This window comes from Pseudomonas sp. 1176_21 (genome assembly GCF_052850635.1).
The window spans coordinates 1-57098 of sequence record NZ_VXCV01000009.1 but is presented as its reverse complement, the minus strand read 5'-3'; the positions used below and the strand labels follow the sequence as shown (position 1 = coordinate 57098).

Sequence of the window (57098 nt, the reverse complement as noted above, 5' to 3'; positions counted from 1 at the left end):
GATCGGCATGGACGAGCGGCCGTCCCAGGCGCTGCGTGGCAAGCCCGACTCGTCGATGCGCGTGGCCCTCGAACTATTGCGTGATGGCAAGGTGCAGGCCTGCGTGAGCGCCGGCAACACCGGCGCGCTGATGGCGTTGTCGCGCTATGTGCTCAAGACCCTGCCCGGCATCGATCGGCCGGCGATGGTGGCGGCCATACCGACCCAGACCGGCTATTGCCAGCTGCTTGATCTGGGGGCCAACGTCGACTGCAGCGCCGAGCACCTGTTCCAGTTCGCCGTGATGGGCTCGGTGGCGGCGCAAGCGCTGGGCATTTCCCGGCCGCGCGTGGCGTTGCTCAACATCGGTACCGAAGACATCAAGGGCAACCAGCAGGTCAAGCTGGCTGCGACGCTGCTGCAAAATGCCCGCGGCCTCAACTACATCGGCTTTGTCGAAGGCGATGGCCTGTACCGTGGCGAAGCGGATGTGGTGGTGTGCGACGGCTTTGTCGGCAATATCCTGCTCAAGTCCAGCGAAGGCTTGGCCACCATGATCGGTGGGCGCATCGAGGCGCTGTTCAAGCGTGGCCTGATGGCGCGGGCGGTAGGTGCCCTGGCGATGCCGCTGCTCAGTCGCCTGAAGGCCGACCTTGCGCCGGCGCGCCACAATGGCGCGAGTTTTCTCGGCCTGCAGGGCATCGTTATCAAGAGTCATGGCTCGGCGGGTGTGCAGGGTTTCCAGAGCGCGATACAGCGGGCGCTGATCGAGATCCAGGAGAACCTGCCGCAGCGCTTGCACGGCCGTCTGGAGGATCTGCTGCCTTAGGCATCGGCACAACGACGTGCATAAATGTGACCGCTTGGTTCTCGTTACCATCCAATTGTCAGTTTTCTCGCGCTCAGCCCCGGCTGGGCGCTATTTTCGACGACAAGATCATTAGGGGCTTGTTCAATGTCTGCATCCCTCGCATTCGTCTTTCCTGGCCAAGGTTCGCAGTCGCTCGGCATGCTTGCCGAGCTGGGCGCCCAGTACCCGCTGGTCATCGATACCTTCCGTGAGGCCTCCGAGGCTCTCGGTTACGACCTGTGGGCACTGACCCAGCAGGGCCCGGAAGAACAACTCAACCAGACGGACAAAACCCAGCCGGCCATCCTGACCGCCTCGATCGCCCTGTGGCGCCTGTGGCTGGCCGAAGGTGGCGCGCGCCCTGCATTCGTTTCCGGGCACAGCCTGGGTGAATACAGTGCGCTGGTGGCTGCCGGCAGCCTGAGCCTGGGTGACGCGGTCAAGCTGGTCAAGCGTCGCGGCGAGCTCATGCAGGAGGCCGTGCCGGCCGGGCAGGGCGCCATGGCTGCGATTCTGGGCCTGGATGACGCCGTGGTCGTGGACCTGTGTGCTCAGGCCGCGCAGGGTGAGGTGGTCAGTGCGGTCAACTTCAACTCCCCGGGCCAGGTTGTCATTGCCGGTGCCAAGGCTGCTGTAGAGCGCGCCATGGAAGCCTGCAAGGCCGCCGGCGCCAAACGTGCGCTGCCGCTGCCGGTCAGCGTGCCGTCGCACTGCGAGCTGATGCGCCCGGCCGCCGAGCGGTTTGCCGAATCGGTGAACGCCATCGACTGGCAGGCCCCGCAGATCCCGCTGGTGCAGAACGTCAGTGCGGGCGTGGCTGGCGATCTCGATACCCTCAAACGCGACCTGCTGGAGCAGCTGTACAAGCCGGTACGCTGGGTCGAATGCGTGCAGACCCTGGCTGCCAATGGCGCGGTGCAACTGGTCGAGTGCGGCCCCGGCAAAGTGCTGGCCGGCTTGAACAAGCGCTGCGCCGACGGCGTGAACACCTTCAACCTCAATACCCCGGATGCTTTCGCCGCCACCCGTGCGGCGCTGGCCTGATTTAGGAGAAACTTGCATGAGCCTGCAAGGTAAAGTTGCACTGGTCACCGGCGCCAGCCGTGGCATTGGCCAGGCGATCGCCCTGGAACTGGGGCGTCTGGGCGCCACCGTCATCGGTACCGCCACGTCCGCCTCCGGCGCCGAGCGTATTGCCGCGACCCTCAAGGAGCACGGCATCGCCGGTACCGGGCTGGAGCTGAACGTGACCAGCGACGAGTCGGTCACCGCCACCCTCGCTTCTATCCAGGTGCAGTTCGGTGCGCCGACCATCCTGGTCAACAACGCCGGCATCACCCGCGACAACCTGATGCTGCGCATGAAAGACGACGAGTGGTTCGACGTCATCGATACCAACCTCAACAGCCTCTACCGTCTGTCCAAGGGCGTGCTGCGCGGCATGACCAAGGCGCGCTGGGGTCGTATCATCAGCATCGGTTCGGTCGTTGGGGCCATGGGTAACGTCGGCCAGGTCAACTACGCCGCCGCCAAGGCCGGCCTGGAAGGCTTCAGCCGCGCCCTGGCGCGTGAAGTCGGCTCCCGTGCGATCACCGTGAACTCGGTAGCGCCGGGTTTCATCGATACCGACATGACCCGCGAACTGCCAGAGGCACAGCGTGAAGCGCTGCAAAACCAGATTCCGCTGGGTCGTCTGGGCCAGGTCGACGAAATCGCGAAAGTGGTTGCGTTCCTGGCCTCTGACGGCGCAGCTTACGTGACCGGTGCTACTGTCCCGGTCAACGGCGGGATGTACATGTAGTTAAATGTGACGGATTGCTTCAAAAAAATGTCATACGAGCTGTCTAAAATCCGTTATAAAGCTGCAACCAAATTCTAGGCGGCAGGTGGGTGTGAAGTTCGAGGGATGCATTACGCTTGAAAAGCGGGCGTCTTTCTATAAACTTACACACCGGCCAGCTGCCTGACATATATCCATTAGGAGTGAAAACTAGGTATGAGCACCATCGAAGAACGCGTCAAGAAAATCGTCGCCGAGCAACTGGGCGTTAAAGAAGAAGAAGTGGTCAACACCGCTTCCTTCGTAGAAGATCTGGGTGCCGATTCCCTTGACACCGTTGAGCTGGTGATGGCTCTGGAAGAGGAATTCGAGACCGAAATCCCTGACGAAGAAGCCGAGAAGATCACTACTGTTCAAGCAGCCATCGACTACGTCACCAGCCACCAGGCTTAAGACTTTGTAGTCGTCGCTTCTTGTCATGGAAAAACCGCACTGCCGTTACTGGCGTGCGGTTTTTTCTTTGCATGAGATGTAGACCATAGAATAAGGAGAGTGCTGTGTCGCGTAGACGCGTCGTGGTCACCGGTATGGGTATGCTGTCGCCACTGGGCACGGATGTGCCAAGCAGTTGGCAAGGCATTCTGGCTGGCCGCAGTGGCATAGGTCTGATCGAGCATACTGACCTGTCTGCCTACTCCACCCGTTTTGGCGGCTCGGTAAAGGGCTTTGAAGTCGAGCAGTACCTGTCGGTCAAGGAAGCCCGCAAGCTCGATCTGTTCATTCAATACGGCCTGGCGGCCGGGTTCCAGGCGGTGCGCAATGCCGGGCTGGAAGTCACCGATGCCAACCGTGAGCGTATCGGCGTGGCCATGGGTTCGGGCATCGGCGGCCTGACCAATATCGAAGAAACCAGCCGGACCTTGCACGAGCAAGGCCCGCGGCGCATTTCGCCGTTCTTCGTGCCAGGCTCGATCATCAACATGATTTCCGGTTTCCTGTCGATCCACCTGGGTGTACAGGGGCCCAACTACGCCATTGCCACTGCCTGCACCACGGGCACGCACTGCATCGGCATGGCGGCGCGCAATATCGCCTACGGCGAAGCCGACGTGATGATCGCCGGTGGCGCAGAGATGGCGGCCTGTGGCCTGGGTATGGGCGGTTTTGGCGCTTCGCGTGCGCTGTCGACGCGCAACGACGAGCCAACCCGTGCCAGCCGGCCGTGGGACAAGGGCCGTGACGGTTTCGTGCTGTCCGACGGTGCCGGTGCGCTGGTGCTCGAAGAGCTCGAGCACGCCAAGGCGCGGGGCGCGACCATCTATGCCGAACTGGTTGGTTTTGGCATGAGCGGCGACGCCTACCACATGACTTCGCCACCCGACAACGGCGCCGGTGCGGCCCGCTGCATGGCCAACGCCTTGCGCGATGCGGGCGTGAACCCCAGCGAAGTCGGCTACATCAACGCCCACGGTACCTCGACGCCTGCCGGCGACCTGGCCGAAGTGGCAGCGATCAAGTCGGTGTTCGGCGAGCACGCCTACAAGCTGGCCGTGAGCTCGACCAAGTCGATGACCGGTCACCTGCTGGGGGCTGCCGGCGCGGTAGAGGCGATTTTCAGCGTGCTGTCCATCAATGGGCAAGTGGCGCCGCCGACCATCAACCTCGATGAGCCGGATGAAGGCTGCGACCTGGACTTCGTGCCGCACCAGCCGCGCAACATGCCGATCGAGGTCGTGCTGTCGAACTCCTTCGGTTTTGGCGGTACCAATGGCTCGCTGGTGTTCCGCCGGTTCGCCGGGTGATGCACAGCTGGGTCGATGGCCTGCCGGCTGACGCCCTGACGTTGGGCAGCCGCGGGCTGGCCTATGGCGATGGTCTGTTCGAGACCATCGCCGTGCGGGCCGGGCAGCCCTCACTGCTGACGTATCACCTCGACCGCCTGGCGCTGGGTTGCCAGCGCCTGGCGATCGACGCCGATCATCCGCTCATCCGCGACGAGGTATGCCGTTATGCCGGCTTGCTGGGTGATGGCGTGCTCAAGCTCATTCTCACCCGTGGCGACAGTCAGCGCGGCTATGCCCCGGCTGCCGGTGCACCGCCGCGTCGCATTCTTCAGGCCAGCCCCGCCGCCAGCTACCCGCCGCAGAACGCCGAGCAGGGGGTAAGGCTGTTTGCCTGCCAGACCCGCCTGGCCGAGCAACCCTTGCTTGCCGGGCTCAAGCACCTCAATCGCCTGGAGCAGGTACTGGCACGGGCCGAGTGGCAGGGCGCCGAGTACGCTGAAGGTTTGATGCGTGATGTATCCGGGCGCGTGATAGAAGGTGTCTACAGCAACCTGTTCGTGGTGCGCGATGGCGTGCTGTACACCGCCGACCTGGCGCGTTGCGGCGTGGCCGGGGTAATGCGCGCTGCCTTGCTGGACGAGGCGCCGCGCCACGGTATCACGGCCCGTGTGGTCGACCTGGCGCTGGCCGATCTCGAGCAGGCCGACGAGGTGTTGCTGTGCAACAGCGTGTATGGCGTATGGCCGGTGCGTGCATTTGCATCGCTGAACTGGTCGCCGGGGCCGCTCACCCGTAAACTGCAGGCCATTGCCCGTACGCTACTGGATGCCTGATTCGTGAGACGTAAATTGTTGGTGCTGCTGGAGACCGGGTTGATCCTGGCCGGCCTGCTATTGGGCTTCTCGGCCTGGAAGGTGCACTCGGCGCTGGAGCAGCCGCTGCACCTGACCGGCGAGCGGTTGCTCGATGTTCCTACCGGCACCACGCCCAACCGCATGTTCTACCGCATGCAGCAGGACGGCGTGATCCGCGACGCCTTCTGGCTGCGCCTTTACTGGCGCTTCAACATGCCGAGCGTGGCTTTGCATACCGGCGAGTACCGCATGACCCCCGGCATGAACGTGCGCGACCTGTTCGAGGCGTGGCGGCGTGGTGACGTGGTGCAGTACAGCCTGACCCTGGTCGAGGGCTGGAATTTCCGCCAGGTGCGCTCGGCACTGGCCAGACATGAAAAGATCCGCCAGACCCTGGATGGCCTGAGCGACAGCGAGGTCATGGACAAGCTCGGGCACCCGGGCGTGTTCCCCGAGGGGCGCTTCTTCCCTGACACCTATCGGTTCGTGCGCGGCATGAGCGATGTCGAGTTCCTGCAGCAGGCGTACGCGCGCCTGGAGGAGGTGCTGGCCAAGGAGTGGAACGAGCGCTCCCCGGCTGCGCCCTATCGCGACCCTTACCAGGCGCTGATCATGGCCTCGCTGGTCGAGAAGGAAACCGGCGTGCCACAGGAGCGTGGTCAGATCGCCGGCGTCTTCGTGCGTCGCCTGCAGATCGGCATGCTGCTGCAGACCGACCCTACCGTGATCTATGGCATGGGCGAACGCTACAACGGCAAGATCACCCGCGCCGACCTGCGTGAGCCCACGCCCTACAACACCTACGTGATCGCCGGCCTGCCGCCGACGCCGATTGCCATGGTCGGGCGTGAAGCCATTCACGCGGCCTTGAACCCGGAGCCGGGCAGCAGCCTGTACTTCGTCGCCCGGGGCGATGGCAGCCATGTGTTCTCCGACGACCTGGGGGCGCACAATTCTGCCGTGCGCGAGTACCAGATCAAGCGGCGTGCCGACTACCGTTCAAGCCCGGCGCCAAGCGCCGGCGACACCCCGAACGAGGTTCCTGCGCCCGAGGCGCCCCAGGCTGCACCGCAGCCTGCCGAGCCCTCGGTGCAGCCGGATGTTCCCCCGGCCAGCGAACCTACCCCGCAATGACCCTGATTAAGGACTGCCTGTGAGCGGCTTGTTTATCACCCTGGAAGGTCCCGAAGGCGCGGGCAAGAGCACCAATCGCGAGTACCTGGCCGAGCACCTGCGCGCCCACGGGCTGGATGTGGTGCTGACCCGCGAGCCGGGCGGCACCCCGCTGGCCGAGCGCATCCGCGAACTGTTGCTGGCCCCCAGCGATGAGACGATGGATGCCGACACCGAGCTGTTGCTGGTGTTCGCCGCGCGCGCCCAGCACCTGGCCCAGGTGATCCGCCCGGCGCTTGCGCGGGGCGCCATCGTCCTGTGCGACCGTTTCACCGATGCCACCTATGCCTACCAGGGCGGTGGCCGCAGGCTGTCGGTCGAGCGCATTGCCACCCTTGAAACCTTCGTCCAGGGCGACCTGCGCCCCGACCTGACCCTGGTGTTCGACCTGCCGGTGGAGGTCGGCCTTTCGCGCGCAGCGGCGCGCGGGCGGCTGGATCGCTTCGAGCAGGAAGGCCAGGCGTTTTTCCAGGCTGTTCGCCAGGCCTACCTGGCCCGCGCAGCCGCCGACCCGGCGCGCTATCACCTGGTCGATGCCGCGCAACCGCTGGCTCGGGTTCAACTCGCCCTGGATGCGTTGCTGCCGCAGATCCTGGAGCGTTGCCGTGGCTGAGGCCTACCCGTGGCAGGCGACGCTCTGGCAGCAACTGGCCGGGCGCACACAGCATGCCCATGCGTACCTGTTGCACGGCCCGCAAGGCATCGGCAAGCGGGCGCTGGCCGAGCGCCTGATGGCGTTTCTGCTGTGCCGCCAGCCCGAGGGGCTTGAGGCGTGCGGGCACTGCAAGTCGTGCCAGTTGCTGAAGGCGGGCAGTCACCCGGACAACTACATCCTGGAACCTGAAGAGGCCGACAAGCCGATCAAGGTCGACCAGGTGCGTGACCTGGTCAGCTTCGTGGTGCAGACCGCGCAGATGGGCGGACGCAAGGTGATTCTCATCGAGCCGGTCGAGGCAATGAACATCAACGCTGCCAACGCCTTGCTCAAGAGCCTCGAAGAGCCTTCGGGCGATACCGTGCTGTTGCTGGTCAGTCACCAGCCCAGCCGGTTGCTGCCGACCATCAGGAGCCGTTGCCAGCAACAGGCCTGCCCGTTGCCAAGTCAGGCGCAGAGCGAGGCGTGGCTGGCAGCCGCGTTACCCAACAGTGACGAGGCCGAGCGCCACGAACTGCTGAGCCTTGCAGCAGGTTCGCCACTGCTGGCTGTCAGCCTGCAGGCCCAGGGTGTGCGCGAGCAGCGCGCGCAGGTGGTCGAGGGGGTCAAGAAGCTGCTCAAGCAGCAGCAGTCCGCGACCCAGTTGGCCGAAGGCTGGAACAGCATCCCGCTATTGTTGCTGTTCGACTGGTTCTGCGACTGGTCCAACCTGATCCTGCGCTATCAGCTGACCCAGGACGAAGAGGGCCTGGGGCTGGCCGACATGCGCAAGGTCGTGCAGTACCTTGCCCAGAAAAGCCCGCAGGGCAAGGTGCTGGATATCCAGGACTGGATTCTTGTGCAGCGCCAGAAGGTGCTGAACAAGGCCAACCTCAACCGCGTGCTGTTGCTCGAAGCGTTGCTGGCCTCCTGGGCCCTGTTGCCGGGTCAGCGTTGAGCTGGCCTTTCGATCCTCCATTTTCAGTGTTGTCATTACGCCCATGCTTGTAGATTCCCATTGCCACCTCGACCGTCTCGACCTCGCCGCCCATGGTGGCTCCCTGGATGCCGCGCTGGATGCCGCGCGGGCACGGGGTGTCGGGCATTTCCTGTGCATCGGCGTAAGTGCCGACAATGCGGCCCAGGTCAGGGCGCTGGCAGCGCGCTACCCTGATGTGGACTGCTCAGTCGGCATCCACCCGCTGGACCTGGCGCCAGGCGAAGCGCCGGCGCTGGACTGGCTGCTCGGCGAACTGAACCACCCCGAGGTGGTGGCCATTGGTGAGACCGGGCTGGACTATCACTACGAGCCCGAGGCTGCACAGTTGCAACAGGCGTCGTTTCGCCTGCACCTGGAGGCGGCCAGGCTCACCGGCAAGCCGGTGGTCATCCACACCCGTGCGGCGCGCGCCGATACCCTGACCCTGCTGCGCGAGGCGGCATTGCCGCAGGCGGGCGTGCTGCACTGCTTCACCGAAGACTGGGAGATGGCCAAGGCAGCGCTGGACCTGGGGTATTACATTTCGTTGTCGGGGATTGTCACGTTCCGCAATGCCGACGCGTTGCGTGATGTGGCGCGGCAGGTGCCGGCAGATCGTTTGCTGGTAGAGACCGACTCACCGTACCTGGCGCCGATTCCGCACCGCGGCAAGCCGAACTTGCCGGAGTATGTGCGTGACGTGGCGGAGTTCATCGCGTTGGTGCGGGGGGAGCGTTACGAGCAGCTGGCGCAACAGACCACCGAGAACTTCAGGCGTCTGTTCCCCCTGGCGCGGGTGCGGGTGGCCTGACCCCGCTGCGCGGTCGCCGTGGCGGTCGCGCGGGCAAAAAAAACCCGGGTTCTGGGGGGGAATCCGGGTTAAGACCATTAGGAGTAAAACAAAGGCGAGCGGTCCGTGTTCACCCTTATCGGCGCGTCACTTGGGGGGATGCGTCGCGCCAACACCTCAAGTATTGGTCAGGTTCGCCGCGATTCCACCAAGGGTTGATCGTTTTTTAAACAGATTTGGAATACGTGCGGCCCTGCTGAGCACGCATTGCTCTGCCGTGCGCCTGACCGCCTGGATTGCACGTCTGGGGCAGGGGGAAGGGGAGGTCCGCTTCGGGCAACCGGGTCGCCGGCCTGCTCAAACTCATCAAGAAACATAGGCATGCGCGGATGATCCGTGCATTTTTGCGCAAGTTAGGCATAATAACGGGCTTCGATTTTGATCCAGTCCTTCTTATGCAGAAAGAACCTCGTAAGGTCCGTGAGTTTCGTCGCCGAGAGCAAGAGATTCTCGATACCGCGCTCAAGCTGTTTCTCGAACAGGGTGAAGACAGTGTCACCGTCGAGATGATCGCTGACGCCGTGGGTATCGGCAAAGGCACGATCTACAAGCACTTCAAGTCCAAGGCGGAGATCTACCTGCGCCTGATGCTCGACTACGAGCGCGATTTGAACGAACTGCTGCACTCTGCCGATGTGGATCGCGACAAGGAGGCCCTGTCGCGTGCCTACTTCGAATTCCGCATGCGCGACCCGCAGCGCTACCGCCTGTTCGACCGCCTCGAAGAGAAGGTGGTCAAAGGCAACCAGGTGCCGGAAATGGTCGAGGAGCTGCACAAGATCCGTGCCTCCAACTTCGAGCGCCTGACCCTGCTGATCAAGGGTCGCATCACCGAGGGCAAGCTCGAGGACGTGCCGCCGTATTTCCACTACTGCGCAGCCTGGGCCCTGGTGCATGGCGCGGTGGCACTGTATCACTCGCCGTTCTGGAGCAATGTGCTGGAGGACCAGGAAGGCTTCTTCCAGTTCCTCATGGACATTGGCGTGCGCATGGGCAACAAGCGCAAGCGCGACCCGGAGCCATCTGGCAGCTGAATGCTCGCTGGCGCCGTGCAGGCATATACTCAGGTAAGAGGCTTGCAAAAAACTGATTTCTGAGTCAGGTTTTGCAAGCCCGATTCACACTTGCCGGAGTGCTCCATGATCGTCGACCGTCAAGGCAGACGTTTTCGCAACCTGCGCGTCAGCCTCACCGCGGCGTGCAACTATGCTTGCACCTATTGCGTGCCGGACGGCAAGCGTCTGGTCGCAGCGCAGGATGAGCTCTCGGCCCAGGCCATGGTGCGTGGGGTGGCCTGGCTGATCGAAGCTGCCGGTATCGAGCGCCTGCGTATCACCGGTGGCGAACCCCTGGTCAGTCCCAAGCTCGAAGCCTTCCTGGCTGGCGTGTCGGTGCTCGGCCTCGATGACATCGCCCTGACCACCAATGGCCAGTTGCTCGCGCGCAAGCTGCCATTGCTGCTGGATGCCGGCATCCGGCGCCTGAACGTCTCCCTTGATACCCTCGACGCCGATGCCTTCCGCGGGATCTCCCGTGGCGGGGATCTGGCCAGCGTGCTCGATGGCATGCACAAGGCCAGCGACGCCGGCATGAAGATCAAGGTGAACATGGTGCCACTGCGCGGGCGCAACCTCGATCAGGTGGTGCCGCTGCTCGACTACTGCCTGGCCCATGGCTATGAACTGCGCTTTATCGAACTGATGCGCATGGGGCACCTGGCCAGTGACCACAACGCTTTCCTGCAGCAGTTCGTGAGCCTGGAGCAGTTGCTGCAACTGATCGGCGAGCATCACGAGTACGCCCAGGCCGATGCGCCAGTGGACGCCACTGCATTGCGCTACCGGGTGCCGGGGCAAGGCCACTTCGGCGTGATCGCCAACGAAAGCGTGCCGTTCTGCCGAACCTGCTCGCGCCTGCGTCTGTCTTCTACCGGGTGGCTGCATGGCTGCCTGTCGTCGAGCAACCGGCATTTCATCGGTGACCTGCTCGACAAGCCGCGCCACCAGGCGTTGCCGGCCTTGCAGGGCATGTTGATGAAGGCCCTGGGCGACAAGCAGGCCGTGGCTTTTTCAGGCGGTGCCACGGTGATGAAGATCATCGGCGGTTGAGCCATACCCTCCAGCTGGCGCAAAACCTGCATCTGGCGGCTGTTCGCCGGTTTTCCGTCACCGGCTTCTGGAGGAAAGATGCGTAGCCTGGTTCTGCTGCTGGCGCTGATGGCGCTGGGTGGCTGCATGAATGTGAGCGATATGGGCGAAGGTGTGCGCTACCACATGAGCGACGCCGGCCTGCTCGACCATAGCGAAACCCGCCGTTCGTTGTCGGTGCGCCTGCAGCCCGACTCGTTCGTCTTCATCGGTCAGGGCGTGTTCGTGCCGCCGGGCAATGCCTATCCACGGCCCAACGTGGTGGCCGAGGAAGCCTTCAAGGCCTTTGTCGAGTACTTCCCGCTGGTGCGACGTGCCGAGGGTCCGCTGGGGCTGGAGGATGCCTTGTCCCAGGCGCGTGACGTGGGCGCGCATTACCTGCTGTATGCGCGTTTTGCCAAGGCCGACAACCGTATCGGCAATGGTGACGAGTGGTACGACGAGCAGGCGGTGGACCGCCTGGGTGTCGACACCGGAAGAATTCAGCTGATGCTGATCGAAACCAGTACCCGCTATCTGATCGATACCGTGAGCATCCGCAGCCGTGGCGGTTTGCTGACGTTCCACGACAATCAGCCGCAGGATTTGATTGCGGCACCGCTTGAGGATTACGCTCGCAGTTTGTTGGGCATGAGCCGCTGAGGAGCAGATGATGGTGGATACCGGCAAGGCCAATGACCTGTTGGCGCAACTCCCGAAGGTCGGCAAAGGTCCGGCGCCGGTCCACCTGTGGAATCCGGACTTCTGCGGCGACATCGACATGCGAATCGCCCGCGACGGTACCTGGTACTACCTGGGCACCCCGATTGGTCGCAAGCCGATGGTGCGTCTGTTCTCCACCATCATCCGTCGCGACGGTGATGACTACTTCCTGGTCACGCCTGTGGAAAAGGTCGGAATCCAGGTCGATGATGCGCCGTTCGTGGCGGTGCTCATGGACGTGCAGGGCAGTGGTGAGCAGCAGGTGCTGCGCTTCACCAGCAATGTGGAGGATGTGGTCGAGGCCGGGCCCGAGCACCCGCTGCGCTTCGTGATCGACCCGCTGACACAGGAGCCTTCGCCTTACGTGCACATGCGCAACAACCTCGAGGCGCTGATCCATCGCAGCGTGTTTTACCAGCTGGTAGAGCTGGCTGTAACGCGTGACATCGATGGGCAGCCATGGCTGGGCGTATGGAGTGCCGGGCAGTTCTTTCCAATCGGGCAGCAATAGCCTGTCGCAGCCTGTATCGCCAGGCAGCCTTGGCCCGGGCTGAAGACCAAAACGAAAAAACCCGCCAAAAGGCGGGTTTTTCGAGTATTTCAGAAGCTGTGCAAGCACGCTCTGAAACGATGTTTGGCTCCGCGACCAGGACTCGAACCTGGGACCCAATGATTAACAGTCATTTGCTCTACCGACTGAGCTATCGCGGAATCTGGGGCGTATCTTACTGATTGCTAAGGGGAAGTCAAGCTCCCCCTGAGCAATCAGGTGTTACAGGACCTCGACGATCGCCTTGGTCACCACGTGAATGTTGTTCTGGTTCAACGAGGCGACGCAGATACGACCGGTATCCAGAGCATAGATCGCATGCTCGTCCTTCAGGCGTGCCACCTGCTCGACGGTCAGGCCCGAGTAGGAGAACATGCCGCACTGACGCCCCACGAAGCTGAAGTCCTGCTGTGCGCCGTACTGGGCCAGCAGCTCGACCATCTGCTTGCGCATGCCGTGGATACGCTGGCGCATCTCGGCCAGTTCCGCTTCCCACATTGCGCGCAGCTCGGGGCTGTTGAGCACGGTGGCGACAATGGTCGCGCCGTGGGTCGGCGGGTTGGAGTAGTTGGTGCGGATCACGCGCTTGACCTGCGACAGCACGCGAGTGGCCTCTTCCTTGGACTCGGTGACGATCGACAGGGCGCCGACGCGCTCGCCGTACAGCGAAAACGACTTGGAGAACGAGCTGGAGACGAAGAAGTCCAGGCCCGATTCGGCGAACAGGCGCACGGCAGCGGCGTCTTCGGCGATGCCCTGGCCAAAGCCCTGGTAGGCCATGTCCAGGAACGGGATGTGACCCTTGGCCTTGACCACCTCGAGCACGTTGTTCCAGTCGGCCGGGGTCAGGTCGACGCCGGTCGGGTTGTGGCAGCAGGCGTGCAGTACCACGATCGAGCCGGCCGGCAGCGCGTTGAGGTCCTCGAGCATGCCGGCACGGTTGACGTCATGGGTGGCGGCGTCGTAGTAGCGGTAGTTCTTGACCGGGAAACCGGCGGTTTCGAACAGGGCGCGGTGGTTTTCCCAGCTCGGGTCGCTGATTGCGACAGTGGCATTGGGCGACAGCTGCTTGAGGAAGTCAGCGCCGATCTTCAAGGCGCCGGTACCACCGACGGACTGGGTGGTGACCACACGGCCGGCGGCCAGCAGGGGCGAATCGGCACCGAACAGCAGCTTCTGCACGGCCTGGTCGTAGGCCACGATGCCGTCGATCGGCAGGTAGCCGCGGGAGGCGTGCTGGGCGGCGCGTTGGGTTTCGGCTTCGATGACTGCACGCAGCAGTGGGATACGCCCTTCTTCGTTGCAGTAAACACCAACGCCCAGGTTCACCTTGTGGGTGCGGGTATCGGCATTGAACGCTTCGTTGAGGCCCAGGATAGGGTCGCGGGGTGCCAGCTCGACAGCGGAAAACAGGCTCATTTTTACCTTGGCTCTGAATGGAGAGTGATAGAGGTCGCACGCTCCAGCCGAATGCACTGAAGCGGTGCGCAAACGGGGAGTCAGTATAGTGATACCCATCGGTCACGGCGACAGTCTGTCGCAGCTTTTACTGCTGTTTTCGCGAATATTTTTCGACCGTCAGTCGCTTGCGCCGGTCAATACTGTGAAACAGTCCGTGGTTTGCCTTGAAACTGGCGCCGGGCACCACCAATTGGGTATAAGTACTGTCTATAAATACAGTTGCCTGTATCCGTTCATTTCCAGGGGTTCACCATGTCCGAGTTTCAACTCGTCACCCGTTTCCAGCCGGCGGGTGATCAGCCCGAAGCCATTCGCCTGATGGTCGAGGGGATCGAGGCCGGGCTGGCGCACCAGACCCTGCTCGGGGTGACGGGTTCGGGCAAGACCTTCAGCATCGCCAACGTGATTGCCCAGGTGCAGCGCCCGACTCTGGTACTGGCGCCGAACAAGACCCTGGCCGCCCAGTTGTATGGCGAGTTCAAGTCATTCTTCCCGAACAACGCGGTGGAGTATTTCGTTTCCTACTACGACTACTACCAGCCCGAAGCCTACGTGCCGTCCTCCGACACCTTCATCGAGAAGGACGCCTCGATCAACGACCATATCGAGCAGATGCGCCTGTCGGCGACCAAGGCGCTGCTGGAGCGGCGTGACGCGATCATCGTCACCACGGTGTCGTGCATCTATGGTCTGGGCAGCCCGGAAACCTACCTGAAGATGGTGCTGCACGTGGACCGTGGCGACAAGCTCGACCAGCGGGCCTTGCTGCGCCGTCTGGCCGACCTGCAGTACACCCGCAACGACATGGACTTTGCCCGCGCCACCTTCCGTGTGCGCGGCGACGTGATCGACATCTTCCCGGCCGAATCGGACCTGGAGGCCATCCGCATCGAGCTGTTCGATGACGAGGTGGAGAACATCGCGGCCTTCGACCCGCTGACCGGCGAGGTGATCCGCAAGCTGCCGCGCTTCACCTTCTACCCCAAGAGCCACTACGTGACCCCGCGCGAAACCCTGCTCGAGGCCATGGACGGGATCAAGGCGGAGCTCAAGGAACGCCTGGAGTACCTGCACAAGCACAACAAGCTGGTCGAGGCCCAGCGACTGGAGCAGCGCACCCGGTTCGACCTGGAGATGATCCTGGAGCTGGGCTACTGCAACGGCATCGAAAACTACTCGCGCTACCTGTCCGGGCGTCCGGCCGGCGCGCCGCCGCCGACCCTGTACGACTACCTGCCGCCGGATGCGTTGCTGGTGATCGACGAATCCCACGTCAGCGTTCCGCAGGTGGGGGCCATGTACAAGGGGGACCGCTCGCGCAAGGAAACCCTGGTGGAGTACGGCTTTCGCCTGCCTTCGGCGTTGGACAACCGGCCCATGCGCTTTGACGAATGGGAGTCGGTCAGCCCGCAGACCATCTTCGTCTCGGCCACGCCGGGCAACTACGAGGCCGAGCATGCTGGCCGTGTGGTGGAGCAGGTGGTGCGCCCGACCGGTCTGGTCGACCCCCAGGTGGAGGTGCGTCCTGCCACGACCCAGGTGGATGACCTGCTGTCGGAGATTCGCAAGCGTGTGGCGGTGGAGGAGCGGGTGCTGGTCACTACCCTGACCAAGCGCATGGCCGAAGACCTCAGCGACTACCTGGCCGATCACGATGTGCGGGTGCGCTACCTGCACTCGGACATCGATACCGTTGAGCGAGTCGAGATCATCCGCGACCTGCGCCTGGGCACCTTCGATGTGCTGGTGGGTATCAACCTGCTGCGCGAGGGCCTGGACATGCCCGAGGTCTCGCTGGTGGCGATTCTGGATGCGGACAAGGAGGGCTTCCTGCGTTCGGAGCGCTCGCTGATCCAGACCATCGGGCGCGCGGCGCGCAACCTCAACGGCCGCGCGATCCTGTACGCCGACAATATGACTGGTTCGATGGAGCGGGCGATCGGCGAAACCGAGCGTCGCCGCGACAAGCAGATGGCCTTCAACGAGGCCAACGGCATCGTGCCCAAGGGCGTGGTCAAGGACATCACCGACATCATGGAAGGCGCCAACGTGCCCGGCTCGCGCAGCAAGAAGCGCAAGGGCATGGCCAAGGCCGCCGAGGAGCGCGAGCGTTACGAGGCCGAGTTGCGTTCGCCTGGCGAGATCGCCAAGCGCATCAAGGCGCTGGAAGAAAAGATGTACCAGCTGGCGCGGGACCTGGAGTTCGAGGCTGCAGCGCAGATGCGCGACGAGATCGCGCAGTTGCGTGAGCGATTGCTCACGGTCTGACGGGCCTTTCGCGGGTCAAGCCTGCCCCCACAGGATCACATTGACGCCAAGGGCAATGGAGTACCTGCGGGAGCGGGCTTGCCAGCGAAGACTTCAACGCGGTCTAGTGCGCCTCGCCCGCCTTCAACCCCTGCGGCAGCTTCTTCGTCAACAGCACCGCCACCATGCTGATTGCCAGCCCGATGCCGACAAAATGGAAGGCATCGTTGTACGCCATGATCATCGCCTGCTGATGGGTGATCTCGCTCAGCCTGGCCAGTGCTGCCCCTTCGCTGCCCAGCTTCTCGGTCAGCAAGGTCAGCCGCTCGGCCACTGCGGCATTGGTCGGTACCACCGCCTCGCGCAGGTAGTCGAAATACACCTTGGTGCGCGCATCCAGCAGCGTGGCCAGCAGCGCAATGCCGATGGCCCCGCCCAGGTTGCGCAGGATGTTGAACAGGCTCGACGCCGAGCCTGCGTCCTGCGGCTGGATATAGGCCGTGGCAATCAGCGAGATGGTCACCATGATCATCGGCTGCCCCAGCGCGCGGATGATCTGGATATGGTTGAACTGGGTGCCGGCAAAGTCCGGGTTCAATACCCCCGAGCTGAAACTCGCCAGCCCGAACAGCCCGAAGCCGATGGTGCAGAGGATCTTCGGCGAAATCACCTTCATCAGTTGCGGCACCAGCGGGATCAGGAACAGCTGCGGCACCCCCATCCACATGATCACTTCGCCGATCTGCAGGGCGTTGTAGTTCTGGATCTGCGCCAGGTACAGCGGCAGCAGGTAGATCGAACCGTACAACCCCACGCCCATGCCCAGGCTGGCAATGCTCGACAACCCGAAATTGCGGTTCTGCAGGATGCGCAGGTTGATCAGCGGGTTGGGTTTCGAGAACTGCACGATCACGAAGGTAATGAGGCTGACCAGGGCAATGCTGCCCAGGGTGACGATCAGCCCCGACTCGAGCCAGTCCTTGCGATGCCCCTCCTCAAGAAACACCTGCAGGCAGCCAAGCCCGACGCCCAGCGTCAGGATGCCGGTGTAATCGGTGCTTTTGAGCAGCTCCCAGTGTGCTTCCTTCTTCTCCAGGCCGTACAGCAAGCCGCCGATCATGATCAGGCCGGGCGGGATGTTGATGTAGAAGATGTATTCCCAGCCCCAGTTCTCGGTCAGCCAGCCGCCCAGAGTAGGGCCGATGGACGGGGCGAAGGTGGCGGTCATGGCGAACATCGCCATGCCCTTGGCGCGGTGATGCTCGGGCAGCTTGATCAGGGTCAGGGTGAAGGCCAGCGGGATCAGCGCGCCGCCGGTAAAACCCTGCAGGGCGCGGAACACGATCATGCTTTCCAGGTTCCAGGCCATCGAGCACAGCAGCGACGACACCAGAAAACCCGCCGACACCCACACTGCCAGGCGCCGCGCCGACAGCAGCTGCACCAGCCAGGCGGTCAGCGGGATCATGATGATCTCGGCCACCAGGTAGGAGGTGGAGATCCACGAGCCTTCTTCCAGGGTCGCCGACAGGGCGCCCTGGATGTCCTTGAGCGACGAGTTGGTGATCTGGATGTCGAGCACTGCCATGAACGCGCCGAGCATCACGCTCATCACCGCGATCCAGTCGCGCCGGCTGGGTTCGCCGGCGGGACGGATCAGTTGATCACCGGCCATCGGTACGGATATCGACGGTGGCGGTCACCGACATGCCCGGGCGGATCTTGCCGTGCAACGGGTTGTCGGCGGCGAAGGTCAGCTTGACCGGGATGCGCTGCACGACCTTGGTGAAGTTGCCGGTGGCGTTGTCGGGTGGCAGCAGGCTGAACTGCGCGCCGGAAGCGGCGAACAGGCTGTCGACGCGGCCTTCGATCGGCGTGTCGGGGTAGCTGTCGAACACCAGCTCGGCACGCTGGCCGGGCTGCATCTTGCCGATCTGGGTTTCCTTGAAGTTGGCCTGCACCCAGATGTCCTGATCGGGCACGATCGACAGCAGGTAGGCGCCGGCCTGCACGTACTGGCCGTTGCGTGCCGCGCGCTGGCCGATCATGCCGCTGATCGGCGCGCGAATTTCACTGCGGCTCAGGTTCAGCTCGGCCTGGGCCAGGTCGGTGCGGGCGGTGGCGATCTGGGCGTCCAGGCGCTTGAGTTCGGCAGCCAGTGCGTTGACCTGCTGGCGTTGACCCTGCAGGTCGGCCTGGGCCTTGCTCACCTGGGAGCGTGCCACGTTGCTTTCGGCCGACAGGGTGGTCACCCGTTCTTCCGAGACAAAGCCTGGCTTGCGCAGCGCCTGTGCACGGTTGAGGTCCAGCTGGGTACGCCCAAGTGTGGCCTGGTTGGCCGACACCTGTGCCTGGCCGGCGGCGATCAGGCTCGCCTGCTGCGTCAGGCGGCTGTCGGCTTGCAGGCGCTCGGCCTCGCGGGTGGCCAGGGTGGCGCGGGCGCGCTCCACGGCAAACTGGAAGTCGTTGCCTTCCAGGCGCACCAGCAGGTCGCCCTTGGCCACATGCTGGTTGTCCTCGACCAGCACCTGCTCGATGCGCGCACCCAACTGGCTGGAAACCCGGGTGATCTCGCCCTGCACGTAGGCGTTGTCGGTGCTCTCGTAGAAGCGCCCCTTGAAGTACCAGTGGGCCAGAAAGCCCAGGCCGATGAGCAGAACCAGGGTCAGGAAAATCAGCAGGCGACGCTTGAGTTGGGCAGGCATGGGTACGATCGTTCCAAAAATGTAAGCAAATTTAACAAGGTTTGCCTTGGCAAACACAAGCGCCGATCGTGCCCATTGCTGGAGCCGGGTGGCCCCGTGCTGTTAACATCCAGCCTTTGTTTCACCTCTTGTTCGAGACTCTCATGACCACCGTTCGCACGCGTATCGCGCCTTCGCCGACTGGCGATCCCCATGTCGGCACCGCCTACATCGCCCTGTTCAACTACTGCTTCGCCAAGCAGCACGGTGGCGAATTCATCCTGCGTATCGAAGATACCGATCAGCTGCGCTCCACCCGCGAGTCCGAGCAGCAGATCTTCGATGCCCTGCGCTGGCTGGGTATCGAATGGAGCGAAGGCCCGGATGTCGGCGGCCCGCACGGCCCGTACCGCCAGAGCGAACGCGGCGAGATCTACAAGCAGTACGCCCAGCAACTGGTCGATCTGGGCCATGCCTTCCCGTGCTTCTGCACTGCCGAAGAACTGGACCAGATGCGTGCCGAGCAGATGGCCCGCGGCGAAACCCCGCGCTATGACGGGCGCGCCTTGCTGCTCTCGCCTGAAGAAGTGCAGCGTCGCCTGGCCGCCGGCGAGCCCCATGTGATCCGCATGAAAGTGCCGACCGAAGGCGTGTGCGTGGTACCGGACATGCTGCGCGGCGACGTCGAGATTCCGTGGGACCGCATGGACATGCAGGTACTGATGAAGACCGATGGCCTGCCGACCTACTTCCTGGCCAACGTGGTCGATGACCACCTGATGGGCATCACCCACGTATTGCGTGGCGAAGAGTGGCTGCCTTCGGCGCCCAAGCTGATCAAGCTGTACGAGTACTTCGGTTGGGAGCAGCCAACCCTGTGCTACATGCCGCTGCTGCGCAACCCCGACAAGAGCAAGCTGTCCAAGCGCAAGAACCCGACCTCGGTGACCTTCTACGAGCGCATGGGCTTCATGCCCGAAGCCATGCTCAACTACCTGGGCCGCATGGGCTGGTCGATGCCGGACGAGCGCGAGAAGTTCTCGCTGGCCGAAATGGTCGAGCACTTCGACCTGTCGCGTGTGTCGCTGGGCGGCCCGATCTTCGACATCGAGAAGCTGTCGTGGCTCAACGGCCAGTGGCTGCGTGAGCTGCCTGTCGCAGAGTTTGCCGCGCGCGTGCAGAAATGGGCGTTCAACAGCGACTACATGATGAAGATCGCGCCGCACGTGCAGGGCAGGGTAGAGACCTTCAGCCAGATTGCGCCGCTGGGTGGGTTCTTCTTCGAAGGTGCGCTCAAGCTCGACGCCAAGCTGTTCGAGCACAAGAAACTGTCGGCCGACCAGGTACGCCAGGTGATCCAGCTGATCCTGTGGAAGCTCGAGGGGCTGCGCCAGTGGGAGAAGGATCGCATCACCGGCTGCATCCAGGCGGTGGTCGAGGCGCTGGAGCTCAAGCTGCGTGACGCGATGCCGCTGATGTTCGCCGCGATTTCCGGCCAGGCCAGCTCGGTGTCGGTGCTCGATGCCATGGAGATCCTCGGGCCGGACCTGACCCGCTACCGCCTGCGCCAGGCGCTGGACCTGCTGGGTGGTGTGTCGAAGAAAGAAAACAAGGAATGGGAAAAGCTGTTGGGCACCATTGCCTGAGCATTTTTCCCGTAGGAGCCGGCCTTGCCGGCGAACAAAGCGCTGCGGTACCCGGTATTGCGCAGCGCCTGTTTCGCCGGCAAGGCCGGCTCCTGCAAGGGCGAGACCCCCGAGTTTGCGGGGGCTCTCCTGACCCAGGCCGGTAAGTGTTTGTTATCTCGGAAATTTCTTTTGGATTTTGTTGAAAATTTATTTGACAGGTCTTCAATCCGATCTTAATATGCGCCCCGTCCACAGCGATGAACGAAACGAAGCGCGAAGCACCCAGCCAAGCGATTCAGTTCAAAGCGACATTGTGGGGCTATAGCTCAGCTGGGAGAGCGCCTGCATGGCATGCAGGAGGTCAGCGGTTCGATCCCGCTTAGCTCCACCAAATTCCCTATCCGGAGTTGGTCATACAACTCAGGGTTCAACCGGGTTCCAGCAGCCGGGTTGTGTGGTAAGAAGGTTCGTCCCCTTCGTCTAGTGGCCTAGGACACCGCCCTTTCACGGCGGTAACAGGGGTTCGAGTCCCCTAGGGGACGCCAGTTTTACACAAGTGATGTTGCAAGACATCGCTGGGCCGCGAGGCTAGAAATCTGGGGCTATAGCTCAGCTGGGAGAGCGCCTGCATGGCATGCAGGAGGTCAGCGGTTCGATCCCGCTTAGCTCCACCAATTTTGCCAGGGTTCGTGAAAACGAGCCTGCACGAAGGTTACAAGTCCCCTTCGTCTAGTGGCCTAGGACACCGCCCTTTCACGGCGGTAACAGGGGTTCGAGTCCCCTAGGGGACGCCATTTTACCCGCTCTGCGGGATTTCAAGGCTCATTCGATTATTGAATGAGCCTTTTGTTTTTTCCCTCGAAAAAATCTCTTTCGCCCTTGGGCCGCAGGAGAAAGTGCTTGCCAATAAATATTATGAGCATAATATTAGCTCCATAATATTTGGAGGCCTGCCATGCACGACAAAAAAGCCCTGACCCGCCAGCGCATTTTGGATGCGGCGCGCAGTGCGCTGATCCTTAACGGCCCGGCCGACCCCAGTGTGCAGCAGGTGATGGGCGCTGCGGGGCTCACCGTGGGTGGGTTCTATGCGCATTTCGAGAACAAGGATGCGCTGATGCTCGAAGCCTTTTGCCAGTTGCTTGGCGAGCGCCGGGCCTTGCTGGCACAGGTCGACGCGTCGCTGGACGGGGAGGCGCGTCGTGCCCTGGTGGCGGCCTTCTACCTGTCGCGCAAACACCGCGATGCCGTCGACAGCGGCTGCCCGCTGCCCAGCTCTCTGGGCGAGATCAATCAGTTGCCGGCGACCTTTCGCGCGGTGCTGACCGAGCATATCGAGTTGATGATGGCCAACCTGGCCGACACCCCCGAAGACGCCGACAAAGTGCTGGCCGACCTAGCCCTGATGGTCGGCGGCCTGGCCCTGGCGCGAGCGCTGGGTACCAGCGAATTGTCCGACCGTGTGTTGCGTGCCGCCAAGTCCGCGGTGATCTGATCTGGAGCGACGTGATGAACAGCCTGAGCTGGATTCGTGGTATCAACGCCACTGTTGGACGCCTGGCACCCAATCGGGTGGCCGGGCAGATGCGCCAGGCCTTCATGAGCCCGCGCACCTTGCCGCCACGCGACTGGGAACTGCCGCTGCTGGCGCGTGCCGAGCGCATTACCCTGCGCTTTGGCCTGAGTGCGCTGCGCTGGGGGCAAGGCCCCACGGTGCTGCTGATGCACGGCTGGGAGGGGCGCCCCACCCAGTTCGCCCATCTGATCGAGGCCCTGGTGGCCGCCGGCTATTGTGCGGTGGCGCTCGAAGGGCCGGCCCACGGCCGCTCGCGTGGAAACAAGGCCAACGTGGTGTCGTTCGCCCACGCCTTGCTCGAGGCGGCCGGTGAGCTGGGCCCATTGCACGGGGTGATCGGCCATTCCATGGGCGGTGCCAGTACGCTGCTGGCCCTGCAGTGGGGGCTGCGTACCGAGGTGGCGGTGAGCATCGCCGCGCCGGCGCGCCTGCTCGAGGTGCTGCGCGGTATGGCGCGGCACCTGGGGTTGCCGGCGCGGGCGCGGGCAGCCTTCATTCGCCAGGTGGAGCGAGAGGTCGGGGTGCCGATCTCGCGCCTGGACGTGGCCGTCTACCAGCTGGAACTGCCCGGGTTCATCGTGCATGCCGAGGACGACCCGCTGGTCGCCGTCAGCGAGGCGCGGCTGATTCATCAGGCGTGGTTCGACAGCCAGCTGCTGCTGTTGCCCCAGGGCGGGCATATGCGTGTGCTGTCCGACCCGCAACTGGTCGACGGCGTGCTTGCGCTGCTGCAACGCAGTGCCCGGCCAGTGCGCCAATCGGCCTGAGCATCCGTTACACTCTGCCCGTTCACTACAGATCGGGAGCGGGCATGAGCTGGGATCGGGCAACGCCATTTACCATCGACTTGCAGGTCGGTGCCGAGGATATCGACGGCCTGGGGCACGCCAACAACGCGGTGTACGTCACCTGGCTCGAGCGCTGCGCCTGGCGTCATTCCCAGCGCCTGGGGCTGGACCTGGCCGAGTACCGGCGCCTGGACCGCGCCATGGCCGTGGTGCGTCACGAGATCGATTACCTGGCCAGCGCCTATGAGGACGACATCCTGCAGTTGGCCACCTGGATCGTCGACTGGGACCAGCGCCTGAAGATGACCCGTCACTTCCAGCTGGTGCGACCAAGCGATGGCACCACCTTGCTGCGGGCGCAGACCACCTTCGTGTGCATCGAGCTGTCCACCGGCAAGCCCAGGCGCATGCCGGCAGAATTCATCGAGGGCTACGGCGCCGCGATGGCCGGAGCCCGATAAGCCACGGTTTTTGCTAGACTGCCGGCCTTTTTCGCGCGAGACCCACGCCATGCAAATTGCCCTGGCCCCCATGGAGGGGCTGGTCGACAACATCCTTCGCGACGTACTGACCCAGGTGGGCGGCATCGACTGGTGTGTCACCGAGTTCATTCGCGTGTGCGACCGGTTGCTGCCGGCGCATGTGTACGAGAAGCTGGCCCCGGAGCTTGGCCGCGGTGCGCAAACCGCCGCCGGCGTGCCTTTGCGTGTGCAGTTGCTGGGCTCCGACCCGGCATGCCTGGCCGATAACGCGGTGCTGGCCTGCGAGCTGGGCGCCCCCGTCATCGACCTCAATTTCGGTTGCCCGGCCAAGACTGTGAACAAGTCCCGCGGCGGCGCGGTGCTGCTCAAGGAGCCCGAGCTGCTGCATGCCATCCTGCGCGAAGTGCGCCGGGCGGTGCCTGCGCATATCCCGGTCACCGCCAAGATGCGCCTGGGCTTCGACAGCCCGGACGGTGCGCTGGACTGCGCCCGCGCCCTGGCCGAAGGCGGTGCCGACCAGTTGGTGGTGCACGCACGCACCAAGGTCGACGGCTACAAGCCGCCGGCGCACTGGGAGTACGTGGCGCGGGTGCAAGAGGTGGTGAAGGTGCCGGTGTTCGCCAACGGCGAGGTGTGGACGCTGGAAGACTGGCGCCGCTGCCGCGAGGTCAGCGGCGTGGAGGACATCATGCTCGGTCGCGGCCTGGTGTCGCGCCCGGACCTGGCCCGGCAGATTGCCGCCGAGCGCCAGGGCATCGAGTTCGTGCCGCTGGACTGGCAGGCACTGCAACCGCTGCTGCAGGACTTCTGGGTGCAGGCCCGGGAACAGATGACCGAGCGTCAGGCACCGGGGCGACTGAAGCAGTGGGTGGCGATGCTGACCCGTACCTACCCCGAAGCCACGGCACTGTTTACCGAACTGCGCCGCGAGACCGACTGTGATCGCGTGGCGCGGCTGCTGGGTATTCCGGTCAGCGAGGCGGCCTGAAAAAATTTTTGTGGTCGATGCTTGAAATGTTAGGGCGGGTCCTTATCTAGGGAGTACGCGATGCCGAAGTCGGGTCGCGCAATCACCAACTCGCTGATATTTCAGGAGATGTACCATGACTACCGCATTTTCTCTGGCTCCACTGTTCCGTCAATCCGTTGGCTTCGATCGTTTCAACGACCTGTTCGAATCCGCGGCACGTAGCGAGTCGGGTAGCACCTACCCACCCTACAATGTTGAAAAACATGGCGAAGACCACTACCGAATCGTCGTTGCTGCAGCTGGCTTCCAGGAAGAGGACCTCGACCTGCAAGTGGAAAAAGGCGTTCTGACCGTCAGTGGCGGCAAGCGTGACAGCAGTGGTGAAAGCGTCACCTACCTGCACCAGGGCATCGCCCAGCGGGCCTTCAAGTTGTCCTTCCGCCTGGCTGACCACATCGAAGTGAAGTCGGCGGGCCTGGCCAACGGTCTGCTCAGTGTCGATCTGCTGCGTGTTGTGCCTGAAGAAGCCAAGGCCAAGCGCATCCCGATCAACGGCGAGAAACCTGCGCTGAACTGAGTGTGGGCTGAGTGAAAGAGGGCACCTTCGGGTGCCCTTTTTTGTGCCCGGTTCGCGCGGCTCTTCACTGCAGGGGCCAGCCTTGCTGGCAACTGCCGTACTGCGGTGTGTCAGTAGTCCGCCGGTGCCTGCAGCAGCATCGCCCTGAACTCGTTCAGCGGCAATGGCCGGCTGTGCAGGTACCCCTGGTACAGATGGCACCCCAGCCGCTCCAGAAACTCCAGTTGCTCCGACAGCTCCACCCCTTCGGCAATCACTGCCAGGTCCAGGCTTCTGGCCATGGCCACGATGGCCTTGACGATCTCTGCATCATTGGGGTCCAGCGGTGCATCGCGCACGAACGATTGGTCGATCTTCAGCGCATCCACCGGCAAGCGCTTGAGGTAGGTGAGCGACGAGTAGCCGGTGCCGAAGTCATCCATCGCAAAGCTCACCCCGAACGCCTTCAGCTCGCGCATCTTGCTGATGGTGTCCTCCAGGTTCTGGATCACGATGCCCTCGGTGATCTCCAGCTTGAGCATCTGGTAGGGCAGGCGGTAGTCGTCCAGGCTGCGCCGCACCCGCTCGACGAAATCGTTCTGGCGGAACTGGCGCGGGCTGATGTTCACGCACAGGCTGAAATCCATCGGATCGATCAGCCCGTCCTGCAGCATGCGCGAGCAGGCATCGCAGGCTTCGTCGAGTATCCAGCTGCCCACCTCCAGGATCAGCCCGCTTTCCTCCAGCACCTGGATGAACTGGCTGGGCGGCTGCTGGCCCAACAGCGGATGGTGCCAGCGCAGCAGCACCTCGGCTCCGACGATGCGGTTGTCACGGGCATCCACCTGGGGCTGGAAGTGCAGCGCCAGTTCGCCCCTGGCCAGGGCCATGCGCAGGTCGCTCTCCATGCGCAGGCGTTCACTGGCGGCCTTCTGCATGGTGGTGTGGAACAGTTGCGTGGTGTTGCGACCCGAATCCTTGGCGCGGTACAGCGCAATGTCGGCGCGCTTGAGCAGGTCGGCCGGCGTGGTGCCGTGGTCGGGGATCAGCGCCACGCCGATGCTGGGGGTTACCTGCAGGCGCTGGCCGTCCAGCGACATCGGCTCGGCCAGCAGCTCGCGCAAGGTGTCGGCCAGTTGGCGAACCTTGTCGGTGACCTCTTCGCGGCTGCCTTCCAGGCCGCTCAGCAGCACCACGAACTCGTCACCCCCCAGGCGCGCCACGGTGTCCTCCAGGCGCACGCTGGCTTCAAGCCGGGCTGTGATGATCTTGAGCACCGTATCGCCCACCGGGTGGCCCAGCGAGTCGTTGATGTGCTTGAAGTGGTCGAGGTCGAGGAACAGCAGGGCGCCGCGCAGGTTCTGGCGTTTGAGCAGGGCGATCTGCTGGCTCAGGCGATCCATCAGCAGGGCGCGGTTGGGCAGGTTGGTCAGCGGGTCGTGGTAGGCCAGGTGACGGATCTGCGCCTGGGCATTCTTGAGCTGGCTGACGTCGCGGGCAGTCAGTAGCAGGCAGTCTGTCTCGTTGAGGGTGATCGGCTCCATCGATACCTCCACGGTGAGGATTTCGCCGCGTTTGTTGCGCCCCAGCATTTCGCGGTGGTGCACCCGCCCGCGCTCACGCATTTCACCGAACAGCAGGGTCTGCTGCTTGTCGTCGGCCCACAACCCGATCTGAGCCATGCTCTGGCCGATCACCTCGTCGGCGCTGTAGCCGGTGAGCCGGCAGAAGCCGTCGTTCACCTCCAGGTAGCAGCCACTGTCGCGCTCGGTGATGGTGATGGCGTCGGGGCTGGAGTGGAAGGCCTTGGCGAACTTCTCCTCACTGGCCTTGAGTGCGGCTTCGCCGCGTTGCTGCTGGGTGATGTCGCGCAGGGTGGTGACGCTGCAGGGCTGGTTGTCGACCTTGATCAGGCGGCTGGAAATCACACAGGTCAGGGGCTGGCCATCCTTGTGATTGACCACCACCGCGACATTGTTCAACGCCTGGTCGCGAATCACCTGCTCGATACGTCGTGCGCGGGCGGCCGATTCGGCCCACAGCCCCAGTTGTTCGGCGGTACGACCCAGTACCTGGTCGGCGCACCAGCCGAAGGTCTGGGTGAACGCCTGGTTGATCTCGATGAACTGGCCGGTGTCCTGGCGGGTGACGCAGATGGGGTCGGGGCTGACCTGGAACAGGCTGGCGAACTTTTCCTCCGAGCTGGTCAGGCGCTGTTCGCGTTCAACCTGTTCGGTGATGTCCAGCAGGGTGCCGGCCATGCGCAGCGGGTTGCCCTGGTCGTCACGGTACAGCCGTGCGCGGCTCTCCAGGTAGCGTGAGGCGCCGTTTTCCAGCTGGATGCGGTAGGTGATCTGGTAGTTGCCCGCCGGGCCTTCGCGCAGGCTGCGATAGGCCTGGCGCATGCCGCTGCGCTCAAGCTCGGGCACGCCTTCGAAAAACGCCTCGAACGACTCGTGGAACGGCACCGGCGCCAGGCCATGCAGTTGTGCCGCGCGGGCCGAGCCGTACAGCATGCCGCTGGGGATGTGCCAGTCCCAGGTACCCAGCTGGGCAGAGTCCAGTGCCAGGTCCAGGCGCTCCTGGCTGTCCTTGAGGGCCTGTTCGGCACGCTTGCGCTCGCTGGTGTCGACGAAGGTGCTGAGCAGGTAGGTGACACCTTCGAGTTCGATGGCCTGGGTGCTGAGGATGCCATCGTGGACCTGCCCGCTGCTGGCGCGAAACTGCACTTCCAGGGTCACCGGGCCGTTGTTGCCGCTGGTGGCCTCCAGCACCTGGTCACGCTGCCTGGGGTTGGCCCACAGGCCCAGTTCCAGCGTGGTACGCCCGATCACCTGGGCGCCGGGCCAGCCAAGAATGTTCTCGAAGTGCTGGTTGACCTCATGGATCAGCCCGTCGGCGCGCCGGGTCAGCAGCACCACGTTCGGGCTCAGGTGAAAAAGCGTGGCAAAGCGCTTTTCGGAGTTGATCAGTGCGGTTTCGCGTTCGCGCTGGCGGGTGATCTCGCGCACCACCCCGATCATCTGCAGGCGCCCGTCGCGGTTGGTGGCCAGGCTGCCGTTCACTTCCAGCCAGTGCAGGCTGCCGTCCGGCCAGCGGATGCGATGGCGCAGGGCCTGGTCCACCGGCTCGCCGTTGAGCACTGCATGAAAGGCCTGGCGCATGCGCGCGCGGTCCTCTTCCGGCAGCAGATCGAGGTAGTCGATGTCGTGGGTCAGCGGTTGATGCGGATCGAAGCCAAACAGTGCCTGGGTGCCTCGTGACCAGTTGATGCGCCCGCTGCCCACATCCCACACCCAGGCGCCAAGGTGCGCACCATTGAGCGCCGCGAGCAACTGCGGCGCACTCTCCCAGGCCTGTTCCAGCTCCTGGGGGTCTGCTGCGTGGATACGGGGAAGGCGCGCAAAACGATTGGCTGACTTGGGCATCGGTACCAGACCTTTGGCGGGTGATACGTCCTTGGTGGCGGGCCGCCCGGGGCAGGGGCGGGCTACGCCGGGCTTGCGTGACTGTCGAGCAGGGCCATGAAGGCTCTGGCCGCATTCGATAACGTTCGTTCCGTGTGCAGAATGTAGCCTAGCTGGCGCGACAGCTGTATGCCCGGCAAGTCGATGGATGCAACCTGCTCATCGAGCATTGTGCGCGGCAGCACACTCCAGGCCAGCCCGATCGACACCATCATCTTGATGGTTTCCAGGTAGTTGGTGCTCATGGCGATGTTGGGGACCAGACCCTGGGCCTCGAACAGACGCTGCACAATATGGTGTGTGAAAGTGTTGCCGCCGGGGAACACGGCCGGGTGGTGGGCAATGTCCGCCAGGCCCACCGCGCCCTTGCAGGCCAGCGGGTGCTCGGGGGCGACCACGAAATCCAGCGGGTCGTCCCATACCGGCACCGCGCGCACCAGGCTGTGGGGCTCGGGGGCGAGGGTGATCACGGCGATTTCGGCGCGCCCGTGCAGAATTTCCTCGTAGGCCACTTCCGAGTCCAGAAACTGGATGTCCAGAGCCACAGCCGGGTACTGACGGGTAAACGCCCGCAACAGCGGCGGCAGGCGGTGCAGACCGATGTGATGGCTGGTGGCCAGGGTCAGTCGACCGCTGACCTCGCCGGTAAGGTTGGTCAGGGCCCGCCGGGTGTCGTCCAGCACGTTGAGGATCTGGTAGGCACGCGGCAGCAGGGCACGGCCGGCTTCGGTCAGGCTCACCTCGCGGCCAAGGCGGTCGAACAGGCGCACATCCAGCTGCTGCTCCAGCCCGGCAATGCGCTTGCTGATGGCCGGCTGGGTCAGGTGCAGGCGCTCGCCGGCACCGGAAAAGCTCCCGGTTTCAGCGATGGCGATGAAGGCACTAAGGTTGGCCAGGTCCACGGAATGAGTTCCTCGGGTTTGGATTCCTGAAAGTTATCCAAAGCATAAAAAATATGAATTTGAGTTATTCAATCTAACCCCATAGCATCGTCCGTACAAGCCAAGGGGTTATTGGCATAGAAAGACTGATGAGGAAAGTCTGATGGCTGGCAAAACGCTCTACGACAAGCTCTGGGATTCGCACTTGGTCAAGCAGCGCGACGACGGTTCGGCGCTGATCTATATCGACCGTCACATCATTCACGAAGTGACGTCGCCGCAGGCCTTCGAGGGGCTGCGCCTGGCCAACCGCAAACCCTGGCGCATCGATGCCAACATCGCCACCCCCGACCACAACGTGCCCACCACGCCAGAGCGCAAGGGCGGCATCGAGGCCATCGCCGACCAGGTGTCGCGCCTGCAGGTGCAGACCCTCGACGAAAACTGTGACGAATACGGCATCACCGAATTCAAGATGAACGATGTGCGCCAGGGCATCGTCCACGTCATCGGCCCGGAGCAGGGTGCCACCTTGCCCGGCATGACCGTGGTCTGCGGCGACTCGCATACCTCCACCCACGGCGCGTTCGGCGCCCTGGCCCACGGCATCGGCACCTCCGAGGTCGAGCACGTGCTCGCTACCCAGTGCCTGGTGGCCAAGAAGATGAAGAACATGCTGGTGCGCGTCGAAGGGCAATTGCCGTTCGGCGTCACTGCCAAGGACATCGTGCTGGCCGTGATCGGCAAGATCGGGACCGCCGGCGGCAACGGGCATGCCATCGAGTTTGCCGGCAGCGCCATTCGCGAGTTGTCGGTCGAAGGTCGCATGACCATCTGCAACATGTCCATCGAGGCCGGTGCGCGGGTGGGCCTGGTGGCCACCGACGAGAAGACCGTTGCCTACGTCAAGGGTCGTCCGTATGCGCCCAAGGGCGAGCAGTGGGACCTGGCCGTCGAAGCCTGGAAAGACCTGGTGTCCGACAGCGACGCGGTGTTCGACACCGTGGTCGAGCTGGACGCGGCGCAGATCAAACCGCAGGTCAGCTGGGGCACCTCGCCCGAGATGGTGCTGGCGGTCGACCAGCGCGTGCCGGACCCGGCGGCCGAGGCCGACCTGGTCAAGCGCGGTTCCATCGAACGCGCCCTCAAGTACATGGGCCTGAACGCCAACCAGGCGATCACCGACATTCAGCTCGACCGCGTGTTCATCGGTTCGTGCACCAACTCGCGCATCGAAGACCTGCGCGCCGCGGCCGTGATCGCCAAGGGTCGCAAGGTGGCCTCGACCATCAAGCAGGCCATCGTGGTGCCGGGCTCGGGCCTGGTCAAGGCGCAGGCCGAGCAGGAAGGCCTGGACAAGATCTTCCTCGAGGCCGGTTTCGAATGGCGTGAGCCGGGCTGCTCGATGTGCCTGGCGATGAACCCGGACCGCCTCGAAAGTGGCGAGCATTGCGCCTCCACCTCCAACCGCAACTTCGAGGGGCGCCAGGGCGCCGGTGGGCGTACCCACCTGGTGAGCCCGGCAATGGCGGCGGCTGCCGCAGTAACCGGTCGTTTTGTCGATGTACGCGAGTTGATCCAAGGGAGCGCAGCATGAAAGCCTTTACCCAGCACACCGGCCTGGTCGCCCCGTTGGACCGTGCCAACGTCGACACCGACCAGATCATCCCCAAGCAGTTCTTGAAGTCGATCAAGCGCACCGGGTTCGGCCCGAACCTGTTCGACGAATGGCGTTACCTGGACGTGGGTCAGCCCTACCAGGACAACAGCAAGCGCCCGCTGAACCAGGATTTCGTGCTCAACCATGCGCGTTACCAGGGGGCCAGCGTGTTGCTGGCGCGGGAGAACTTCGGTTGCGGTTCGAGCCGCGAGCATGCGCCTTGGGCGCTGGAAGAGTACGGCTTTCGCAGCATCATTGCGCCCAGCTACGCCGACATCTTCTTCAACAACAGCTTCAAGAACGGCTTGCTGCCGATCATCCTCGGCGACGAGGAAGTCGACGAGCTGTTCAAGCAGGTTGAGGCGGACCCGGGCTACCAGCTGACCATCGACCTGCAGGCGCAGACCGTGACGCGGCCGGACGGCAAGGTGCTCCACTTCGAGATCGACGCGTTCCGCAAGCATTGCCTGCTCAACGGCCTGGATGACATCGGCCTGACCTTGCAGGATGGCGATGCGATTGCAGCGTTTGAAGCCAGGCACCGTGCTAGCCAGCCCTGGTTGTTTCGTGACGCCTGAATGATGCAGTGATGTGCCGGCCAAGCCGCCCCAGGAGATCCATGATGACCCGCAGCACCGCCCACACCGAAGTCGTCCAGCGCCAGTTCGGCGAACAAGCCTCTGCCTACCTGAGCAGCGCCGTGCATGCCCAGGGTAGCGAATTCGCCCTGCTGCAGGCCGAGCTTGCCGGGCACGCCGACGCCCGCCTGCTGGACCTTGGCTGCGGTGCCGGTCACGTGAGCTTCCATGTCGCCCCGCTGGTGGCCGAAGTGGTCGCCTATGACCTGTCGCAGCAGATGCTCGACGTGGTCGGCGCCGCCGCCATCGAACGTGGCTTGAACAACATCGTCACCGAGCGTGGCGCCGCCGAGCGCCTGCCGTTCGCCGACGCCTCGTTCGATTTCGTCTTCAGCCGCTACTCGGCGCACCACTGGAGCGACCTGGGCCTGGCCCTGCGCGAGGTGCGCCGGGTGCTCAAGCCCGGCGGCGTCGCCGCGTTCGTCGACGTCATGTCGCCGGGCAGCCCGCTGCTCGACACCTACCTGCAAAGCGTCGAAGTACTGCGCGACACCAGCCACGTGCGCGATTATTCTGCCGGCGAGTGGCTGCAACAGGTCAGCGAAGCCGGCCTGTGCACCCGCAGCCACACGCGCCAGCGCCTGCGCCTGGAATACACCTCGTGGGTGGAGCGCATGCGCACCCCCGAGCCGATGCGTGCGGCGATTCGCCAGTTGCAGCAGGCGATGGGCGACGAAGTTCGCCAGCATTACCAGATAGAAACCGATGGCTCCTTCAGCACCGACGTGATCGTGCTCTGGGCCCAACGCTGAGTTTCCCCCGGTACGCCAGTGCGGCGCACCGCTTGAATTGAATGATGAGGAACCCATGAGCAAGCAGATTCTGATTCTCCCAGGTGATGGCATCGGCCCGGAAATCATGGCCGAGGCGGTCAAGGTGCTGGAACTGGCCAACGACAAGTTCCAGCTCGGCTTCAGCCTGGCGCACGATGTGATCGGTGGCGCGGCCATCGACAAGCACGGCGTGCCGCTGGCCGACGAGACCCTGGAACGTGCGCGCCAGGCCGACGCCGTGCTGCTGGGCGCGGTGGGCGGGCCGAAGTGGGACAAGATCGAGCGTGATATCCGCCCTGAGCGCGGCCTGCTGAAAATCCGTTCGCAACTGGGACTGTTCGCCAACCTGCGTCCGGCCATTCTCTACCCGCAGCTGGCCGATGCGTCCTCGCTCAAGCCAGAAATCGTCGCCGGCCTGGATATCCTGATCGTGCGCGAGCTGACCGGCGGCATCTACTTCGGTGCGCCGCGCGGCACCCGCGAACTGGAAGGCGGCGAGCGCCAGGCCTACGACACCCTGCCGTACAGCGAGAGCGAAATCCGCCGCATCGCCCGTGTCGGTTTCGACATGGCCCGCGTGCGCGGCAAGAAGCTGTGCTCGGTGGACAAGGCAAACGTGCTCGCCTCCAGCCAGCTGTGGCGTGAAATCGTCGAGGACGTGGCCAAGGACTACGCGGATGTCGAGCTCAGCCACATGTACGTCGACAACGCCGCCATGCAACTGGTGCGCGCGCCCAAGCAGTTCGACGTGATGGTCACCGACAACATGTTCGGCGACATCCTGTCGGATGAGGCTTCCATGCTCACCGGTTCCATCGGCATGCTGCCGTCGGCGTCACTGGATGCCAACAACAAGGGCATGTACGAGCCGTGCCACGGTTCGGCCCCGGACATCGCCGGGCAAGGCATCGCCAACCCGCTGGCGACCATCCTGTCGGTATCGATGATGCTGCGTTACAGCTTCAACCAGCAGGCGGCGGCCGAGGCCATCGAACAGGCCGTGAGCCTGGTGCTGGATCAGGGCCTGCGCACCGGCGACATCTGGTCGGCGGGCTGCAGCAAGGTAGGTACGCAGGAAATGGGCGACGCAGTAGTCGCAGCGCTGCGGAATCTGTAATCTCTCGGGCCCGCCGCTGGTTTCTTCCAGGCGGCGGCCCACTTTTAGCGAAGGTGTAGTTGCGATGAAACGTGTAGGTCTGATCGGTTGGCGCGGTATGGTCGGTTCCGTGCTCATGCAGCGGATGCTCGAAGAGCAGGATTTCGATCTGATCGAGCCGGTGTTCTTCACTACCTCCAATGTCGGGGGCCAGGGGCCATCCGTGGGCAAGGACATTGCTCCGCTCAAGGATGCGTACAGCATTGAAGAACTCAAGACCCTCGATGTGATCCTGACCTGCCAGGGTGGCGACTACACCAACGAGGTGTTCCCCAAGCTGCGCGAAGCCGGCTGGCAGGGTTACTGGATCGATGCCGCTTCCAGCCTGCGCATGCAGGATGACGCGGTCATCGTGCTGGACCCGGTCAACCGCAAGGTCATCGACCAGCAGCTGGACGCCGGCACCAAGAACTACATCGGTGGCAACTGCACCGTCAGCCTGATGCTGATGGGCCTGGGCGGCCTGTTCGAAGCCGGCCTGGTCGAATGGATGAGCGCCATGACCTACCAGGCGGCCTCCGGCGCCGGCGCGCAGAACATGCGCGAGCTGATCAAGCAGATGGGCGCTACCCATGCGGCGGTTGCCGATGACCTGGCCAACCCGGCGGCGGCCATCCTCGACATCGACCGCAAGGTCGCCGAGGCCATGCGCAGCGACGCCTACCCGACCGAGAACTTCGGCGTGCCGCTGGCCGGCAGCCTGATCCCGTGGATCGACAAGGAGCTGCCCAACGGTCAGAGCCGTGAAGAGTGGAAGGCCCAGGCCGAGACCAACAAGATCCTGGGTCGTTTCAAGAACCCGATCCCGGTCGACGGCATCTGCGTGCGCATCGGCGCCATGCGTTGCCACAGCCAGGCGCTGACCATCAAGCTGAACAAGGACGTGCCGATCGCCGACATCGAAGGCATGATCAGCCAGCACAACCCCTGGGTGAAGCTGGTGCCGAACCAGCGCGAGATCAGCATGCAGGAGCTGAGCCCGACCAACGTCACCGGCACGCTGAACATCCCGGTAGGGCGTCTGCGCAAGCTGAACATGGGGTCGCAGTACCTGGGCGCCTTCACCGTGGGCGACCAGCTGCTGTGGGGCGCGGCCGAGCCGCTGCGTCGCATGCTGCGGATCCTGCTGGAGCGTTGATCGCTGCTGCGCGGTAGAACAGGCCCCCTCGTCTTGCGACGCAGGGGGCTTTTTTGTGGTGGCCTGATGCCTTTGCCGGCACCGGGTGGTCTCGCTGCGGCAATCCGAGTAAAGTGCCGCTCCCCCCGTTCTGCCAGAGGCACTGTTCATGACTCAGACCTACGATATCGCCGTGATCGGCGCCACCGGCACCGTCGGCGAGACCCTGGTGCAAATCCTCGAGGAGCGCGATTTTCCCCTGGGCACCCTGCACCTGCTGGCCAGCAACGAGTCGGCGGGCAGCTCGGTGAACTACCGTGGCAAGAACCTGCGCGTGCGCGAAGTCGATGCCTTCGACTTCAGCCAGGTCAAGCTGGCGTTCTTCGCCGCAGGCCCTGCGGTTACCCGCAGTTTCGCCGCCAAGGCGCGTGCCGCCGGGTGTGCGGTGATCGATCTGTCCGGCGCGCTGTCGGCCGAACAGGTGGCAGCAGTGGTGCCCGAGGCCAATCCACAGGCCATCGACAGTCAGAGCCTGCCCGTGCAACTGGTCAGCCCGAGCGCTGCCGCGGTTGCCCTGGCGGTGGTGCTGGCCCCGCTCAAGCACCTGCTGGAACTGGAACGGGTCAACGTGACGGCGTGCATGGCGGTGTCGGCCCAGGGCCGCGAGGCGGTGGGCGAACTGGCCCGGCAAACTGCCGAGTTGCTCAATGCGCGTCCGCTGGAGCCGCGCTTCTTCGATCGCCAGGTGGCGTTCAACCTGCTGGCCCAGGTGGGCACCAGCGACAGCGAGGGCCATGGCGCGCTGGAGCGTCGCCTGGTGAGTGAGCTGCGCGAGTTGCTTGGCCTGCCTTCGCTGAAGATTTCCGTGACCTGTGTTCAAGTCCCGGTGTTTTTCGGCGATAGCTACACTGTGGCCGTGCACAGTCGCAAGGCGGTCGATCTGGCGGCGGTGAACGCCGTGCTGGAACACGCCGACAGTGTCGAGCTGGTGGAGGCGGGTGACTACCCGACCCCGGTCGGTGACGCGGTGGCCCAGGATGTGGTGTATGTCGGGCGAGTGCGTGGCGGTGTCGACGAGGCCGAACAGCTCAATCTCTGGCTGACCACCGACAACGTGCGCAAAGGCGCGGCGTTGAACGCCGTACAGCTGGCGGAGTTGTTGATAAAACACCTTGCGTAAAAGATACTTGGCGACGATTTGCACATTGTTTCTGAAATACTGGAAGTGAGCGGCCGTCACGCGCTTGCGGGGCACCTTGCCAACATGATCCGGTGGTCATGCCAGTCAAATGCCTCACGGCGGTTTTTCACTTTCTTCTCGGTAGCCGGGGAAGGTTCATACAAAGGATGAGGTCATGCTTCGAATTCGCAAACTGGTGTTAGCAATAGCCGCGGCATCGGCGCTGTCCTCCGGTATGGCGCATGCGCTGGGGCTGGGCGAGCTGACCCTCAAGTCGGGGCAGAACCAGCCGCTGGATGCCGAGATCGAATTGCTCGATGTGCGTGACCTCACTCCCGCCGAAGTGGTGCCCAGCCTGGCGCCGGCCGAAGAGTTCAGCAAGGCCGGGGTCGAACGCCAGGCGTACCTCAACGACCTGACCTTCACCCCGGTGATCAACCCCAGTGGCAAGAGCGTGCTGCGGGTGACCTCCAGCCAGCCGCTGCCGGCCCCTATGGTCAAGTTCCTGGTGCAGGTGATGTGGCCCCAGGGCCGCCTGCTGCGCGACTACAGCGTACTGATCGACGCCTCCAAATTCTCTCCCGAAGCGGCCCAGGCGGCTTCGGGCGTCACCCCTGCGGTGACCGCGCCCGCCCGCCACACCACCGTGCGTCGCGACACCTTGTGGCAGATTGCCGCCAAGGCGCGTCAGGGTGGATCGGTGCAGCAGACCATGCTGGCGATCCAGGCGCTCAACCCCGATGCCTTCTACAACGGCAACATCAACCAGCTCAAGGTTGGCCAGGTACTGCGTCTGCCCGACCAGCAGCAGATCGCCGCCATCCCCCAGGGCCAGGCCGTCAAGGAAGTGGCCGAGCAGTATGCGGCCTGGCGTGAGGGGCGCCGTCTGGGCCCGCGTGCGCGCCAGCTCGACGCCACCCGGCGTGACGCGGCCGGCGCCGCCCCGGCGCGTATCGCCCAGCAGGACAACCTCAAGCTGGTGGCACCCGGCGGCAAAGGTGCGGCTGGCGACAGCAAGGCCCTGGCCGACAAGCTGGCGATGGCCGAAGAGAGCCTCGACACCACCCGGCGTGACAACGCCGAGCTGAAAAGCCGTGTGGCGGATCTGCAGAGCCAGCTGGACAAGCTGCAGCGCCTGATCGAACTGAAGAACGACCAGCTGGCGCGCCTGGAAGCCCAGAGCGCAGCGCCGGCGAGCGTGCCTGCGCCCGAGCAGCCGGCGATCGATGCCCAGTTGCAGCAGGCGGTACCGAGCGAAGCGGTGGTGTCCCCGGCGCCGGCTGCCGTGGATACCGCGCCGGTGGCCGAAACGCCGCCGGCTGCCGTTACCCCGAGCGATTCGGACAAGATGCTCGACGACCTGCTGGGCAACAGCTGGCTGCTGGCGCTGATCGCAGGTTCAGCCTTGCTGGTGCTGTTGTTGCTTCTGCTGCTGTTGGCGCGCAAGCGTCGTGCCCAGCAGGAGGCTGAAAAGCACATGCGCATGGCGCGAGCCCTGGCCGAGGAAAGCGACCTGGGCCTGGGGCCGGACATGGACCTGCCGCAAAGCAGTTTCGAGGGCCTGGAGGTCTCCGCGCCGAGCGTGACCCTGGCGCCGGGTGTGGTGGCGGCCTCCGCTGCAGCGGCTGCGGCTGCCGAGGTAGCACCCGCCTATGACAGGCTGGACCCGGAGTCCGAGCTGGAGCTGGAGCCGGAATTCGAGCCCAAGCCGGCCCCCGTGGTCGAGCCCGCGCCCGAGCCGGTAGAGGTTCCGTCTCCGGCCCCGGCTGCGGTGGTGGCACCGGCCGTCATCGCGGCTGCCGTGCAGGCACCGGCCGAGGACGCCCCCGCGCCAAATGATGATGCCCTGCTGGCGGAAGTCGACCTGAGCATTGCCCGCGGTCGTCTGAACCATGCCGCCGAGCTGCTGGAGCCTGCGGTGGAGCAGGCCCCCGAGCGCGCCGACCTGCGCCTGAAGCTGATGGAAGTCTATGCCCGCCAGGGCGACCGTGACGCCTTTGTCGGCCACGAGCGCCAACTGGTTGCCAATGGTCAGAACCACGCCGATGTCGAGTCGCTCAAGCAGCGTTACCCGGCCATGCTCGGCGTGGCCGCTGCGGGCGTCAGCGCTGCGGCCCTGGCCGCCGAGCTGGATGCCCAGTATGTGCAGGACCTGCTGCAGGACGACCCGCAGCCCGAGCCGGAAATCGAGTTGCCGGGCGAAGACGACCTGGACAGCGCCTTCGACCTGAGCCTGGATGACCTGGAGGGGTTGGAAGGCCTTGAAGGCCTCGAAGGTCTCGAGGGCCTGGCAGACCTGCAGATCGATGATCCTCAGGCCCCGCAGGCCATGCCGCCTGCCGATATCGCGGCGCTCGACGACCTCGATTTCGATACCCTGCTGCAAGAGCAGACCCAGGCCCAGGCCCAGGCCGAGACGCCAGCGCCGCACGTGCCCGACGTGCAGGAGCAGGCAGTGACTGAAGTGCCGGCCGAGACACCCGCCGAGGTGCCTGCCGAGCCGATGCCCGAACCTGCACCGGTCGAGCCTGAGCCAATCCTGGATGACCTGTCCGACTTCGACCTCGACATGGGCGCCGACCTTGCGCCACCGGCGCCTGAAGCTGCACCCGCCGCTACGCCTGAAGCGCCACTGGATATCGAGGCCCAGTTGGCCGCGTTCGATGACTCACTGGGGCTGGACGACAGCTTCCCGGACCTGGCCGATGATTTCGACCTGTCCCTGGCCGACGAGCCGGACCCGCTGGATGCCAGCTTTGCCGCCGAGCTGGACGACGTCAACGCCGAGCTCGACAAGCTCTCGCAGAACCTCGAGCAGCCTTCCATCGCGCCGCACTTCACCGCCGAAGATGCCTCCGACCTGATGCTCGACGAGCCGGAGTTCGACTACCTCTCCGGTACCGACGAAGCCGCCACCAAGCTCGATCTGGCACGTGCCTACATCGACATGGGCGACAACGACGGCGCCCGCGAGATACTCGATGAAGTGATGAAGGAAGGTACCGAGACCCAGCGCAAGGAAGCCATCGAACTGCGTTCGCAGATGAGCTGAACGCCCACCTGAAAGGCCAACGGCAGCCCTCGTGGCTGCCGTTGTCGTTATAATCCGCGCCATTGCGTAAACCGACAGGCTGTATCCCCTTGGAAATCATCGATAACGCCGCAGCCGAAATGGCCGCCGAAGGCTTTTTCAGAATCGCGCTGGGCGTGGAATACAAAGGCACCCGCTACCGTGGCTGGCAACGCCAGGCCAGTGGCGTGCCGAGCGTGCAGCAGACCCTCGAGGAGGCGCTGTCGAAGGTCGCCGACTCGCCAGTGTCGCTGCAGTGCGCCGGGCGTACCGATGCCGGCGTGCATGCCAGCGGCCAGGTGGTGCATTTCGACACGCGGGCGGTGCGCAGCATGAAGGCCTGGACCATGGGCGCCAACATCAACCTGCCGCATGACGTCAGCGTGTCTTGGGCCAGGCAGATGCCGGCGCACTTTCACGCGCGCTTCAAGGCCATTGCCCGGCGCTACCGCTACGTGATCTACAACGACCAGATCCGCCCGGCGCACCTGGGCGACCAGGTTACCTGGAATCACCGCCCACTCGATGCCGGGCGCATGGCCGAAGCCGCAGCCTACCTGGTGGGCACCCATGACTTCAGCGCCTACCGCGCCGGCCAGTGCCAGGCCAAGTCGCCGATCAAGCAGATCCATCACCTGCGGGTGAGCCGGCATGGGCGCATGATCGTGCTGGATATCCGTGCCAGCGCCTTCCTGCACCACATGGTGCGCAACATTGCCGGCGTGCTGATGACCATCGGCGCCGGCGAGCGTCCGCCCGAGTGGGCCAGGGAAGTGCTCGAAAGCCGCGTGCGTCGTACCGGCGGGGTGACCGCGCACCCGTTCGGGCTGTACCTGGTGCAGGTGGAATACCATGACGAGTTCGAACTGCCTGAGCGTTTCATCGGGCCACATTTCCTTACGGGTTACGAGTCGTTGACGGCTGACGGCCCGCAAGGCATTTGCTAACATCCGGAGCTTTCCGGTTCAGCTGAGGTTCACAGGCCATGTCCGCCGTTCGCAGCAAGATCTGCGGGATTACCCGCATCGAGGATGCGCTGGCCGCGGCCGAGGCGGGCGCCGACGCCATCGGGCTGGTGTTCTACGCCAGAAGTCCGCGGGCGGTGAACGTGCAGCAGGCGCGGGCGATCATCGCTGCACTGCCGCCCTTCGTCACCACCGTGGGCCTGTTCGTCAACGCCAGCCGCTGTGAGCTCAACGAGATCCTCGACGCCGTGCCGCTGGACCTGCTGCAGTTTCATGGCGACGAAACCCCGGCCGACTGCGACGGCTACCACCGTCCCTGGATCAAGGCCCTGCGGGTTCGCCCCGGGGATGACCTGGAGGCCGGCTGCCAGCAGTACGCCAAGGCCAGCGGCATCCTCCTCGACACTTTCGTGGCCGGCGTTCCGGGTGGAACCGGCGAGGCGTTCGACTGGTCCCTGATACCCGAGCACCTGAGCAAGCCGATCATCCTGGCTGGCGGCCTCTCGGCCGACAATGTCGGGGCGGCCATCGCCCAGGTGCGTCCTTATGCAGTGGACGTCAGTGGTGGGGTGGAGCAGGCCAAGGGCATCAAGGACCCGGCCCGCATCGAGGCGTTCATGCGCGCGGTGCGCCAGGCGTGAGGGGCGGGCGAATGCTCGATGTGACGGCTGGCGGTGCGCCATCGTCCATAGCTTTCGCAGCCCGTTGCTGCCGGATCGCGCCCACGGGCCGATCGAAATTACCGGGTGGCGCCACCGGCGTCGCCTTTACAGGTTGACGATGAAGCTGGGGCAGGGTGGTACCGCGCTGAACGCGCACCGCCGGCCACGTTTCATCATCGCGTCATACACGAATTGAGCTCAAGGGCATACGCGTGACCCGGCAACTTTTGCCTGCCGGTCGCCGCTACTGGAGAAAGAAAGCATGAGCAACTGGTTGGTAGACAAACTGATCCCTTCGATCATGCGTTCCGAGGTGAAGAAGAGCTCGGTACCCGAAGGGCTGTGGCACAAATGCCCGTCCTGCGAGGCCGTGCTGTATCGTCCGGAGCTGGAAAAGACCCTGGATGTGTGCCCCAAGTGCAATCACCACATGCGCATCGGCGCACGTGCACGCATCGACATCTTCCTCGACGCCGAAGGCCGCAATGAGCTGGGTGCCGACCTGGAGCCGGTCGACCGCCTGAAGTTCCGCGACGGCAAGAAGTACAAGGACCGCCTGGTTGCTGCGCAGAAGCAGACCGGCGAAAAGGACGCCCTGGTTTCCATGAGCGGTACCCTGCTGGGCATGCCGGTGGTGGTCAGTGCGTTCGAGTTCTCCTTCATGGGCGGTTCGATGGGTGCCATCGTCGGCGAGCGTTTCGTGCGTGCCGCCAACTATGCCCTGGAAAACCGTTGTCCGATGGTCTGCTTCTCGGCCTCGGGCGGCGCGCGCATGCAGGAAGCGCTGATCTCGCTGATGCAGATGGCCAAGACCTCCGCCGTGCTGGCGCGCCTGCGCGAAGAAGGCATCCCGTTCATCTCGGTTCTCACCGACCCTGTTTACGGCGGCGTTTCGGCCAGCCTGGCAATGCTCGGCGACGTGATCGTAGGCGAGCCCAAGGCGCTGATCGGCTTTGCCGGCCCTCGGGTTATCGAACAGACCGTGCGCGAAAAACTGCCTGAAGGCTTCCAGCGCAGCGAGTTCCTGCTGGAGCACGGTGCCATCGACATGATCATCGCTCGATCCGAACTGCGCCCGCGCCTGGGCAATCTGCTGGCACAGATGATGGGCCTGCCGACGCCGAAGTTCGTCGCCCCCGTGATCGAGCCGATCGTGGTACCACCGGTGCCTGCCAACGTATGACCCAGCGCACCCTGGGCGAGTGGCTCGCCTACCTCGAGCAGTTGCACCCGTCGACAATCGACATGGGCCTGGAGCGTTCGCGGCAGGTCGCAACGCGCCTCGGGCTGGGCCAGCCCGCGCCTCGGGTGATTACCGTTACCGGCACCAATGGCAAGGGCTCTACCTGTGCCTTCGTGGCCAGCCTGCTGCAGGCCCAGGGCCTGAAGGTCGGGGTCTACAGCTCGCCGCACCTGCTGCGCTACAACGAGCGGGTGCAGATCGACGGCCAGCAGGCCAGCGATGCGCAGCTGTGCCAGGCATTCGCCGCCGTCGAAGCGGCGCGTGGCGAGACCTCCCTGACCTACTTCGAGGCCGGTACCCTGGCGGCGTTCTGGCTGTTCCAGCAGTCGGCGCTGGACGCCGTGGTGCTTGAAGTGGGCCTGGGCGGGCGGCTCGATACCGTCAACCTGGTGGACGCTGACCTTGCCGTGGTCACCAGTATCGGTGTCGACCATTGCGATTTCCTTGGCGATACCCGTGAGTCGGTGGCCTTCGAGAAGGCCGGGATTTTCCGTGCCGACAAGCCGGCGCTGTGTGGCGACCTCGACCCGCCGCAGCCGTTGCTGGACAAGGCACGCGAACTAGGCTGCCGGTTCCTGCTGCGCGGACGCGACTTCGACCTGTCCAGCACCGACCAGTACTGGCAGTGGCGGGGCGTGGATGCGCACGGCATTGCCGTCGAGCTGCACGACCTGCCGTTGCTCGATCTGCCCATGGAAAACGCGGCGCTGGCGCTGCAGACCTACCTGCTGACCGGCCTGCCCTGGAATGCCGCGCAGATCGCCCAGGCACTGCGCGACACTCGTATCGTCGGGCGTCTCGACCGTCGCCAGTTCATCTGGCAGGGCAAGCACCTGAGCATTCTGCTCGACGTCGGCCATAATCCACATGCGGCCCAGTACCTCGCTCAGCGCCTGGCTTCGCGCCCGGTGGCCGGCAGGCGCCTGGCGGTATTCGGCCTGCTGGCCGACAAGGACCTGGCCGGGGTGATCGAACCGCTGCGTGCGCAAGTGGCCCACTGGGCGGTTGCGCCTCTGGACACCGCCCGCAGCCGGCCTGCAAGCGAGTTGCAGGCCGCGTTGCAGAACCTTGGCGCCGACGTGAAGTCGTATGCAAGCGTCGCCGACGCCCTTGACGGGCAGTGCGCGCAAGCGACGGCAGGCGACCAGATCCTGCTGTTCGGATCATTTTTCTGTGTCGGCGAGGCCCTGCAGTGGCTGAGCCGGCAGACCATGGAGGACGGGGCAAATGGCGTTGCTGGATAAAGTCGTCAAGCAGCGGATGGTGGGCGCGCTGGTGCTGGTGGCACTGGCGGTGATCTTCCTGCCGATGCTGTTCACCCGTGAGGACGAGCTGCGCCAGGTGCATGTCGAGGCGCCCGCCGCCCCGGCTGTGCCGGCCTTGCCGCAGGTGCAGGTGGAGCCGGTGGAGGTGCCCGAGCCGCAGGTGATCCAGGATGAGGCGCTCACCGCCCAGGAACCCAGCGCACCGAGCACGCCCATTGCCCCGGCACCGGTGGTGACTGCACCCACCCCAGCGCCCGCCGCGCCGGTGACGGAGGCCAAGCCGGCCACGCCTGCGCCGGTCAGCAAGCCTGCGGCGGCCCCGGCCAAGCCGGTTGCCAGTGCACCTGCCAAGGTCGATGGCAATGGCCTGCCGGTGAGCTGGTCGGTGCAACTGGCCAGCCTGTCCAACCGCGCCAATGCCGAGAACCTGCAGAAAACCCTGCGTAGCCAGGGCTACAACGCCTATATTCGCTCGGCCGAAGGTACCAACCGGGTGTTCGTCGGGCCGCTGATCGAGCGTGCCGAAGCCGAGCGCCTGCGCGATGTGATCAACCGCCAGCAGAACCTCAAGGGTTTTGTGGTGCGCTTCCAGCCCGAACGTAGCTGACCCCCCCCCGCCGTCCGGCCGCCGCCGGACGGCAAATCACCGCTTACCGATAGCCCACCGCTCTGGTAAAATGCGCCGCCTTATCCGTTTGCAGGCAGCACTGTGGCATTTACCTGGGTCGACTGGGCGATTCTCGCGATCATCGCCGTTTCTTCGCTGATCAGTCTCAAGCGCGGTTTCGTCAAGGAAGCCTTGTCGCTGCTTACCTGGATCATCGCCGGTGCAGTCGCCTGGATGTTCGGTGGCGGTATCTCGCAGTACCTTGAAGGCTACATCCAGACGCCATCGGCGCGGGTGATAGCCGGATGTGCCATTCTTTTCGTCGCCACCTTGCTGGTGGGGGCAATGATCAATTTTCTGATCGGCGAGCTGATTCGCGTCACCGGGTTGTCCGGGACCGATCGTTTCCTGGGCATGGCGTTCGGCGCCGCTCGCGGGGCCCTGCTCGTCGTGGTGGCGGTCGGGCTGCTGAGCCTGGGGCCGGTACAACAGGACCCGTGGTGGCAGGAGTCTCGCCTGCTGCCACAATTTCTATTGGTGGCTGACTGGTCGAAAAACCTCATTCTGGGGCTGACCAGCCAGTGGCTAGCCAGCGGAATCAGCGCACCGGCTGATCTCCCGTTTCAAGAACAGTTGCTTGGGCCCAAAGCGCCCTGAGTGCTGATCCGTCAAGTTTCATAATGTAGGGGTTGCGTCGCATGTGTGGCATCGTCGGTATCGTCGGTAAGTCGAACGTCAATCAGGCGCTGTATGACGCGCTAACCGTGCTCCAGCACCGCGGCCAGGATGCTGCCGGTATCGTTACAAGCCATGATGGCCGACTATTCCTGCGCAAGGACAACGGCCTGGTACGTGACGTGTTCCAGCAGCGTCACATGCAGCGTCTGGTGGGCCACATGGGCATCGGTCATGTGCGCTACCCGACCGCGGGCAGCTCGACCTCGGCCGAGGCCCAGCCGTTCTACGTCAACTCGCCGTATGGCATCACCCTGGCGCACAACGGCAACCTGACCAATGTGGAGCAACTGGCCAAGGAGATCTACGAGTCCGACCTGCGCCACGTCAACACCAACTCCGACTCCGAAGTGCTGCTCAACGTATTCGCCCATGAGCTGGCGGTGCGCGGCAAGCTGCAACCGACCGAGGAAGACGTGTTCGCCGCCGTGACCGACGTGCACAACCGTTGCGTGGGTGGCTACGCGGTGGTGGCGATGATCACCGGCTACGGCATCGTCGGCTTCCGCGATCCGAACGGCATCCGCCCGATCGTGTTCGGCCAGCGTCACACCGACGAAGGCGTCGAATACATGATCGCCTCCGAAAGCGTCTCGCTGGACGTGCTCGGCTTCACCCTGATCCGCGACCTGGCGCCGGGCGAAGCGGTGTACATCACCGAAGAAGGCAAGCTGCACACCCGCCAGTGCGCCATCGCGCCCAAGCTTTCCCCCTGCATCTTCGAGCACGTTTACCTGGCCCGCCCGGACTCGATCATCGACGGTGTGTCGGTGTACAAGGCGCGCCTGCGCATGGGCGAGAAGCTTGCCGAGAAGATCCTGCGCGAGCGTCCCGAGCACGACATCGACGTGGTCATCCCGATTCCCGATACCAGCCGTACTGCGGCGCTGGAACTGGCCAACCACCTGGGCGTGAAGTTCCGTGAAGGCTTCGTCAAGAACCGCTACATCGGCCGTACCTTCATCATGCCCGGCCAGGCCGCGCGCAAGAAGTCGGTACGCCAGAAGCTCAATGCCATCGAGCTGGAGTTCCGCGGCAAGAACGTGATGCTGGTCGACGACTCGATCGTGCGCGGCACCACCTGCAAGCAGATCATCCAGATGGCCCGCGAAGCCGGCGCGAAGAACGTCTACTTCTGCTCCGCCGCGCCAGCGGTGCGTTTCCCCAACGTCTACGGCATCGACATGCCGAGCGCTCATGAACTGATCGCGCACAACCGCAGCACCCAGGACGTGGCCGAACTGATCGGCGCCGACTGGCTGGTCTACCAGGACCTGCCGGACCTGATCGAGGCTGTAGGTGGTGGCAAGATCAAGATCGAGCATTTCGATTGCGCGGTGTTCGATGGCCAGTACGTGACTGGCGACATCGACGCCGCCTACCTGGACAAGATCGAGCAGGCGCGCAACGACGCCTCCAAGGTCAAGAACCAGGCGGTCAGCGCGATCATCGACCTTTACAACAACTGACAAGGGGAGCAACGGCATGACACAGCAATGGGATGCCGGGCGCCTGGACAGCGACCTCGACGGGGTCGCTTTCGATACGCTGGCGGTACGCGCCGGCCAGCATCGCACGCCGGAAGGTGAGCACAGCGACCCGCTGTTCTTCACCTCCAGCTACGTGTTCCGTACGGCGGCCGATGCCGCTGCGCGGTTCGCCGGCGAGGTTCCAGGCAACGTCTATTCGCGCTACACCAACCCGACCGTAAGGGCCTTCGAGGAGCGCATCGCCGCCCTGGAAGGCGCCGAGCAGGCGGTCGCCACCTCCACAGGCATGTCCGCGATCCTGTCGCTGGTGATGGCCTTGTGCAGCGCTGGCGACCATGTGCTGGTCTCGCAGAGCGTGTTCGGTTCGACCATCAGCCTGTTCGAGAAGTACTTCAAGCGCTTCGGCGTGCAGGTCGACTACGTGCCGCTGGCCAACCTGGCTGGCTGGGAGCAGGCGATCAAGCCCAATACCAGGCTGCTGTTCGTCGAGTCGCCGTCCAATCCGCTGGCCGAGCTGGTGGACATCGGCGCGCTGGCCGAGATCGCCCATGCCCGGGGCGCGCTGCTGGTGGTGGACAACTGCTTCAGCACTCCGGCCCTGCAACAGCCATTGAAGCTGGGCGCGGACATCGTCATGCATTCGGCGACCAAGTTCATCGACGGCCAGGGCCGCTGCATGGGCGGCGTGGTCGCCGGACGCAACGAGCACATGAAGGAAGTGGTGGGCTTTCTGCGTACTGCTGGGCCGACGCTGAGCCCGTTCAACGCCTGGGTGTTCCTCAAGGGCCTGGAAACGCTGAACCTGCGCATGCGCGCCCACTGCGCCAATGCCCAGGCCCTGGCCGAGTGGCTGGAGCAGCAGGACGGTGTCGAGAAGGTGCATTACGCGGGCCTGCCAAGCCACCCGCAGCACGAGCTGGCCAAGCGCCAGATGCGCGGCTTCGGTGCGGTGGTGAGCTTCGAGGTCAAGGGTGGCAAGGAGGGCGCATGGCGCTTCATCGACGCCACGCGGCTGATTTCAATCACCGCCAACCTGGGTGACAGCAAGACCACCATCACCCACCCGGCCACCACCTCCCACGGCCGTCTGGCACCGCAGGAGCGTGAGGCTGCCGGGATTCGCGACAGCCTGATCAGGGTTGCCGTGGGCCTGGAAGACGTGGGCGACCTGCAGGCCGACCTGGCGCGCGGTCTGGCGGCGCTGTGATCGACTGGTCGGTGAGCGAGAGCAGCCACAACGGGCGTGTGGCGCTGGTAACCGGCGCTGCACGCGGGATCGGCCTGGGCATCGCGGCCTGGCTGATCAGCGAGGGCTGGCAAGTGGTGCTCACCGACCTGGATCGGGCCCGTGGCGCGAAGGTGGCCAAGGTGCTCGGTGACAACGCCTGGTTTGTCGGCATGGACGTGGCCGACGAGGCCCAGGTGACGGTGGGCGTGGCCGAGGTGCTGGGGCAGTTCGGGCGCCTGGATGCGCTGGTGTGCAACGCGGCGATTGCCGACCCGCACAATACCACCCTCGAAAGCCTCAGCCTGAACCACTGGAACCGCGTGCTGGCGGTCAACCTGGGTGGCCCGATGCTGCTGGCCAAGCACTGTGCGCCTTACCTGCGCGCGCATTGCGGCGCCATCGTCAACCTGGTGTCCACCCGTGCGGCACAGTCCGAACCCGATACCGAGGCCTATGCTGCGAGCAAGGGCGGGCTGCTGGCCCTGACCCACGCACTGGCCATGAGCCTGGGCCCGGAGATCCGCGTCAACGCTGTCAGCCCTGGCTGGATCGATACGCGGGACCCTTCGCTGCGCCGTGCCGAGCCCTTGAGCGAGGCCGACCATGCGCAGCACCCGGCGGGCAGGGTAGGAACCGTGGAAGATGTGGCGGCGATGGTGGCATGGCTGTTGTCGCGCAACGCGGGTTTTGTCACCGGCCAGGAGTTCGTGGTGGACGGTGGCATGACCAAGAAGATGATTTACACGTAAGCGGCGGGCTTCACGCGGCACGTTGCAAGAACCTGTGCAATCGGCTTTTGATTCTGCTTTTACTTGCAGCTTGTTGCTTGAAGCCTGCAGCTGTTTTTTTACGAAAGTGAAAAAAACTTCAACACTGGTATTGACTTAGGTTCGATACCTGCGTAAATTTCACCACCTCAGCGAAGCACACGGGTGATTAGCTCAGCCGGGAGAGCATCTGCCTTACAAGCAGAGGGTCGGCGGTTCGATCCCGTCATCACCCACCACTTCCTGAGATGTTCCTGGCCCGACACTTTCGAAAGACGGTGTTACCAGAGAGGAACAGGACGCAAGTCCACTATGCGCAGCGGTAGTTCAGTCGGTTAGAATACCGGCCTGTCACGCCGGGGGTCGCGGGTTCGAGTCCCGTCCGCTGCGCCACTTTTCTCCAGATCGGTTCAACAACCGGTTTGAGGTCCGAAGCCAAGGCTTCAGGCCAGATCCCAGTTTCAAACAGGTGAAAAGCCTGTGCGATACGCAGCGGTAGTTCAGTCGGTTAGAATACCGGCCTGTCACGCCGGGGGTCGCGGGTTCGAGTCCCGTCCGCTGCGCCATATCCGCCTCGAGGCCCTTGAACTCCTCGAAGCAACAAAAAAAGCGACCTTAGGGTCGCTTTTTTTGTGCCTGCAGAAAAGCCTGGCCGCCAAGGCTGGCACCTGCTGGCGACGTACTGCCTGCAGGTGCCGGCCTTGCTGGCGAAAGAATATGCCCCTCAGACCTTGAAGCGCGAAAGCAGCCCTTGCAGCTCAGTGCCCAGGCGCGCCAGCTCTGCCGCCGAGGTGGCAGTGTGCGCCGAGGCGGTGGACGTCTGTTCGGCCACATCACGCACACTGATCACGCTGCGACCGATCTCTTCGGCTACCGCGCTCTGCTGTTCGGCGGCGGTCGCGATCTGCACGTTCATGGCCTGGATGTGCGTGACCGTGTGTGTGATGGCCTGCAGCTCCACGCCTGCCTCATTGGCCAGCCCGACTGTCGTACCGACCATGCCCTGGCTGGTGTGCATGCGTTCTGCAGCCCTCTGCGCACCCTGCTGCAATGACCCGATCAATGTCTCGATCTCTGCGGTGGACTGCTGGGTGCGTTGGGCCAGCCCGCGCACCTCATCGGCCACCACGGCGAAGCCACGCCCGGCCTCGCCGGCACGTGCCGCCTCAATGGCGGCGTTGAGCGCCAGCAGGTTGGTCTGCTCGGCGATGGCATTGATCACCGTCATCACACTGCCGATGCGTTCGCTCTCTTCGGACAACCTGCCGACGGCGTCGGCGGAGGTGCCGATGTCGTCGGCCAACTGGTCGATCTGGGTCAGTGCGCGCTGTACCACCAGATTGCCCTGGCTGGCCTGGCTGTTGGCCTGGCGGGTGGCGGTACTGGCCTGCTCGGCATTGCGCGCCACTTCCTGCACCGTGGCTACCATTTCGCTCATGGCCGTGGCGACCTGGTCGGTCTCCAGTTTCTGGCTGTCGACGCCGGCACGGGTCTGTTCGGTGATGGCCGAGAGCTGCTCGGCCGCCGCTGACAACTGAGCGGTAACGGTGCCCACCTGGCCCAGCACACCGCGCAGGTTGTCGCCGCTTTGGGAGAGGGCTTGGAGCAACTGGCCAAACTCGTCACGGCGCAGCTCGCTGCTGTTATCCCTCAGGTCGCCGGCACCGATACGACGCGCGATCACTACGGCCTGCTGCAACGGCTGGGTGATCTGGCGGATGATCACCCAGCCGATCGCACCGCCCAGCAGCATGGCGCCAACCAGCAGCCCGAGCATCAATGCACGGCTGTGGCTGGATTCGTCGACGCTGAGCTGATTCTGGCGTGCGATCAGCGTATTGATCGCTTCCAGGCTGGTTTCGATATTGCTCACCAGCACCGTACGGCTGCGGGCCTGCTGCTCGACATCGCGGGCAAAGCGCTCGGCCAGTTGCAGGTACTGGTCCAGGTCGGAGGGCAGTCTACCCAGTTGCGGGTGACCGCTGCCCAGGCGCTTCACGCTGTCATTGGCGCGTGTGTGGGCCTCACGCACCGTGTCCAGGCGTTTGGTGCTGCCCTCGCGCATCATGGCCAGGCTGTTCTGGCGCAGGTCGCTCAGGGCGTCGTTGAGGGTGGCAAGGTCGCGACGGACGTTGCCGGCGTCGTCCTGGTACAGCGCCTGGGTCAGTGTACGTACATCGTTCTGCAGGCTGCTGCCCAGGCGCTCGGAATCGGCCTGGATGCGGCCTATGTCCTGCTGGGCGGTTTGCAGCTGGCGAAACTGCTGCATGTAGCCCTGCATGTTTTCCAGCACGTGTTGCAACTGCTGCCTGGACACTGCGTCGTCCAGGCGCTGGAGGTTCTCCTCGATCAGCGCCACCAGGGTGCTGTAAGAGGTGTTCAATTGCGCCGCAAGGTTTTCATCGCCGTGGTGTTCATACGACAGGCGCGCGGCGCGAATGTCATTGGTGTGGTCGAGCACGTGATTGACCGACACCAGCCGATCGGCACGGGTGGTCAGGGTGTTGAGGCTGCGAATGCCGATCACGGCGAGGAGCGCCATCAGCAGCACGATACTCGCGAAACCGAGGGCCAGCTTCACTTTCACCGATATGTTTTTCACCTTGAATGCTCCTGGGTCGATGGTCAGTGGCTGACGTAGTGGCGTATTGCCATTTTCTGTCGCATGCCGGGCCAGTATCGATGGGCTCAAGGTGTAGCGGGGAGTCAGACATTTCCCGGTATGACGTGGGAAAGCTGGTTAAATAGTGAACGAAAAAAATCGCGACCAATGGTTCAGGACGGCTGTGTAGTGCATGCCAGCCGCTGTGCAGGTGAAATTTAGTGCCGGATCGCCCGGTTGCGGTTTCAGTCATCTGCGGATGTGATGCACAATAGGCGCCGACCGTTTTTCGCAGGATTTTCAATGTCAAAGTCAACCGTCTTCACTGCGCTCGGGCTGGCCCTTGTGCTGGCGGGCGTTGCCGGCTGTTCCTCGAAGAAAGCCGCCATCTACGAACACGAGAACTTCGACGACTCGGGCACCTTCTCGCGCAGCTTTCCGGTCAGCGAAGCAGGTACCTGCGAGGCTGCCCGGCGCGCGCTGCTCAGCCAGGGCTACATCATCACCACCAGCGAACCGGGCCAGGTCAATGGCAACAAGAGCTTCCAGCAGACGGGCGACTCGCACCTGCAGATCAGCTTCAACGTGGTCTGTGCCAACGACACCGGTTCCGGTCAGCGCTCGACCATGTTCGCCAATGCCCTGCAGGACCGTTATGCGCTGAAAAAATCCAACACTTCGGCCAGCCTCGGGGTGGGTGTGCTGGGGTCGGTGTCGATGCCGATCGGCTCGTCGGACGACTCCATGGTCAAAGTGGCCAGCGAAACGGTGACCTCGCCCAAGTTCTACGAGCGCTACTTTGCGTTGGTCGAGAGTTTCCTGCCCAAGCCGAGCAAGAAGGCCAAGGTCGAGCCCAAGGCCGAACCCGCCAAGCCGGCTCTCGACCTGGGAGTGCCCGAACCTGCGCCTGCTGCGCCAAGCGCTCCGGCCGTCGAGGCCGCGCCGGCGCAGGCTCCGGCCCCTGCGGCACCTGCCGAGGTCGCAGCGCCGGTGGTGGCGGTACCGGCAGCGCAAGCGCCGGCTGCACCGCTGGTCGACGACAGCAAGAGCTCGCAGCCTGTGGCGCCGCCCCAGGATGCGGCGCCGATCACGGTCGAACAGACTGCACCGCCCACCGAGCCTGCCGCCGCACCGGCGCAGCCTCCAGCGGCCCCGACGCCCGACGCGCCTGCGCCGCTGTGACGCATCGGATAAATCATCGATTGCCTGCTACGTTTATCTCAATGGGCTGAGCGCTTGTAATTTTCGCTGGCTTGCCAGCGAAGGGCGAGCCACCTTGCGCCAGCCTTTCACGTCACGGTCATTTTTTCTTCACCTGGGCACTTTAGGGTGAAGCACGACTCAATGACATGATCGAGAAAATCAAGGAGCAGGCAATGGACGACTATCAAGAAGAACTGCTGGAATACCGCGCATTCGAACTCGACCCGCCAGAGCCGGCCGAAGACGCTACCGAGCTCTGATCGGGCTCATGCGCCCCGCCGCTGGCTGCGGCGAAAGTCCCCCGGCGTCACGCCGTTCCAGCGCTTGAATGCGCGCTGGAAGGCCTCTGCCGACGCAAACCCCAGCAGGTAGGCTATTTCGCCAAAGGCCAGCTCCGTGTCGCGGATGTAGGTCACAGCCAGATCTCGGCGCGTGTCGTTCAGAATCGCCCGAAACTGCGTGCCTTCCTCGGCCAGCTTGCGCCGTAAGGTCCACGTGGGCAGTTGCAACTGCGCCGCCACTTCACCCAGGTCCGGTTCACGTCCGCCGTTGAGCAATGGCCCCAGCAGATGGGCGATACGCTCAGCCAGGCTGCGCATGCGCGTGCGCTCCGCCAGTTCCTGCTCGCATAGCTGCAACAGGTGCTGCCAGGTGCTGGGGCAATGGGCCGGGTTGCGCAGCGCCAGGCTGGCGCGGTCCAGGCGCAACTGATTATGTGTGGCCCCGAACTGCACCGGGCTGCTGCACAGGCTCTGGTAACGGTCGGCATAGGCGGGCGCGCAAAACTCGATCTCCATGCGCTCCGCCTGCATTGCCACCCCCACCAGCCCCGACAGTTGTGCCAGCCAGCCGGCCAGTACCGAGTCGACCACGAAGCGGTTGTAGTCGTTGTACGGGCTGATCGAATAGAAGCGCAGCCAGGCGCCCTGATTGTCCTCATGGAGGCTGGACTGGCCACGGTAGTTGGCGGCGTACAGCGGCTCGAAACGCACCAGCGTACGCGCGGCCTCGCCCAGGGTAGGGGCCTGGGCGGCGGCTACACCGGCCAGGCCGGCCTGGTTCAGGCGGCTCAGGCGGCCCATGTGCAAGCCCAGCGCCGGTTCGTTGCTGAGTGCAATGGCGGCATGCCCCAGGTGCATGTAGCGCGGAATCGACAGGCGCGCACCGGCTTCGGCCAGCCGTGCAGGCACAAGCCCGTAGCGTTGCAGAAGGGGGGCCGGATCATGCCCCAGTTGCTGCAGCGCCTGCGCAAGGCTCTGGATGAACCCCACCGACAGATCCCCCAGGCGTACCCGTGGTCGGTTCATCGGTTACAGCCAGAGGTTGAGCAGGCGCGCGCCGGGATGACTGCTGGCACTGACGTAGTGCCCGTCGCGGCTGGCGAAGCCCAGGCCGTCGCCGGCAATTTCCCAGAACTGGCCGCGCAGGAACACACTCAGCAGGGTGGTATCGGCGCTTTGGCCGTGGCCGATCAGGCGCTGCCAGGCCTGGCCTTCCTCGACCTGGCCGGCCTTGAGCGGCAGGCTCACGGCCATCGGCTGGTGGCGGTTGCCGCGCCAGGGGGCGGTCCAGCTGTCTCGGCCGCTGATGAAGGCGGGTACCGCGATCAGTTGTGCCGACTGCGCGGCCAGTTGCTGGTAGTTGGCCGGGTACCAGCTGTCGCTGCCCACCAATACGCCGAGGCGGCCTGCGGGTGTATCGAATACTTGCAGCGGATAGGCATCGCCGCTGCGGATGAAGCGGCGCACTTCACTGTCGGGGTATTGCTGGCGTTGCGGCTGGCCGATCACCTTGCCGTCGCTGGCGAATACCACGCCGTTGTTGTACAGCGCGCCGCTGCCACTGTGAAGGATGCCTTGCTCTGCATACGGCGTGGGCAGCACGATGGAACCGGCCACCAGGGTCACGCCGAACTCCCTGGCCAGGCCGCCGAACAGTTGCTGGTAGTCGGCTGCCATCTGCGTGGCCTTCATGCGCAGGTGCGCATCGGCGCGGCGGTCGTCGCCCTCGGCGTTCAACATCGCCAGCCCGTAGCGCAGCGGGTTGCTCAGCTCCAGCCATTGCCAGGCCTCCTGCAGGCGGGTGACCTGGTACAGCTCTTTCTTTTCGCCGCGGGCCCACAGCCAGGTGCCGATATGCTCGGGCAGCACCACGATCGTGCGCGGGCCGACAAGGCCCTGGGTGCGAGCGTGTTCAAGGTAGGCGGCGAGCTTGCGGTGCAGCAGGGCCAGGTTCTGGTAGTCGCCCGGATACAGCAGTGGCTCGATGCCCAGCAGATTGCCCTTGTCGGCGGGCACGCCCTGGTTCAGCGCCACTTCAACACGAAGGTCGGACAGGTAGTGGCCGGCCGGGCGTTGTTCGGTCCACAGGCCATAGCCCAGGAGCATGGCAGTCAGAACAAGCGCCAGGGCGCCAAGCAGAAGTTTTCGCATGGAATCAGATGTATGTCCGCAGTTGCGTCGAGGGTACTGGAAACAGGGGGTTGGTGAAACATATCCTGCTCGCACTGGGCCCTGAGCCGAAGCATAGGACAGCTGCAGGCGTCTTAAATACTGGCGCACTTGCTATTTGCCATGGCGGATCTATCGTCGTTGTTACAGCCTTCCAAAGGATTGGCATCATGACGATACGGCTGGTCAGACTGCTGGTCATGGGCGGGGCCGCGCTGCTCGCATCCTGTGCGCTGTTCAACCCTTATGTGCAGAGTATCGCGCCTGAAACAAAGACTGCCACTGGCTCGCAACTGGCCAGCAAGATCCGCATGGAGCTCCAGGGCAAGACCAACGGATTGGCCTACTGGCAGTCGGGATCGTCATTGGCGCTGGCAGGTGCGCTGGGTCTTGGGGGCTACAAGGCCGTCACTGCAGGCAACGGTCACCAGGTGGCAGCGCTTGCGGCTGGCAGTGCATCGCTCTATGGTTTTTCCGCTGCGCAGTACAAACCCACCAGAGAGCAGCTTTATCACCGTGGCGTGCAAGCGGTGATGTGTGTCGAGTCGATATACGAGCGGGCCAGCCTGGAGGAGGGTAACGAGCTGATAAGGCGCATCGCCCAGCTGAAGGCTGGCTCTGGAGCCGTGTCGATTACCAATGCCTACTCGTTGTATGGCGCGATTTCCAGGGCGAAGGCATTCGACAGGGTGTACAAGGAGAAACTGGTCGAAATCGTCGCGGCGCTCAATAACTACCTGGCTGCATTGCAGCCTGCCCCTGAGGTGACGTACCGGATCATCTCCGACGCGATCGGGTCACGGCCGGTTCCCCCGCCGGACGGCACGAAGAACGCGTGGTCAGCCGGCCTGGCGCCTATTTCCATCAATGGACGTTTCAATGCCCAGCAGCAGCTCCAGGCGGCCTTGCTGGCCGATGAGGCCAATGAATGGATTGCGCGCATCTACACCACTGCACCGGGCTTTGACAGTGATGCTCCCGGTTGCAACCCGTTTCAGGGGCAAGTGCCCTCGATCAAAGGTCTGCCATCCGGATCCACACTGGACATGGTGGCAGGCGGGCAGGAGCGCTTTCTGATCCTGAACTCCTCCGGCGACCTGCGCATCACCTACGCAACCCAGGACTCATCCGATCAGGGCGCTGCCGAAATCAGAGTGATTACTGAAAACAGAAGCTACTGGGTGGAGGTCAAGGCGCTCAGGCAGACCCAGAAACCGCTGAAGGCCTATCTGACGGATAGCCAGAAGGGCGAAGTCACCATCGACTTCTACATCAGTATCTCCGCCGCTCCTGCGGCTGGTCCTTGAGCTGGGGGGGATCGAGAATGTCTGGCGCAACGGTACTGTCCGGGCTTGCTGCGGGCTTTCTGCTCACCGCGTCAATGGCTTCAGGCGCCGAGGATTGCGGTACGCCTGGCACACTGACCAGCAGCAAGGGTGATTCCCGAGTGTTGGTGACGCGAGTGTTCAAGGATGGCTCGATCGCCGTGCGTGCGCGGCTGGCAGTGAATCCGGATGGTGGCAAGGGCGCCTACACCGTTGGCGATCATGGGTTCACCTATATCGCCAACGGCCTTTCGATCATGCGCAAAGGTGTCCGCTATCGATGCGACCTTGATTGCCGAAACGCTTTTCTGAAGGCGGAACTCAAAGGGTTTGCCGAGCACACGCCCGAGTTCTGCGTGTATGCCATGGAAGTCGAGCCCTTTGCGCCAGGGCAGGCCAGAACATCCTGCGGCAATGGGCGCTACCTCATCGGAAATGGCAAGGGCCGCCTGCGCAAGGGGCCGCTGCTTGACACCGTGAGCGGCGCCACGGTGCAGAGCTATGTTTCCACCACCTCATTGCGCCACAAGGTGGATGGCCAGGTGCAGCCTCTGGACTCCGAGACACTGCCCATAGCGGTGGCCGCCAAGGCGAGCATGCTGGGATCGATCGTCTGGGTCGCAGGCAAGGGCCTGCACGGCACGTTCGCGCTTGTGGGCGAAAGCGGGCCGGCTTTTGGCGAAGGCTCAATCGCGCTGCACCAGTTGTTGCACACCAATGCAATCACCGCACAGGTATCCGGCCCTATCCCTGTGGGGCAGCGCTGCAGCGCTGTCGAGTCAGGCCTGACGCCCCCTTTTCGGTCGTCCCCGGACAAACCAGGGGACGGCTGCCGGAGAGGGCGAGCAGCCAGCAGCGCCAGCGATATCCGTGCCTACAACGGTATCAGCGAGCCGGTCGATTTCGTCGTGCTTGGCCAGGCCGGATTCTCCCGCAAAGGCGGGTTGATCGAGCAGACGGTGACTCGGCAGTCGATCGATGAGGCGGCTGCACGAGCCGGCTATACCCAGCAGCGTATCCGTCAGATGCTGGCCTGCCTGCCGCGGTCCTGAGCCAGGCGACCGCCTACGGCTGGTCTCAGCCCTTGGCCGCCATGGCCGTCACTTCCACGCGCATGCCTTCGACCGCAAGGGCGGCCACGCCAACTGCGGCCCGCACTGGCCATGGCTTGGCGAAAAAGCGCTGGTACACCGCATTGAAGGCGGCGCGGTCGGCCATGTCGGTGAGGTAGATGGTCAGGTGCATGACCCTGTCCATCGAGCTGCCGGCGCGCTCCAGTGCCACCTTCAGGGCTTGCAGGGTGCATTCGCTCTGCAGGGTGATGTCGCCCAGTTCCAGGCTGCCGTCTGCCCGGGTCGGGATCTGGGTGGAGACCAGCACGCCGCCGAAACCGACAACGTCGGAGGAGATGGAGTCGGCATCGAGATCGGGAACGAAGGTGAGGTCGTGGTTGGCCATGGGCAGCTCTCGTTTGAGGGGGGGACAAGTTGGCCGACAGTTTACAGGGTCATGGCGCATGAGGTGCGATGGCGAGCGCATTCAGTCGTCAGTGAGTGGGTGCCTGTCGGCGACGATCGATCGGTCAGTCGACGCTCGTTTTGCCTCTTGAAATGCTCGCGGCCGATTTCCCCAACTGCGCAACTTCTTGCGCACTCAAATGTGGATAACCCTGTGCATACATTGCTGCAGGCTATACTCAACGTGGCCTGCAGCCAACTGCGCAACTTCTTGCACAGTACTGCGCAAGAAGTTGCGCACTTTTTCGGGTTTTCTCGCACAAAAGTGCTCAAAAAACGTACAGAAAAAACGCAAACTACTGATTAACAACAATTAAATTTCAGTTGGCACGGGTCTTGAACTGTCTCCTTGCAGTCGCACGGCATTTTTCGCCTGTTCGGCTTCACTTTTTGCAAGGAGCAAACCCCCATGGCAACACCTGC

At 64.0% G+C, this 57098-nt stretch carries 49 protein-coding genes, 8 tRNA genes and 1 pseudogene (1 of these 58 running past the window's edge); 47 read left to right on the top strand and 11 right to left on the bottom strand.

Features of this window, described 5'->3' with window-relative positions; translation table 11 throughout:
• From plsX to FW760_RS19700, 14 genes are all read left to right on the top strand, one after another.
• Positions 1-808, top strand: partial view of a phosphate acyltransferase PlsX gene (gene plsX / locus FW760_RS19765; protein WP_078479736.1) — the 3' portion only. 200 nt of this gene lie to the left of the window's left edge; only the last 808 of its 1008 coding nucleotides appear in the window; the start codon falls outside the window, past its left edge; the stop codon is at positions 806-808.
• 126 nt (positions 809-934) lie between these two features.
• A complete protein-coding gene (gene fabD, locus FW760_RS19760; protein WP_100634427.1) occupies positions 935-1873 on the top strand; it encodes an ACP S-malonyltransferase in 939 nt (312 codons plus the stop codon).
• A gap of 16 nt (positions 1874-1889) precedes the next feature.
• Entirely contained in the window at positions 1890-2630 is a 741-nt protein-coding gene (fabG, locus tag FW760_RS19755; RefSeq protein ID WP_043862877.1) for a 3-oxoacyl-ACP reductase FabG, read from the top strand.
• Positions 2631-2825: 195 nt separating this feature from the next.
• Positions 2826-3062: an acyl carrier protein gene (gene acpP / locus FW760_RS19750; RefSeq protein WP_003175607.1), complete on the top strand. Its 237-nt coding sequence runs from the start codon at positions 2826-2828 to the stop codon at positions 3060-3062.
• 104 nt (positions 3063-3166) lie between these two features.
• Positions 3167-4411, top strand: coding sequence for a beta-ketoacyl-ACP synthase II (fabF, locus tag FW760_RS19745; RefSeq protein ID WP_116055108.1), 1245 nt, complete (start codon positions 3167-3169; stop codon positions 4409-4411).
• Positions 4411-5226 carry an aminodeoxychorismate lyase gene (gene pabC, locus FW760_RS19740; protein WP_058541074.1) on the top strand — a complete coding sequence of 272 codons (816 nt, stop codon included), beginning with the start codon at positions 4411-4413 and terminating at the stop codon, positions 5224-5226. Before fabF ends, pabC begins: the two co-directional genes overlap by 1 nt.
• A gap of 3 nt (positions 5227-5229) precedes the next feature.
• Entirely contained in the window at positions 5230-6381 is a 1152-nt protein-coding gene (mltG, locus tag FW760_RS19735) for an endolytic transglycosylase MltG (RefSeq protein WP_078479734.1), read from the top strand.
• 19 nt (positions 6382-6400) lie between these two features.
• The gene (gene tmk, locus FW760_RS19730) at positions 6401-7033 is read left to right on the top strand and encodes a dTMP kinase (RefSeq protein ID WP_100634429.1); all 633 of its coding nucleotides are present in this window, start codon (positions 6401-6403) and stop codon (positions 7031-7033) included.
• On the top strand, positions 7026-8012 hold the full coding sequence (locus FW760_RS19725) for a DNA polymerase III subunit delta' (RefSeq protein ID WP_116055106.1): 987 nt from the start codon (positions 7026-7028) through the stop codon (positions 8010-8012). The genes tmk and FW760_RS19725 overlap by 8 nt, the downstream gene beginning before the upstream one ends.
• 43 nt (positions 8013-8055) lie before the next feature.
• Positions 8056-8844 carry a TatD family hydrolase gene (locus FW760_RS19720; RefSeq protein WP_054915805.1) on the top strand — a complete coding sequence of 263 codons (789 nt, stop codon included), beginning with the start codon at positions 8056-8058 and terminating at the stop codon, positions 8842-8844.
• 434 nt (positions 8845-9278) lie between these two features.
• Positions 9279-9917 (top strand): TetR/AcrR family transcriptional regulator, encoded by a 639-nt coding sequence (locus tag FW760_RS19715; protein WP_054915804.1) that lies wholly within the window; start codon positions 9279-9281, stop codon positions 9915-9917.
• A gap of 105 nt (positions 9918-10022) precedes the next feature.
• Positions 10023-10991 (top strand): GTP 3',8-cyclase MoaA, encoded by a 969-nt coding sequence (locus tag FW760_RS19710; RefSeq protein WP_116055104.1) that lies wholly within the window; start codon positions 10023-10025, stop codon positions 10989-10991.
• Positions 10992-11069: 78 nt separating this feature from the next.
• Positions 11070-11672, top strand: a complete 603-nt coding sequence (locus FW760_RS19705) for a DUF4823 domain-containing protein (protein WP_043862868.1) — start codon at positions 11070-11072, stop codon at positions 11670-11672.
• Positions 11673-11682: 10 nt separating this feature from the next.
• Entirely contained in the window at positions 11683-12243 is a 561-nt protein-coding gene (locus FW760_RS19700) for a DUF1285 domain-containing protein (protein WP_043862867.1), read from the top strand.
• Between the two features lie 124 nt (positions 12244-12367).
• On the opposite strand, the gene FW760_RS19695 is transcribed toward FW760_RS19700, so the two are convergent.
• Both FW760_RS19695 and FW760_RS19690 read right to left on the bottom strand, forming a co-directional pair.
• A tRNA-Asn gene (locus tag FW760_RS19695) sits at positions 12368-12443 on the bottom strand.
• 61 nt (positions 12444-12504) lie between these two features.
• A complete protein-coding gene (locus FW760_RS19690; protein WP_078479732.1) occupies positions 12505-13701 on the bottom strand; it encodes an amino acid aminotransferase in 1197 nt (398 codons plus the stop codon).
• A gap of 294 nt (positions 13702-13995) precedes the next feature.
• On the opposite strand from FW760_RS19690, the gene uvrB reads away from it, so the two are divergent.
• Positions 13996-16011 carry an excinuclease ABC subunit UvrB gene (gene uvrB / locus FW760_RS19685; protein WP_043862865.1) on the top strand — a complete coding sequence of 672 codons (2016 nt, stop codon included), beginning with the start codon at positions 13996-13998 and terminating at the stop codon, positions 16009-16011.
• A gap of 103 nt (positions 16012-16114) precedes the next feature.
• Here uvrB and FW760_RS19680 read toward each other — a convergent pair whose 3' ends face one another.
• Together FW760_RS19680 and FW760_RS19675 are read right to left on the bottom strand one after the other, a co-directional pair.
• Positions 16115-17605, bottom strand: coding sequence for an MDR family MFS transporter (locus FW760_RS19680; protein WP_173925078.1), 1491 nt, complete (start codon positions 17603-17605; stop codon positions 16115-16117).
• 49 nt (positions 17606-17654) lie between these two features.
• Positions 17655-18695: an HlyD family secretion protein gene (locus FW760_RS19675; protein WP_043862863.1), complete on the bottom strand. Its 1041-nt coding sequence runs from the start codon at positions 18693-18695 to the stop codon at positions 17655-17657.
• A gap of 143 nt (positions 18696-18838) precedes the next feature.
• Between FW760_RS19675 and gltX the strand changes: the two genes are divergently transcribed.
• The 10 genes from gltX to FW760_RS19625 all read left to right on the top strand — a co-directional run bounded on the left by gltX (position 18839) and on the right by FW760_RS19625 (position 24695).
• On the top strand, positions 18839-20320 hold the full coding sequence (gene gltX, locus FW760_RS19670) for a glutamate--tRNA ligase (protein WP_043862862.1): 1482 nt from the start codon (positions 18839-18841) through the stop codon (positions 20318-20320).
• A gap of 297 nt (positions 20321-20617) precedes the next feature.
• Positions 20618-20693: transfer RNA gene (locus FW760_RS19665), tRNA-Ala, on the top strand.
• Positions 20694-20771: 78 nt separating this feature from the next.
• A tRNA-Glu gene (locus tag FW760_RS19660) sits at positions 20772-20847 on the top strand.
• 53 nt (positions 20848-20900) lie between these two features.
• Positions 20901-20976: transfer RNA gene (locus FW760_RS19655), tRNA-Ala, on the top strand.
• Positions 20977-21020: 44 nt separating this feature from the next.
• Positions 21021-21096 (top strand) — tRNA-Glu (locus FW760_RS19650).
• 161 nt (positions 21097-21257) lie between these two features.
• On the top strand, positions 21258-21797 hold the full coding sequence (locus FW760_RS19645) for a TetR/AcrR family transcriptional regulator (protein ID WP_054916656.1): 540 nt from the start codon (positions 21258-21260) through the stop codon (positions 21795-21797).
• Between the two features lie 14 nt (positions 21798-21811).
• Positions 21812-22645 (top strand): alpha/beta fold hydrolase, encoded by an 834-nt coding sequence (locus FW760_RS19640; RefSeq protein WP_043862860.1) that lies wholly within the window; start codon positions 21812-21814, stop codon positions 22643-22645.
• 44 nt (positions 22646-22689) lie between these two features.
• Positions 22690-23127 (top strand): acyl-CoA thioesterase, encoded by a 438-nt coding sequence (locus FW760_RS19635; RefSeq protein ID WP_043862859.1) that lies wholly within the window; start codon positions 22690-22692, stop codon positions 23125-23127.
• A gap of 49 nt (positions 23128-23176) precedes the next feature.
• Positions 23177-24136, top strand: a complete 960-nt coding sequence (locus FW760_RS19630) for a tRNA dihydrouridine synthase (RefSeq protein ID WP_054916655.1) — start codon at positions 23177-23179, stop codon at positions 24134-24136.
• 115 nt (positions 24137-24251) lie between these two features.
• Positions 24252-24695, top strand: coding sequence for an Hsp20 family protein (locus FW760_RS19625; protein ID WP_043862857.1), 444 nt, complete (start codon positions 24252-24254; stop codon positions 24693-24695).
• 110 nt (positions 24696-24805) lie between these two features.
• Here the strand turns inward: FW760_RS19625 and FW760_RS19620 are convergent, their stop codons facing one another.
• Together FW760_RS19620 and FW760_RS19615 are read right to left on the bottom strand one after the other, a co-directional pair.
• A complete protein-coding gene (locus FW760_RS19620; protein ID WP_043862856.1) occupies positions 24806-28102 on the bottom strand; it encodes a PAS domain S-box protein in 3297 nt (1098 codons plus the stop codon).
• A 62-nt stretch (positions 28103-28164) separates the two neighbouring features.
• Positions 28165-29043, bottom strand: coding sequence for a LysR family transcriptional regulator (locus FW760_RS19615; RefSeq protein WP_043862855.1), 879 nt, complete (start codon positions 29041-29043; stop codon positions 28165-28167).
• 142 nt (positions 29044-29185) lie between these two features.
• On the opposite strand from FW760_RS19615, the gene leuC reads away from it, so the two are divergent.
• The 19 genes from leuC to FW760_RS19520 all read left to right on the top strand — a co-directional run bounded on the left by leuC (position 29186) and on the right by FW760_RS19520 (position 48144).
• Entirely contained in the window at positions 29186-30619 is a 1434-nt protein-coding gene (gene leuC, locus FW760_RS19610) for a 3-isopropylmalate dehydratase large subunit (RefSeq protein WP_043862854.1), read from the top strand.
• The gene (leuD, locus tag FW760_RS19605) at positions 30616-31260 is read left to right on the top strand and encodes a 3-isopropylmalate dehydratase small subunit (RefSeq protein WP_043862853.1); all 645 of its coding nucleotides are present in this window, start codon (positions 30616-30618) and stop codon (positions 31258-31260) included. The genes leuC and leuD overlap by 4 nt, the downstream gene beginning before the upstream one ends.
• Before the next feature lie 44 nt (positions 31261-31304).
• Complete coding sequence (locus FW760_RS19600) at positions 31305-32072, top strand: class I SAM-dependent methyltransferase (protein WP_116055102.1); 768 nt, start codon at positions 31305-31307, stop codon at positions 32070-32072.
• 55 nt (positions 32073-32127) lie between these two features.
• Positions 32128-33210 carry a 3-isopropylmalate dehydrogenase gene (gene leuB, locus FW760_RS19595; protein ID WP_043862851.1) on the top strand — a complete coding sequence of 361 codons (1083 nt, stop codon included), beginning with the start codon at positions 32128-32130 and terminating at the stop codon, positions 33208-33210.
• Between the two features lie 64 nt (positions 33211-33274).
• Positions 33275-34387 carry an aspartate-semialdehyde dehydrogenase gene (gene asd, locus FW760_RS19590; RefSeq protein ID WP_043862850.1) on the top strand — a complete coding sequence of 371 codons (1113 nt, stop codon included), beginning with the start codon at positions 33275-33277 and terminating at the stop codon, positions 34385-34387.
• A 148-nt stretch (positions 34388-34535) separates the two neighbouring features.
• Positions 34536-35546, top strand: a complete 1011-nt coding sequence (locus FW760_RS19585) for an aspartate-semialdehyde dehydrogenase (protein WP_043862849.1) — start codon at positions 34536-34538, stop codon at positions 35544-35546.
• Positions 35547-35721: 175 nt separating this feature from the next.
• Positions 35722-38598 carry a FimV/HubP family polar landmark protein gene (locus tag FW760_RS19580; protein WP_116055100.1) on the top strand — a complete coding sequence of 959 codons (2877 nt, stop codon included), beginning with the start codon at positions 35722-35724 and terminating at the stop codon, positions 38596-38598.
• Positions 38599-38717: 119 nt separating this feature from the next.
• Positions 38718-39563, top strand: coding sequence for a tRNA pseudouridine(38-40) synthase TruA (gene truA, locus FW760_RS19575; RefSeq protein WP_054916657.1), 846 nt, complete (start codon positions 38718-38720; stop codon positions 39561-39563).
• A gap of 38 nt (positions 39564-39601) precedes the next feature.
• The gene (locus FW760_RS19570; RefSeq protein WP_054916652.1) at positions 39602-40222 is read left to right on the top strand and encodes a phosphoribosylanthranilate isomerase; all 621 of its coding nucleotides are present in this window, start codon (positions 39602-39604) and stop codon (positions 40220-40222) included.
• A 283-nt stretch (positions 40223-40505) separates the two neighbouring features.
• On the top strand, positions 40506-41426 hold the full coding sequence (gene accD, locus FW760_RS19565) for an acetyl-CoA carboxylase, carboxyltransferase subunit beta (protein ID WP_043862846.1): 921 nt from the start codon (positions 40506-40508) through the stop codon (positions 41424-41426).
• On the top strand, positions 41423-42730 hold the full coding sequence (gene folC, locus FW760_RS19560; protein ID WP_116055098.1) for a bifunctional tetrahydrofolate synthase/dihydrofolate synthase: 1308 nt from the start codon (positions 41423-41425) through the stop codon (positions 42728-42730). Before accD ends, folC begins: the two co-directional genes overlap by 4 nt.
• Positions 42714-43358, top strand: a complete 645-nt coding sequence (locus tag FW760_RS19555) for an SPOR domain-containing protein (protein ID WP_043862844.1) — start codon at positions 42714-42716, stop codon at positions 43356-43358. Before folC ends, FW760_RS19555 begins: the two co-directional genes overlap by 17 nt.
• Positions 43359-43460: 102 nt before the next feature.
• Complete coding sequence (locus FW760_RS19550; RefSeq protein ID WP_043862843.1) at positions 43461-44015, top strand: CvpA family protein; 555 nt, start codon at positions 43461-43463, stop codon at positions 44013-44015.
• Positions 44016-44056: 41 nt separating this feature from the next.
• Positions 44057-45562, top strand: coding sequence for an amidophosphoribosyltransferase (purF, locus tag FW760_RS19545; RefSeq protein ID WP_043862842.1), 1506 nt, complete (start codon positions 44057-44059; stop codon positions 45560-45562).
• Positions 45563-45578: 16 nt separating this feature from the next.
• Positions 45579-46790: an O-succinylhomoserine sulfhydrylase gene (locus FW760_RS19540; RefSeq protein ID WP_043862841.1), complete on the top strand. Its 1212-nt coding sequence runs from the start codon at positions 45579-45581 to the stop codon at positions 46788-46790.
• An 11-nt stretch (positions 46791-46801) separates the two neighbouring features.
• Positions 46802-47560 (top strand): SDR family oxidoreductase, encoded by a 759-nt coding sequence (locus FW760_RS19535; RefSeq protein WP_178083081.1) that lies wholly within the window; start codon positions 46802-46804, stop codon positions 47558-47560.
• Positions 47561-47741: 181 nt separating this feature from the next.
• Positions 47742-47817, top strand: a tRNA-Val gene (locus tag FW760_RS19530).
• Positions 47818-47894: 77 nt separating this feature from the next.
• A tRNA-Asp gene (locus FW760_RS19525) sits at positions 47895-47971 on the top strand.
• 96 nt (positions 47972-48067) lie between these two features.
• Positions 48068-48144, top strand: a tRNA-Asp gene (locus tag FW760_RS19520).
• A 158-nt stretch (positions 48145-48302) separates the two neighbouring features.
• On the opposite strand, the gene FW760_RS19515 is transcribed toward FW760_RS19520, so the two are convergent.
• Positions 48303-49133, bottom strand: coding sequence for a methyl-accepting chemotaxis protein (locus FW760_RS19515; RefSeq protein WP_370409650.1), 831 nt, complete (start codon positions 49131-49133; stop codon positions 48303-48305).
• A 27-nt stretch (positions 49134-49160) separates the two neighbouring features.
• A pseudogene (locus tag FW760_RS19510) lies at positions 49161-50120 on the bottom strand (methyl-accepting chemotaxis protein); the annotation flags it as partial.
• A gap of 363 nt (positions 50121-50483) precedes the next feature.
• On the opposite strand from FW760_RS19510, the gene FW760_RS19505 reads away from it, so the two are divergent.
• Positions 50484-51362 (top strand): DUF2242 domain-containing protein, encoded by an 879-nt coding sequence (locus FW760_RS19505; RefSeq protein WP_058541085.1) that lies wholly within the window; start codon positions 50484-50486, stop codon positions 51360-51362.
• A 287-nt stretch (positions 51363-51649) separates the two neighbouring features.
• Here the strand turns inward: FW760_RS19505 and FW760_RS19500 are convergent, their stop codons facing one another.
• Together FW760_RS19500 and FW760_RS19495 are read right to left on the bottom strand one after the other, a co-directional pair.
• Complete coding sequence (locus FW760_RS19500) at positions 51650-52690, bottom strand: AraC family transcriptional regulator (RefSeq protein WP_058541086.1); 1041 nt, start codon at positions 52688-52690, stop codon at positions 51650-51652.
• Between the two features lie 3 nt (positions 52691-52693).
• Positions 52694-53815, bottom strand: coding sequence for a carbon-nitrogen hydrolase family protein (locus tag FW760_RS19495; RefSeq protein ID WP_116055092.1), 1122 nt, complete (start codon positions 53813-53815; stop codon positions 52694-52696).
• Positions 53816-54003: 188 nt separating this feature from the next.
• Here FW760_RS19495 and FW760_RS19490 point away from each other — a divergent pair, with 188 nt between their 5' ends.
• Together FW760_RS19490 and FW760_RS19485 are read left to right on the top strand one after the other, a co-directional pair.
• Positions 54004-55140: a hypothetical protein gene (locus FW760_RS19490; protein WP_058541088.1), complete on the top strand. Its 1137-nt coding sequence runs from the start codon at positions 54004-54006 to the stop codon at positions 55138-55140.
• 17 nt (positions 55141-55157) lie between these two features.
• Positions 55158-56210: a hypothetical protein gene (locus tag FW760_RS19485; protein ID WP_116055089.1), complete on the top strand. Its 1053-nt coding sequence runs from the start codon at positions 55158-55160 to the stop codon at positions 56208-56210.
• 25 nt (positions 56211-56235) lie between these two features.
• On the opposite strand, the gene FW760_RS19480 is transcribed toward FW760_RS19485, so the two are convergent.
• Positions 56236-56616: a RidA family protein gene (locus FW760_RS19480; RefSeq protein WP_043862834.1), complete on the bottom strand. Its 381-nt coding sequence runs from the start codon at positions 56614-56616 to the stop codon at positions 56236-56238.
• Positions 56617-57098 lie beyond the last annotated feature (482 nt).

What these genes read in the sequence shown, in the direction of transcription:
- FW760_RS19500 (WP_058541086.1), bottom strand. Translation starts at nt 52,690, where the DNA reads ATGAACCGACCACGGGTACGCCTGGGGGATCTGTCGGTGGGGTTCATC.
- fabD (WP_100634427.1), top strand. Translation starts at nt 935, where the DNA reads ATGTCTGCATCCCTCGCATTCGTCTTTCCTGGCCAAGGTTCGCAGTCG.
- FW760_RS19705 (WP_043862868.1), top strand. Translation starts at nt 11,070, where the DNA reads ATGCGTAGCCTGGTTCTGCTGCTGGCGCTGATGGCGCTGGGTGGCTGC.
- FW760_RS19495 (WP_116055092.1), bottom strand. Translation starts at nt 53,815, where the DNA reads ATGCGAAAACTTCTGCTTGGCGCCCTGGCGCTTGTTCTGACTGCCATG.
- FW760_RS19485 (WP_116055089.1), top strand. Translation starts at nt 55,158, where the DNA reads ATGTCTGGCGCAACGGTACTGTCCGGGCTTGCTGCGGGCTTTCTGCTC.
- accD (WP_043862846.1), top strand. Translation starts at nt 40,506, where the DNA reads ATGAGCAACTGGTTGGTAGACAAACTGATCCCTTCGATCATGCGTTCC.
- FW760_RS19580 (WP_116055100.1), top strand. Translation starts at nt 35,722, where the DNA reads ATGCTTCGAATTCGCAAACTGGTGTTAGCAATAGCCGCGGCATCGGCG.
- acpP (WP_003175607.1), top strand. Translation starts at nt 2,826, where the DNA reads ATGAGCACCATCGAAGAACGCGTCAAGAAAATCGTCGCCGAGCAACTG.
- leuD (WP_043862853.1), top strand. Translation starts at nt 30,616, where the DNA reads ATGAAAGCCTTTACCCAGCACACCGGCCTGGTCGCCCCGTTGGACCGT.
- FW760_RS19555 (WP_043862844.1), top strand. Translation starts at nt 42,714, where the DNA reads ATGGCGTTGCTGGATAAAGTCGTCAAGCAGCGGATGGTGGGCGCGCTG.
- FW760_RS19490 (WP_058541088.1), top strand. Translation starts at nt 54,004, where the DNA reads ATGACGATACGGCTGGTCAGACTGCTGGTCATGGGCGGGGCCGCGCTG.
- FW760_RS19645 (WP_054916656.1), top strand. Translation starts at nt 21,258, where the DNA reads ATGCACGACAAAAAAGCCCTGACCCGCCAGCGCATTTTGGATGCGGCG.
- FW760_RS19585 (WP_043862849.1), top strand. Translation starts at nt 34,536, where the DNA reads ATGACTCAGACCTACGATATCGCCGTGATCGGCGCCACCGGCACCGTC.
- FW760_RS19620 (WP_043862856.1), bottom strand. Translation starts at nt 28,102, where the DNA reads ATGCCCAAGTCAGCCAATCGTTTTGCGCGCCTTCCCCGTATCCACGCA.
- FW760_RS19505 (WP_058541085.1), top strand. Translation starts at nt 50,484, where the DNA reads ATGTCAAAGTCAACCGTCTTCACTGCGCTCGGGCTGGCCCTTGTGCTG.
- FW760_RS19570 (WP_054916652.1), top strand. Translation starts at nt 39,602, where the DNA reads ATGTCCGCCGTTCGCAGCAAGATCTGCGGGATTACCCGCATCGAGGAT.
- FW760_RS19640 (WP_043862860.1), top strand. Translation starts at nt 21,812, where the DNA reads ATGAACAGCCTGAGCTGGATTCGTGGTATCAACGCCACTGTTGGACGC.
- FW760_RS19630 (WP_054916655.1), top strand. Translation starts at nt 23,177, where the DNA reads ATGCAAATTGCCCTGGCCCCCATGGAGGGGCTGGTCGACAACATCCTT.
- FW760_RS19480 (WP_043862834.1), bottom strand. Translation starts at nt 56,616, where the DNA reads ATGGCCAACCACGACCTCACCTTCGTTCCCGATCTCGATGCCGACTCC.
- FW760_RS19635 (WP_043862859.1), top strand. Translation starts at nt 22,690, where the DNA reads ATGAGCTGGGATCGGGCAACGCCATTTACCATCGACTTGCAGGTCGGT.
- FW760_RS19675 (WP_043862863.1), bottom strand. Translation starts at nt 18,695, where the DNA reads ATGCCTGCCCAACTCAAGCGTCGCCTGCTGATTTTCCTGACCCTGGTT.
- FW760_RS19625 (WP_043862857.1), top strand. Translation starts at nt 24,252, where the DNA reads ATGACTACCGCATTTTCTCTGGCTCCACTGTTCCGTCAATCCGTTGGC.
- leuC (WP_043862854.1), top strand. Translation starts at nt 29,186, where the DNA reads ATGGCTGGCAAAACGCTCTACGACAAGCTCTGGGATTCGCACTTGGTC.
- FW760_RS19540 (WP_043862841.1), top strand. Translation starts at nt 45,579, where the DNA reads ATGACACAGCAATGGGATGCCGGGCGCCTGGACAGCGACCTCGACGGG.
- FW760_RS19690 (WP_078479732.1), bottom strand. Translation starts at nt 13,701, where the DNA reads ATGAGCCTGTTTTCCGCTGTCGAGCTGGCACCCCGCGACCCTATCCTG.
- leuB (WP_043862851.1), top strand. Translation starts at nt 32,128, where the DNA reads ATGAGCAAGCAGATTCTGATTCTCCCAGGTGATGGCATCGGCCCGGAA.
- purF (WP_043862842.1), top strand. Translation starts at nt 44,057, where the DNA reads ATGTGTGGCATCGTCGGTATCGTCGGTAAGTCGAACGTCAATCAGGCG.
- pabC (WP_058541074.1), top strand. Translation starts at nt 4,411, where the DNA reads ATGCACAGCTGGGTCGATGGCCTGCCGGCTGACGCCCTGACGTTGGGC.
- folC (WP_116055098.1), top strand. Translation starts at nt 41,423, where the DNA reads ATGACCCAGCGCACCCTGGGCGAGTGGCTCGCCTACCTCGAGCAGTTG.
- FW760_RS19600 (WP_116055102.1), top strand. Translation starts at nt 31,305, where the DNA reads ATGACCCGCAGCACCGCCCACACCGAAGTCGTCCAGCGCCAGTTCGGC.
- FW760_RS19710 (WP_116055104.1), top strand. Translation starts at nt 10,023, where the DNA reads ATGATCGTCGACCGTCAAGGCAGACGTTTTCGCAACCTGCGCGTCAGC.
- FW760_RS19700 (WP_043862867.1), top strand. Translation starts at nt 11,683, where the DNA reads ATGGTGGATACCGGCAAGGCCAATGACCTGTTGGCGCAACTCCCGAAG.
- FW760_RS19720 (WP_054915805.1), top strand. Translation starts at nt 8,056, where the DNA reads ATGCTTGTAGATTCCCATTGCCACCTCGACCGTCTCGACCTCGCCGCC.
- FW760_RS19715 (WP_054915804.1), top strand. Translation starts at nt 9,279, where the DNA reads ATGCAGAAAGAACCTCGTAAGGTCCGTGAGTTTCGTCGCCGAGAGCAA.
- asd (WP_043862850.1), top strand. Translation starts at nt 33,275, where the DNA reads ATGAAACGTGTAGGTCTGATCGGTTGGCGCGGTATGGTCGGTTCCGTG.
- fabG (WP_043862877.1), top strand. Translation starts at nt 1,890, where the DNA reads ATGAGCCTGCAAGGTAAAGTTGCACTGGTCACCGGCGCCAGCCGTGGC.
- truA (WP_054916657.1), top strand. Translation starts at nt 38,718, where the DNA reads ATGGCCGCCGAAGGCTTTTTCAGAATCGCGCTGGGCGTGGAATACAAA.
- gltX (WP_043862862.1), top strand. Translation starts at nt 18,839, where the DNA reads ATGACCACCGTTCGCACGCGTATCGCGCCTTCGCCGACTGGCGATCCC.
- uvrB (WP_043862865.1), top strand. Translation starts at nt 13,996, where the DNA reads ATGTCCGAGTTTCAACTCGTCACCCGTTTCCAGCCGGCGGGTGATCAG.